Genomic DNA, 55,558 nt, shown 5'->3' with positions numbered 1-55,558 from the left:
CTGCCAGAAGCGCCCCAGCTGGAACACCACGCCGCGCTCGTATTCGCGCAGGATGCGAAACGCCGACAGTACCAGCATGGCCAGCACGATCAGCACAGCGCCGAAACCGAATTGCATGAACATGGTCATTCTCCTTGCGTCGCAGGGGCGGCGGCGCTCACTTCCAGCATCACGCCATGGCGCGCGGTCACCCGTACGTTCTGGCCAGTTTGCAGCGGCGTTGCGCACCGCGCTTGCCATGGCTCGCCCTGAGCCAGCACGACGCCACAGAATGGGTCGCTTGCCATCACCTGGGTGACGGTGACCAGGCTGCCGACCAGGCCGGCGTCGCCACTGACCAGTGCCCGTTGGCGGGCCTTGAGAGCCATGCCCAGTACGCCACCGATCAGTAATGCCGAGAGCAGCGCCAGGGTGCCGATCAAGGCCAGAGGGATGCCGAAACCGGGAGCGTCGGTGTCGATCAGGATCAACGCGCCGACCACAAAGGCAACGATGCCGCCGAAGCCGACCACGCCGAAACTGGGCAAGAAGGCTTCGGCGATCATGAAGGTAATGCCAAGCAGGATCAGCGCCACCCCGGCGAAACTCACCGGCAATAGCTGCAGCGCATACAGCGCCAGCAGCAGGCAGATACCTCCGACCACACCACCCACCGCAGAACCGGGGTTCATGAATTCGAACAACAGGCCGTAAACGCCGATCATGATCAGGATCAGTGCCACGCTGGGGTTGGTGATCACTGCCAGAATCCGTGTGCGCCAGTCCGGCAGATGCTCGATCACGCTGGCGCCTGCGGTCTGCAACTGGCGTGGCTGGCCGGCCACCTGGAGCGTTTTGCCGTCGAGCTTGCGCAGCAGGTCAGGCAGGTCATCGGCTACCTGATCGATCACGTTCAGCCGCAAGGCCTCGCTGGCGGACAGGCTGACCGCCTCGCGCACGGCCTTCTCCGCCCAGTCGGCGTTGCGGCCGCGCATTTGCGCCAGGCCACGGATGTAAGCGGCGGCGTCGTTGACCTGTTTGCGTGCGAGGGCTTCATCGTCGCCGCCTTTGGCCTTGTCCTCATCGGGCGTGCCAGGCGGGCCGCCGGCCCGCACCGGTGTGGCAGCACCCAGATTGGTCCCGGGCGCCATCGCCGCAATATGGCTGGCGTAGAGAATATAGGTGCCGGCGCTGGCGGCGCGGGCTCCGCTGGGGGCAACGTAGCTGGCGACCGGTACAGGGCTGGCGAGAATAGCCTTGATCATCTGGCGCATGGCGCTGTCCAGCCCGCCCGGGGTATCCATGCGGATAACCACCAGTTGCGCGCCTTGTGCCTGGGCCTGGCCGAGGCTGCGTACCAGGTAGTCGGCGCTGGCCGGGCCGATGGCGTCGTCGATGCCCAGCACCCACACCGCGCCGGGCGCGGCCTGGCCACTTGGCGTGATGCCAAGCAACAGCAGCAGCAACAGCCAGCGCCAGCAGTGGGCGATCACCTGTCGTCACCTCATTTGCGCGTATTTACACAAGTTTAGCCCCGACCACTCGTACCCGGCCTAAAATTGAAAATTGGGGGGCGAAACCGGAGGTGCATCATGCGTATGGCAAAGACCCTGCAGGCCAGCCTGGACAAGGCCAACTGCGACTACGACATCATTCCCCACCCACATTCGGCCACCAGCCTGGAGTCAGCCCGTATGGCCGGCGTGCCCGCAGAGCGGGTCGCCAAGGCGGTGATGGTCGATGATCGTCACGGCAACTACATCATGGCCGTGCTACCGGCCAACCGGCATCTGGACATGGACAAGGTGCGTATGTCCGGGGCCTGGCATCTGACCCGTGAAAGCGGTCTGCCGAGCCTGTTCAATGACTGCGAGCGCGGTGCCGTGCCGGCCCTTGGCGATGCTTACCAGATAAAAATGCTGCTCGACCCGAGTCTCACCCGCCAAGGCGATGTCTACCTGGAGGCGGGTGACCACGATCACCTGATTCACATGAGCATGGAGCAGTACATGAAACTGGTGCCGCACGCCGAAGTGCGCGAGCTGTGCTGATGTTTTCAAACCAATGCCAGGCGGGCGTCGTGGACGGCTTGCCTGGCGCTCAGGAGGAACCATGGAAGCGCCGATCCATCCCTTTGCCGAGCTGTTCAAGCAGCTGGGCTTGCCCGACGATCCCAAGAGTATCGATCAGTTCATCACCAGCCATTCCCCGCTGAAGAACGAGATCAAGCTGGTGGATGCGCCGTTCTGGAACGACTCTCAGCGTGCATTTCTCAAGGACAGCATCATTGAAGATTCCGATTGGGCTGTGCCCTTCGATCAACTCAACGAAGCATTGCGCCGCCCCCGAAAATAAAGCGCCGAGTGGCACCTGACGAGTGATCGGCCGTTGCTATGCTCAGGAAAACAATAAGGGGATAGCGCGATGAAAGATCCCTACGCACCAGGTTTCTGGTGTTCCGTGACGATCCTGGGCACTCTGACGGCCAGTTACTTCTATGGCATCAGGCAGACGCAACAGATGACCCAGGCGGTGCATTTCCTGTATGCCGCTGCCGCGGTCACTGTGGCGGTTGCACTGGTGGCGCTGACATGGATCGCCTGGCAGCAGCTGCGCCTGAACAAGCGCGAAGTGGTGCAGGGGCGAACGTTGCTGACCATCTGGAACACCAAGGTTGCACTACGCCGCGTCGAGACGGTTTTCGACCGCTATTTCTGGGGCAGCTACTGGCATTCGGGGCGTACTTTCGAAGAGGTCATGGGCGAGCTCAGGGGTACACCGCTGGAGCAGAGCCTGGATGCGCTTAAGCGCCAGTGCCGGGTGCTCGACCGCGAAATCCATGACCGCCAACACCACTGGCTGGCCAATGCTCGCGACCTGTCCAGCGTGGCCCAGGCGATGGCCCGTGAACGCTACCAGCTGGACCTCGGTGAGCCGACGCACAGCGGGCACGGCAATACGGCAGTGCTCAACCGTGACCTGGAAGTGCTGGTGTACACCTGGTCGGCGCGCTTGCGTAGCTTCGACCATCAGCTGGACGAGCTGGAGCGCGCCTACCATTGAGGCGCTTCATTCGCCGCGGATGTACTGCTCCATTTGCTTGATCAGGCTGGCCTGTTCGGCGATGGTTTCCTTGACCAGGTCACCGATCGACAGCAGGCCGAGCAATCTGCCGTTTTCGACCACCGGCAGGTGACGCAGGTGGCGGTCGGTCATCAGGTTCATGCAGAAATCGAGCTTTTGCTTGGGGGCCACGGTGACCACCGGTTCACTCATTATTTCGCGCACCGGCGTGGCCGCGGAAGAGCGGCCCTTGAGGACCAGTTTGCGCGCATAGTCCCGTTCGCTGACGATACCCACTACCTGGCCACCCTCGACGACAGGCAGCGCACCGACGTTTTTCTCCGCCAGCATTTTCAGGGCGTCGAGCACCGAGTCATCCGGGCCGATGGTGTAGACGGTCTGGTGCTGGGACTTGGTCTTGAGGATTTGTTCGACGGTCTTCATACGGGCCTCTGCGGGTGAAAAAAGCACTGTCTCGGAGTAACTAAAGCATCCGGTACGGCGCTCTGCACGGCAATGCAGGAAACGGCATGGAGGCGATTGAAAAACGTCATTGCTGTTCGCTTGTAGCGGCCTTTTCGCGGCTAAAGCCGCGAAGAGGCCGTACTGCCCATCAAAGCTTCGGCATCTGCCCGATCCGCGCCACCATCTCGCTCACTATCTGCAGGTCCAGCATGAACTGTTCCACGGTCTTGAACTCGTTGTCGTTGTGCCCGGTGTACTTCACGTCCGGCATCGCCAGGCCAAATTGCACACCGTTGGGAAGATCGTGCACCGAAGTCGCGCCGGCCGAGGTACCGAACTCATGCTTCATACCCAGGTTCTCGGTGGCCACGGCGAGCAGGGCCTGGACCCATTCGCCTTCAGGGTTACGGTACATCGGTTCGTCCAGGCTGTAATCGAACGCCACCGAGGTGTTGCTTTGCCGGGTCCATTTGCCCAGTTTGTCGGCCAGTTCGTCTTTGATCGTGGCGATCGGCTTCCCCTTGGGAATGCGCAGGTTTACCGCCAGCTTCAAGCCTTTGTCATCCACCCCGACAAAGGTCAGCGAAGTGGTCAGCGGGCCCATGAACGGGTCCTTGAAGGCCACGCCGAGCTTGTTGCCCAGGTAGTCCAGGCCCCAGTTGTCGGCGGCATAGCGGGCAGCGTCGGTAAAGTGGTTGTGCTTGAGCGACACCTGCTGGCCGAGGCCATTGATGAAGTCGAGCATACGCGCCACCGGGTTGATGCCGGATTCCGGCTCCGAAGAGTGTGCGGAAACACCGGTCACGGTGAGCAAGACTTGCTTGCCGTCGGCCTTGGCGTCGATGCTGAAGTCGCCTCCATACTGCTTCACATATCTGGCGCCGGCTTGCTGCAGGTGCTTGGCCAGCTGTGCCGGGTTGTCAGAAATCAGGGTCGCTACCGAAGTTGTCGGGATCTGGTTGGTCGCCAGGCCACCGGTCAGGTTGACGATCTCGGCACCCTTGCCGCTGGCCGGGCGCTTGTTGAAGCTGGCCATGACCGTGCCGTAGCCTTTCTCGGCAATCACTACCGGGTAGCCGCCGTCGAGGGCCAGGTTGTAATCGGGCGTAGGGTTGCGCTCGAAGTAGTAGGGAATGGCATCACCGCTGGTTTCTTCGGTGGTGTCGATCAGCAGCTTGAACTGCCGGGCGAGCGGCAGGTTTTCGTCCTTGGCCACTTTCAGCGCGTACATCGCCACCACGATGCCGTTCTTGTCGTCCTCGGTGCCGCGGCCGTACATGCGGTCACCCACCAGGGTGACCTTGAACGGATCAAGGCGCGTACCATCGGCCAGCTTCCAGTTGTCCGGGTTGACCGGCACTACGTCAGCGTGGGCATGGATGCCGATCACTTCCTTCCCGCTGCCCAGCGAGATCTCGTACACCCGGTTGTCGATGTTACGGAAGGCCAGGCCGAAGCTGTCGGCCAAGGCCTTGATCCTGTCGGCGATCTTGAGGAATTCAGGGTTTTCGTACTGCGGAGTACCCTCGACGTCGAAGGTGGGGATGGCTACCAGTTCACGCAGGGTTTCGGTAGCGGCCTTGCCATACTTGATGCGGGTATACAGGCCGAGCAGGCGGTTGATCTCGTCTTGTTGCCCGGCGGCCAATGGCTTGTTGGCCAGGTAGGCGTCGACGGTTGCCTCGAGGTTGTCGGTCTTGCCCAGGTCGCTGCCTTTGAGCTTGCCGAGGAATTGCTTGAAGTCGCTTGGGTCGCTGCCGTCGAAGGCTTTGACGATAGCTGCGGACTGCTGTTGGGTGAGGTTGGCCTGGGCAGGCTGGGTGAACAGGCCGATGCTGGCCAGCAACAGGGTGGTGGCGGTGAGTTTTCTCAGGTGCATGGTTGTGCGCATTCCTTCGCCAATCATTGTTATGGGTTACCCGTTCGGAGAACGGGAAGACGCCCACGCTAACATCAATGACCCGTGGCACGGGAGTACCAGAAAGGTGACATGGCGCACAAACGAAAAAGCCCCGGGCTCAGGCCCAGGGCTTTCTTGATATGGCGCACTCGGCGGGATTCGAACCCACGACCCCTGCCTTCGGAGGGCAGTACTCTATCCAGCTGAGCTACGAGTGCAACGCGCACGCATGATACCCATCTGTATCGTTGACGTCCATCGCCTTGATCTTTAGCTGTTTTTACCGTGTTGGCTGTGCAGATCCCCGGGGTCGGATACACGACAATACTGATCAAACTGTCGGCCAGGGTGGAACCGGCCGTAACTGGACCCGCGTCAATGCCGTCGACTACGCTGCCGATGGCGACAGCATCATCGTTTCAGCCCGCCATCAAGGTGTGTTGAAAATTGGCCGTGACAGGCAGTGAAACGAACTTTGGCTTCGCCCCGCGTCCAGCCGCAGCATCGTCTACCCTTTAGCGGCCATTCTGCGGGCGATTTCGGATGGGCTGTTCAACCATTCGTTCTTTTTTTCGAACAGCCTATTGTCCAACACCCCAGCAGCCGCTTAGCATTCGTTTGAGATTTCAAACGCTCGATGCCCTGCCTTGGGCGCTTTTCAACAATCAACAATTCGGGAAGCCGACATGCAGCTCAAAGACGCTCAGTTGTTCCGCCAGCAAGCCTATATCAATGGTGAGTGGCTGGATGCGGACAACGGCCAGACCATCAAGGTGACCAACCCGGCCACCGGCGAAGTCATCGGTACCGTGCCGAAGATGGGCACCGCGGAAACTCGCCGTGCCATCGAAGCCGCCGACAAGGCCCTGCCGGCCTGGCGCGCCCTGACTGCGAAAGAGCGCTCGGCCAAGCTGCGTCGCTGGTTCGAACTGATGATCGAGAACCAGGACGACCTGGCTCGCCTGATGACCACCGAACAGGGCAAGCCGCTGGCCGAAGCCAAGGGCGAAATCGCCTACGCCGCCTCGTTCATCGAGTGGTTCGCCGAAGAAGCCAAGCGCATCTACGGTGACACCATCCCGGGCCACCAGCCAGACAAGCGCCTGATTGTCATCAAGCAGCCAATCGGCGTTACCGCGGCCATCACTCCGTGGAACTTCCCGGCCGCCATGATCACCCGTAAAGCCGGCCCGGCCCTGGCCGCTGGCTGCACCATGGTGCTCAAGCCGGCTTCGCAAACCCCTTACTCCGCTCTGGCCCTGGTCGAGCTGGCCCACCGTGCCGGCATCCCGGCTGGCGTGCTGAGTGTGGTTACCGGCAGCGCCGGCGAAGTGGGCGGCGAGCTGACTGGCAACTCCCTGGTACGCAAGCTGTCCTTCACCGGCTCGACCGAAATCGGTCGCCAGCTGATGGAAGAATGCGCCAAGGACATCAAGAAAGTTTCCCTGGAGCTGGGTGGCAACGCCCCGTTCATCGTGTTTGACGACGCCGACCTGGACAAGGCGGTCGAGGGCGCGATCATCTCCAAGTACCGTAACAACGGCCAGACTTGCGTTTGCGCCAACCGTATCTACGTGCAGGACGGCGTCTACGACGCGTTCGCCGAGAAGCTGGCCGCTGCAGTTGCCAAGCTGAAGATCGGTAACGGCCTGGAAGACGGCACCACCACTGGCCCGCTGATCGACGGCAAGGCTGTCGCCAAGGTCCAGGAGCACATCGAGGACGCTGTCAGCAAAGGTGCCAAGGTGCTGTCCGGTGGCAAGCTGATCGAAGGCAACTTCTTCGAGCCGACCATCCTGGTTGACGTACCGAAGACCGCTGCTGTCGCCAAGGAAGAGACGTTCGGCCCACTGGCACCGCTGTTCCGCTTCAAAGATGAAGCCGAAGTCATCGCCATGTCCAACGACACCGAGTTCGGCCTCGCCTCGTACTTCTACGCCCGTGACATGAGCCGTGTGTTCCGTGTCGCCGAAGCCCTGGAATACGGCATGGTGGGTATTAACACCGGCCTGATCTCCAACGAAGTGGCGCCGTTCGGTGGTATCAAGGCTTCGGGCCTGGGCCGCGAAGGTTCCAAGTACGGTATCGAGGACTACCTCGAAATCAAATACCTGTGCATCAGCGTCTGATCGCACGGTAAAGGCTTTACCTCTGCCAGCGGGGCGCGAGAGCGACGTCTCGCTGGCCTTTTTTACATTGCAGTACCTGGTGGCCAGGGCGTTCACGACAGTCGATCAACGAATACTGTTCGCGAGCACTCCCAGCCACCCCCGAATAAAAGCGCCATTCCTGACGGCGCAATGAGGGCATTATGAGCAAAACCAACGAATCCTTGATGCAACGTCGTGTAGCTGCCGTCCCACGTGGCGTCGGCCAGATCCACCCGATCTTCGTCGACACCGCGAAGAACTCGACCGTGATCGACGTTGAAGGCCGCGAACTGATCGACTTCGCCGGCGGCATCGCAGTACTGAACACCGGCCACCTGCACCCGAAAGTGGTTGCAGCCGTGCAAGAGCAGCTGACCAAGGTCAGCCACACCTGCTTCCAGGTGCTGGCTTACGAACCCTACGTAGAGCTGTGCGAAAAGATCAACAAGCTGGTCCCAGGCGACTTCGACAAGAAGACCCTGCTGGTCACCACCGGCTCCGAAGCCGTTGAAAACGCCGTCAAGATCGCTCGTGCTGCCACTGGCCGCGCTGGCGTCATCGCCTTCACCGGCGGTTATCACGGCCGTACCATGATGACCCTGGGCCTGACCGGCAAGGTCGTGCCGTACTCCGCTGGCATGGGCCTGATGCCAGGCGGCATCTTCCGCGCCCTGTTCCCGAGCGAACTGCACGGTATCAGCGTTGACGACGCCATCGCCTCGGTCGAGCGCATCTTCAAGAACGATGCCGAGCCGCGCGACATCGCCGCGATCATCCTCGAGCCAGTACAAGGCGAAGGTGGCTTCCTGCCTGCGCCGAAAGAGCTGATGAAACGCCTGCGCGCCCTGTGCGACCAGCACGGTATCCTGCTGATCGCCGACGAAGTACAAACTGGCGCTGGCCGTACCGGCACCTTCTTCGCCATGGAACAGATGGGCGTTGCGCCTGATCTGACCACCTTCGCCAAATCCATTGCTGGCGGCTTCCCGCTGGCCGGTGTGTGCGGCAAGGCCGAGTACATGGACGCCATCGCTCCAGGCGGCTTGGGCGGCACCTACGCCGGCTCGCCGATCGCTTGCGCCGCGGCCCTGGCCGTGATCGAAGTGTTCGAAGAGGAAAAACTGCTGGACCGCAGCAAGGCTGTGGGTGAGCGCCTGACCGCTGGCCTGCGCGAAATCCAGAAGAAGCACCCGATCATCGGCGACGTCCGTGGTCTGGGCTCGATGATTGCCGTCGAAGTCTTCGAGAAAGGCACTCACACCCCGAATGCTGCTGCTGTTGGCCAGGTTGTCGCCAAGGCTCGCGAAAAGGGTCTGATCCTGCTGTCTTGCGGCACCTACGGCAACGTCCTGCGTATCCTGGTTCCACTGACCGCCGAAGACGCGCTGCTGGACAAAGGCCTGGCCATCATCGAAGAGTGCTTCGCTGAAATCGCCTGATGTGACGTGCTTCAGAAAAAACCCGCCCAGGCGGGTTTTTTTTATGCCCAGCAAAGCCATGTGGCGCTATGGTTATCGAAGGACTGGCTTTGGAAGCTGCGACGGACTGTGTGTCAGGGTATTCAGGAGTAGTTGGCGATGAGCGCTGCAGCCCCCGCCCCACCAAACGTACTGATTGTCGAAGGCGATCCTTGGGTACGGGACATGCTCAGCGAGATGCTGCTCAGCGTGCGCTGTGACGCCCGCCTGCAGGTTTGCGCTGACGGCTCGCAGGCGTTCAGTGCCTTGTCCAGCAAGCCTGACCTGATCATCGCCGCCCGCGAGCTGGCCGGTGTCGATGGCCTCGACCTGCTGCGCGAGGTACGCGCCAAAGGGCCAGGGGTGCCGTTCATTCTCATGAGTAACCGCAATGACAGCGCCAGTGTGCGCGAAGCGCTGCCCTTGCACCCCACTGCTTACCTGAGCAAACCGTTGAACCTGGATAACCTGCGTAAGCGCCTGGAAGAGTTACTGCTGGGCGTTGGCGAGGAGGTTGCCTGCCCGGTACCGGCGTTGCAGGCGGGGGCCAGCCTGCCAGCCTACCTTGAGCAGCGCCGCGCCAGCGCCGATGGCGGGCCGCTGCTGGCCGATGTGCAGGTAGCGATCAATCGAGCGCTCAACCCCCAGGGCCTGAACCTCAGGGTGCTCGAAGAGGAGGTGTCTAACGACCCGCAAGTCACGGCGGTGCTGATCGCTGCCGCCAATAGTGCGGCACTGCACCGTGAAGCCCCGGTGCAGACGTTGCTGCAGGCCCTGAACAAGCTTGGCAGTACCCAAAGCATGAACCTGATCCTGGGTATGACTCTCAAGCGCAGCGCACGCCTCAGTGACCCGCTGCTGGCGGAGCACGCGACCCGTTACTGGGACCTGTCACTGCACACTGCCGAATATGGCCGCACCTTGGCGCGCATGCTCGAGCTGGACGAGGGGCGTTGTTATTGCGCGGGCTTGCTGCATTGCCTGGGCGACCTGGCGGTGTTGCGCTGCCTGCAAGAGTGGCGGTTGGCCGGGGGAGATCTGGACGAGCGCAATGTGCAGCAATCGCTGGAGGAGTTTGGTGCGGCGTTCGGCTCGGCGCTGCGTACTCGCTGGCGTTTGCCGCTGGCACTGCGCGAGTTGATCGCTGCGATCTACCAGTTGGGTGGTGGAGTTTACTCGCTGGAGATCCTGGCCATGAACCTGGCTGGGCAGTTGTCGCGGCTGCCGGCCGGGCAGGGGCTGGAGAAGGTGGCCAGCGGCAAGACGGCGCGCCTGCTCAAGCTTGGCCTGCCGGAGCTGAGCCGGCTGCGCAAGGTGGAGAGCCCGGAAGTAAAGCCGCAGGAAGAACCGCCAGCGGCTGAGGCCGAGGTTTCCAGCTGAGATTCCGGGGCCGCATTGCGGCCCTTCGCGGGCTTGCCCGCTCCTACAGGTGTGGCGCCGGGCCCGCGAAATGTGCGGTTTCTGTGGGAGCGGGCGAGCCCGCGAATACCGGCCAAAGCCGGTGCCCTACTCCGTGCCGCCTGATCAGCCGCGGACTATCTGGTTCTTGCCCTGGCGCTTGGCCCTGTACATTGCCGCATCGGCCCGCGCATACAGGCTGTCCAGTGTCACATCCTCATCGGTCAGCCCGGTCAGCCCCTGGCTCACAGTCACCCCGTACGTCTGCTGCCCATGGCTGAAGCTCAAGTGCTGAATCTGTCGCTGCAAGCGCTCGGCGATCTGCTCAGCGACCTGGGCGTTGCAGCCCGGAAAAACCGCCGCAAATTCTTCGCCGCCAATGCGCCCGAACAGGTCGCCCCGGCGTAGTACGGCCTTGCCGCTGTCGGCGATGTGTTGCAGCACCTGGTCGCCTTCCTGGTGGCCATAGCTGTCATTGATGCGTTTGAAGTCGTCGATATCCAGCAGCAGGAAAGCCAGCGGTGTACCGTCCTCGCGAGCACTGTCGAAGGCTTGCTGAGCACATTCGAAGAAGTGCCTGCGGTTACTGCTCTGGGTCAGCACGTCGGTGGTGGCCAGGCGCTGCAGTTCGCCTTCAAGCTGCTTCTTCTCGGTGATGTCTTCGGCGATACCGACAATGATTACCCGGTCGCTATCGTGCTGCTGGTTGATGTAGCACTTGTCGCTCAGCCAGCGTATTTGCCCGTCGGCATTGAGGATGCGGTACTCGCGGTCTTCCACCGCACCCTTGAGCAGGACCTGGGCCAGGCTACGCTCGGCGAACTCGAGGTCGTCGGGGTAGATGCTGTCACGCCATTCGTTGTAGTCAGCCAGCACCAGGCTGACCGGGCGGCCGAAGATGCGCTCGTAGGCTGGGCTCACGTACAGCACCTGACGGGTTTCCCAGTCGAAGGCCCAGAGCACAGCGTTGACGCTGTCGAGCAACGAGCTGAACAGCTGATCGCGCTCGCTCAGGCGGGCAACCTCGCCTTGGGCGTGGAGTAACGCCAGCAAGGTCTGGGCGGCTTCGGGAGGAGGGGTACCGGGAAATATCGTTGGAATGTTCTTGGCCATGTGCACGGAGCAGGTCTCAACGTGAAGGCGTGCGGCCAGCGTCCGGCCCGCCACGCAGGCGATATTCCAGATTCGAGTGGAGCGGTGGGGGCTAAGTTCCGAACGGCACGCCCCGCTGAGAGGCGTGCCGATCAACGGCGGTCAGGCGCCGGTCGGGCGCAGCGAGTAAGTCTTGAGTTGTGCTGCGAAGTCACGCAGTGCCTGGATGCCGCTGGTTTCGGCCTCGTGTACCCAGTCTTTCATGGCCGCCAGCATGTCGTGGCCGTTGGCGCTGGTGCGCGCCCAGATCTGCTGCAGGGCCAGGCGCTTTTCGTAGATGGTTTTCAGTGCCTGGCTGTGCGCGAGCATGGACTCGATGCGCACGTGGTGGCGATCTTCCAGCAGGCTGGTTTCGCGCGAGAGCAGCCGTTTGGCACGGCGGAAGCGGTGGCGCACCGAGGCGTCGACGCGGGCCAGTTCCTGTTTCACCAGCGGACCGATCACCAGCTTGCGGTACTGGGCCATGATCTGGAAGCGGTTGTTGAGGATGGCCATGGCGGTGTCCATGTCCAGGCTGGCCTTGCCGGCCACCCGGTGGGCGATGGGCGCCACGCGCTGCACCTTGGCCAGACGCAGCAGGCAGAACAGGCGGATCCACGCCCAACCCATGTCGAACTCCCAGCGTTTGACCGAGAGCTTGGCCGAGTTGGGGTAGGTGTGGTGGTTGTTGTGCAGTTCTTCTCCGCCGATGACGATGCCCCATGGCACCAGGTTGGTCGCAGCGTCGCGGCATTCGAAGTTGCGATAGCCCAGGGCATGGCCCAGGCCGTTGACCACACCGGCGGCCCAGAACGGAATCCACATCATCTGCACCGCCCAGATGGTGATGCCTATAGTGCCGAACAGCAGCAGGTCGATCACCGCCATCAGTGCGATACCGCCCAGTTTGTAACGCGAGTACAAGTTGCGCTCGATCCAGTCATCCGGGCAGTTCTTGCCATAAATGCGCAGGGTTTCGGGGTTGCGCGCCTCTTCACGGTACAGCTCGGCACCTTTGCGCAGCACTGTGCCCAGGCCCTTGTAAACCGGGCTGTGAGGGTCGTCGGGGGTTTCGCACTTGGCGTGGTGCTTGCGGTGGACGGCGGTCCACTCGCGGGTGTTCTGCGCCGTGGTCAGCCACAGCCAGAAGCGGAAGAAGTGCTTGAGCGCGCCGTTGAGCTCCAGGGCCCGGTGCGCGGAGTAGCGATGCAGGTAGACCGTGACGCTGACAATGGTCACGTGGGTCATCAACAGAGTGATGCCGACCAGTTGCCAAGCCGACAGGTCGAGCAGGCCGTTATACCACATAGGTGCAAATACCCTCGAAATGCAGGGGGAAGGGCTGATTATCCCTTGGCGGGGAAATAAAACCAGTCAACCGTTGAGATAGGAGGTCACGACATGTTTCAGCCTTTATAATGCCCACTCCTTTTTGATGGCCTTTCCCACCCGACATGTCTGTTTCCGTTCGCGACGCCTTGCGCATGGCTGCGCTGTATGTGGTGCTCTCGATCCTCTGGCTTGCGCTGGCGGAGGTGATGCTGCACAGCATGACTGACGACCCCTTGGCACTGACCGTGGGGCGGCAGATCAACGTGGTGGTCTGGGTGCTGCTCAGTGCCGTGCTGATCTACGTGTCGCGCGTGCGGCTGCTCAATTTCATCGGCCATGGCGCGCGTTCGCGTTGTGAAGACCGTGAACGGCTGCGCATGGCTGCCGCAGTGTTCGACAGTACCCTCGAAGGTGTGCTGGTGACCGACCGCCAGGGCCTGATCGTGCACGTCAATCGTGCCTTCATGCGCATCACCGGCTACCAGCAGGATGAGGTCATCGGCCAGCGCCCGAGCAAGTTCAAGTCCGGCCACCATGGCCTGGCCTTCTACCAGCAGGTTTTCGCCACCCTGGCCGAGAAGGGCGAGTGGAGCGGTGAAATCTGGAACCGGCGCAAAAGCGGTGAAATCTACCCGCAGTGGCAGACTATTTGCGCCATTCGCGATGACGAAGGTGAGCTCAGTCATTACGTGGCGGTGTTCAGTGACATCAGCGCCATCAAGCATTCGGAACAGGAACTTGCCTACCTGGCCCACCACGACCCGCTGACCGGCCTGCCCAACCGCCTGCTGTTTACCGACCGGGTAGAGCAGGCATTGGCGGCGGCGCAGGCCAACAAGCGCGGTTGCGCCTTGTTGCTGCTGGACCTGGATCATTTCCAGAGCATAAACGACGGCCTGGGCCATACCATTGGCGACCAGTTGTTGAAGCTGGTGGGCGAGCGTCTGGGCGAGGTGTTGGGTAACGGCATGACCCTGGCGCGCCTGGGCGGCGACGAGTTCGGCGTGCTGGCCGAGAACTGCCAACAGGTCGGCCAGGCGGGCAAGCTGGCGCAGTGCATCATCGAGCGCATGCGTGAGCCGTTTCAGTTCGAGGGCAATCGCCTGTTCATCAGCGCCAGCGTCGGAATCAGCCTGTACCCCAGCGATGCCTTGGGTGCCGAGCAGTTACTGCGCAATGCCGACTCGGCGTTGTACAAGGCCAAAAGCAACGGGCGGGCCTGCTATGCCCTGTACACCGAAGAGCTGACCGCCCATGCACAGCATCGGGTCGAGACCGCCGCTGAATTGCGTCGGGCCCTGGAGCAGGATGAACTGCGGGTGTACTTCCAGCCGGTACACGACCTGGCATCAGGCCGACAGGTCGGGGTCGAGACGCTGGTGCGCTGGCAGCACCCCAGGCGTGGCCTGGTACCGCCGGGTGAGTTCATCCCGATTGCCGAACGCACCGGCCTGATTGCCGAGATCGATACCTGGGTGCTGCGCCAGGCCTGCTGGCAAATGGTGCAGTGGCAGGCTGAAGGCCGGCAGCTGGCATTTGTGGGGGTGAACATCTCCAGCCGCCTGTTTGGCCAGCACGAACTGTATCAACAGGTAGCCGAAGTGCTGCACGACACCGGCCTGGCCCCGGCCTTGCTGGAGCTGGAAGTGACCGAGAGCGCGGTAATGGAAGACGCTGAAGTGGCACTGGAGCAACTGCACCGCTTGCGCGAGCTGGGGGTGACCCTGGCCATCGACGACTTTGGTACCGGGTATTCGTCACTGCTGCGGCTCAAGCGTTTGCCGGTGCAGAAGTTGAAAATCGACCAAGGGTTTGTAGCTGGGTTGCCACTGGATGAGGATGACATCGCAATTGTGCGGGTGATCATTGCCTTGGCCCGTAGCATGGGTATGCAGGTGCATGCCGAGGGCATCGAGCAGGCGGAACAGGCCACCTTCCTGTTGCAGGAGGCGTGCCAGTTGGGTCAAGGGTACTGGTTCGGGCGGCCAGTGCCGGCTGAGGATCTTCGCTGGGATTGAGAGCGGGCTGCAAAGCAGCCCCAGACCTCAACGCTTGTTCAAACCCTTCGCCAGGCGGTCCCCGCCCAACTGGATCAACGCCACTAACGCTACCAGCATGGCGATCACGGTCAGCATGATCTGGCTGTCGAAACGCTGGTAGCCATACCGATAGGCGATATCCCCCAGCCCGCCGGCACCAATCGCCCCGGCCATCGCCGACGAGTTGATCAAGGTCACCAAGGTAATGGTGAAGCCCCCGACGATCCCCGGCAGCGCCTCGGGCAACAGTACATGCCAGACGATGTGCCTGCGCCGGCAGCCCATGGCCTGTGCGGCTTCCACCAGACCATGATCGACTTCACGCAGGCTCACCTCGGCAATCCGCGCAAAGAACGGTGTGGCGGCAATGGTCAGCGGCACCACGGCCGCCCACACGCCATAAGTGGTCCCCACGACCAAGCGGGTGAAAGGAATCAGCGCAACCATCAGGATCAGAAACGGAATCGAGCGGAACAGGTTGACGAAGGCGCCCAGCACCCGGTTCAGCAGCGGCGCCTCGAAGATCCCGCCCTTGTCGCTGGTGACCAGCAGCACCGCCATGGGTACACCCGCCAGCAGGGCGATCAGTGACGAAACCCCAACCATCAGCAGCGTATCGAGCAAGCCTTCCAGCAGGCGATCAAACCACATGGCCCAGTACCTCCACGTCTTCGGCCCAACGGCGGGCACGTTCCTGCAATTGATGGGTGTCGTGCGGCGAATGTTGCACCGAGAGGATGAGTTGCCCCAAAGCCTGTTCGCCGATGGTTTCCACGCTGCCCTGCAGCAGACGCACACGCCCGCCGAGGTCGGTGAACAGGGCAGACAGCTCTGGTTCACCGAGCACAGTCAGTTGCAGCACTACGGCGCTGTTGCGGCTCGCCGCGCTGGCCTGGAGGCTGGCCTGCAGTGCGGCGGGTAGCTTGGCCTGCAAAGGGGCGAGCAAGGTGCGGGTGACCTCGTGACGGGGTGAACCAAACACCCGCCAGACCTCGCCCTGCTCGACCACTGCGCCGCGTTCCAGCACCACTACCCGGTGGCAGATGTCGCGAATCACCGCCATTTCGTGGGTGATCAGCACGATGGTCAGGCCCAGGCGCTGGTTGATATCGCGCAGCAGCTCCAGGATCGAGGCGGTGGTTTCCGGGTCCAGCGCCGAGGTGGCCTCGTCGCACAGCAGGATCTCGGGGGTGTGCACCAGTGCCCGGGCAATGCCCACGCGCTGTTTCTGTCCGCCGGACAGTTGCGCCGGGTACACGTGATGTTTTTCCTGCAGGCCGACCAGCTCCAGCAACTCGCGCACCTTGCGCCGGCGCTCGGGCTTGGCCACGCCGGCCACCTTCAAAGGCAGTTCGACGTTCTGCCACACAGTCTTGGCCGACATCAGGTTGAAATGCTGGAAGATCATGCCGATGCGCCGGCGCAGGGCCACAAGGTGGTCCTTATCGAAAGGCGCGATATCCACCTGGTCGATCAGCACGCGGCCCTGGCTGGGTTGCTCCAGGCGGTTGATGGTGCGCAGCAGCGATGATTTGCCGGCGCCGCTGCGGCCGATGATGCCGAAAATCTCGCCATGGCGGATGTTCAGGTCGATGCCTTGCAAGGCCGGTTGCGCCTGGCCCGGGTAGGTCTTGCCCAGGCCTATGAAACGCACATGGGCTTCATTGACCTCGGGGCGCAGGGCCTGCTCCGTGGCCGTTGGCGGCAGTGCTTGTGGTGTAGGCGCGCCGAGCGCGCTGGCCTGGCTCATGTCAGCCTTCCCAGCCGGCTTGGTAGAGCTTGCCGTGAGCGTTGTCCAGCGCAGCGCGTACCGCTGGTGAATGCTGGTAGATGTCGACGAACCTGGCCAGACGTGGATCGTCCTTGCTTTGCGGGCGAATGACGAACTGGATCACGTACTCCTTGTTTTCCAGCCCGTCGAACAGCAACGCCGAGGTGGCATCGAAGGTATTGGCCAGGCGGATGTAGGCCGGGTAACCCTGCACCAGGTCGGCGTCGTCGTAGGCACGTACCAGTTGCACCGCCTCGACCTGAAGGATCTTCAGCTTTTTAGGGTTGGCGACGATGTCATCCTCGGTGGCCTTGTAGCCCACGCCTGGCTTCAGGGTGATCAACCCGGCCTTGGCCAGCAGCAGCAGGCCACGGCCGCTGTTGATCGGGTCGTTGGCGATGGCCACGCTGGCGCCTTCGGGCAGCTCGGCAAAGCTTTTGTACTTTTTCGAGTACAGGCCAACGTTGTTGATGATGCCCGGGGCGTAAGGCACGAGGTCGAAGCCTGCAGCAGCCTTGGCGTTTTCCAGGAACGGGATGTGCTGGAAGTAGTTCACGTCGATGTCGCCGCTGTTGAGGCTGACATTGGGCGCAATCCAGTCGCTGAACTCGATCAGCTTCACTTCCAGGCCTCGCTTGTGGGCTTCCTCCACTGCGGCTTCCAGCGGAATGGCAAAGGCCGAGGTGGTACCGATCTTCAACGGTTCGGCAGCAAGGGCTCCGGCGCACAGGCCGAGGGTGGTGGCCATGGCCGCGACGGGCCGGAACAGTTTCTCAAGCATGGTGCAGGGCTCCAGTCGGGGTAGGGGTAAAGCGGTAAGCCGAGCCAGGGTGGTCGGCGGGTAAGTGCGGGTGGTCGGTATGGAACAGTTTTTCGCGCAGGGTGCCTTCGGTGTAGGCCGTCTTGTAGCGGCCACGCTGCTGAAGTTGCGGGATGACCAGCTCTACGAAGTCCTCGAAGCTTTCCGGGGTGACGGTGCGGGTCAGGTTGAAACCGTCCAGGCCGGTTTCATCGATCCACGCGATCAACTGCTTGGCCACCTGTTCAGGCGCGCCGACCAAGGTTACGTAGCGGCCGCCCAGGGCGTGCTGCTGCAACAGGCGCCGGCGGGTCCAGGCGCTGTCTTGCAACTGGCGCGTGGCTGACTGGATGGCGTTGCCCTGGCTGAAGGCAATGGGTTGGTCCAGTTCATAGGCGGCGAAGTCGATGCCCGTGGACGCGGCGAAGTGCGCGACCCCCGCTTCGGCGCTGGCGTGACGCAGGTATTCGGCGTGTTTGGCCTGGGCCTGCTGCTCGGTGGCCGCAACAATCACCGTGATGCCCATGAACACTTTGACTGCCTGCGGGTCGCGGCCGGCGGCCTGGGCGGCCGCGCGAACCTTGTCGACCTGGGCGCGGGTGGCCGCCTTGTCTTGGCCACTGATAAACACGCATTCGGCATGGTTGCCGGCGAAGGCCAAGCCACGCTGCGAGCTGCCGGCCTGGAACAGCACCGGAGTGCGCTGCGGGGAGGGCTCGCACAGGTGGTAGCCTTCGACCTTGTAGAACTCGCCCTGGTGCTGAACCTTGCGCACCTTGTCGGGCGTGGCATAGACGCGATGCTGGCGGTCGGCGACCACTGCATCATCGGCCCAGCTGCCTTCCAGCAGCTTGTACAACACCTGCAGGTATTCATCGGCCTGGTCGTAGCGGCGATCATGCGCCGGTTGCTGCGCCAGGCCCATGGCCCGGGCGGCGCTGTCGAGGTAGCCGGTGACGATGTTCCAGCCCACTCGGCCATTGCTCAGGTGGTCGAGTGTGGAAAGTCGCCGGGCGAACAGGTACGGCGCCTCGTAGGTGAGGTTGGCGGTAAGGCCAAAACCCAGGTGACGGGTGACCGCAGCCATGGCGGACACCAGCAGCAGCGGGTCGTTGACTGGCAGCTGGATCGACTCCTTGAGGGTGACGTCCAGTGACTGGCCGTAGATGTCGTAGGTACCGACGATGTCGGCAATGAAAAGCCCGTCGAACAGACCGCGCTCCAGCAGGCGTGCCAGGTTGGTCCAGTAGTCCAGGGTCTTGTACTGGGTCGAAGTGTCCCGTGGGTGGGTCCACAGGCCGTGGTTGATGTGTCCGACGCAGTTCATGTTGAAGGCATTGAGCAGAATCTGCTTGGCCATCAGATGGTCCCCCGGCGTGGCGGGTTGGCATCGTTGAGGTAGTAGTTGCCGATGGCGTGGTACTTCCAGCGCACCGGGTCGTGCAGGGTGTGCACGCGAGCGTTGCGCCAGTGGCGGTCGAGGTTGTGTTCGGCCAATGTTGCCTGGCTGCCGCCCAGTTCGAACAGGGTGGTACCGGCGGTGAGGGAAATTTCGGTGCTGATGGCGCGTGCTTCGGCCACGGCAATGGAGGCGGCGGCCACGTTGTCGGCAATGCTGTCGTCGCGGGCGCGGTCGAGGTATTCGCCTGCACGCTCCAGCAGGGCTTCGGCCGCATGCAAGCGGACCGCCAGATGGCCGAAGCTTTTCAGCGTCAGCGGGTCATCCGTGGCGTTGTCCAGGCCGGAGTCGACCCACGGACGGCTGCGGGTGCGCACGAAGTGCTGGGCGTCTTCATAGGCGGCGCGGGCAATGCCGGTGTCGATGGCGGCATGGAGGATCTGCGCCAGCGGGCCGACCGGGGTGGGGCGCTCGAAGGCGCTCTGGAACGGCACCACGTCGGCTGCGCTGACGTACACGTTATCGAACACCACCGAACCGCTGCCGGTGGTGCGCTGGCCGAAGCCGCTCCAGTCGTCGATCACCTGCAGCCCCTGGCTGTCGGCCTGGACGAAAGCCAACTGCTGGATGCCTTGCTCATCCACGACCGAGGTTGGAATGCGCTGGGCATAGATGGCGCCTGTGGAATAGAACTTGCGCCCGTTGATGCGGAAACCGTCGCCGTCACGGCTCAGGCGGGTGGTGCGCTCGTGGGCGGTCTTGGTGCCCAGCTCGGCCAGGGCATTGCCGAAACGGCGGCCGGCCAGTACCTCGGCGTACAGGCGCTGTTTCTGTTCGGGGCTGCCGTTTATCCGCAGCACTTCCAGACCGTAGAAATGATTCTGCGGAATCTGCCCGAGCGAACCGTCGGCCTGCGCGATACGGGCGATGACCTTGGCCAGGGTGACGTTGGACACGCCGGCACCGCCGAAGGCTTTGGGCACGCTGATGGCCCACAGGCCGGAACGGGTGAACAGCTCGAGTTCGGCGAGCGGCAGGCGGCGCTCGCGGTCGCGCAAGGCGCTGTCGCGGCGCAGTTGCTGGGCGATGTCTTCGGCGACGGCCAGGGCTTGGGCGTCGCTGGTGATGATAGCGATTGTCATGGAGTTCTCCGGGGGCCGCTTCGCGGCCCTTCGCCGGCTTGCCCGCTCCCACAGGTAAAGTGATGCCAGTTCAGGCGGTGGCAATCCTGTGGCAGCGGGCAAGCCCGCGAAGGGCTGCGCAGCAACCCCAAAGGCAGCAAATCAGATCCAGGAATGCCGTGCAGGCAGGGTGCCGTTAAGGTGGTAAGCGCCCACCGCGTGGTACTTCCAGCGCACCGGGTCGTGCAGGGTGTGCACCCGGGCATTGCGCCAGTGGCGGTCGAGGTTGAACTCGGCAAGGGTGGCGCGGCTGCCGGCCAGCTCGAACAGCTTTTCGCTGGCCTGCAGGGCAATCTCGGTGGTCAGCACCTTGGCTTCCGCCACCGCAATCGAGGCACGTGCCGCGCTGGCTGCGTCGATAGGCGCAGCATTGACCTCGTCGAGTACCCGAGCAGCTTTGCGCAGCAGCGCTTCGGCGGCGTGCTGCTCGAGTTTCAGGCGGCCGATGTCGGCAATTACATAAGGGTCGTCACTGGCACGGTCGACGTTGGCGTCAATCCACGGCCGGGACTTTTCGCGCACGAACGTGATCGCATCATCGATAGCTGCTTCGGCGATGCCGGCGTCGATCGCCGCCTGGATCAGCTGCGAAGCGGCGCCCTGAGTGTTGGGGATATCGCGCTGGCGCCAGTTGTCGATCACCAGTTCCGCGTCTACCGGCACCTGGTCCAGCAGCACGGTACCGCTGGCGGTGGTGCGCTGGCCGAACCCGGACCAGTCATCGACAATGCGCAACCCCGGGCTCCCCCGGCGCACGAATGCCAGGCGCTGGCGGCCTTCGTCGTCGAGGGCTTTTACCGTCACCCAATGGGCGAACAAGGCACCGGTGGAGTAGAACTTCTCGCCACTTATGCGGTAGCTGTTTCCGGCGCGCGTGATTCGGGCCTTGAGGGTGAGGGTGTCCTTGGTGTCACGCTCAGGCCCGGCATTGCCGATGCGCCAGCCGTCGAGCACGCTGCGGAAGATCAGCGCTTGCTGCGCCTCGCTGGCCGTCAGGCGCAGCAGCTGCAGCATGCCGAACTGGTTCTGCGGGATCTGCCCCAGGGCGGGGTCGGCGGCGCTGATCAGGCGGAACACTTCGGCGACGGTTTCGAACGACACGTCGGCGCCACCGTAGGCCTTGGGTACGCTGATGCTGCCCAGACCGCTGCGGGTAAACAGTTCGATTTCGGCCCAGGGCAGTTTGCGTTGCTGGTCGCGGCGGGCAGCGTGTTCGCGGGCGACCTTGGCCAGTTCGCGGGCGGCTTGCAGGGCTTCGGCGTCGTTGCGCAGTACCTTGGCCGGCAGCAGCGGGGGCGAGCTGTCGAGATCGCTATGGAATTGGGTGTTGGCTTGGCTGGGCATCAGTACCGCTCCTTGGCTGCACTCAATGCCCTGGCGCTACGCACTGGGGTGATCGTGATCCTGACCATTCCTGACCTCACAAAAATAATGATGTCGCTGCAGTTGATTGCGACAGATGTGTGCTGGTCCGGTGGTCCGGTTTATATACCCTAATGATTTATAAAAATTTTATGAACTAACTTTTTGGAATATTTATAGAAGGAGGGATTTGTTACGGGCGTGCCGGCCTCTTCGCGGGTAAACCCGCTCCTACAGATGCCTCAGGATCTGTGCATTCACTGTAGGAGCGGGTTTACCCGCGAAAGGGCCGGGACAGGTCTACTCGGAGGCAGCAGTCCCGAGGAACTTGCGCAGGAACTGCCGCGTACGCTCTTCCTTTGGCGCCGCAAACAGGGCCTTGGCCTCGCCCTGCTCCACGATCACGCCCTTGTCGAAGAAGATCACCCGGTTCGCCACATCCCGGGCAAAGCTCATCTCGTGTGTGACGATGATCATGGTGCGCTTTTCCTCGGCCAGGCCGCGGATGGTCGCCAATACTTCACCGACCAGCTCCGGGTCCAGCGCCGAGGTCGGCTCGTCGAACAGGATTACCTCCGGTTCCATGGCCAGGGCACGGGCGATGGCCACCCGTTGCTGCTGGCCGCCGGACAGGCGCCGTGGGTAGGCGTCTTCCTTGCCCGCCAGGCCGACTTTGGCCAGCAGGCGCCGGCCAAGCTCGATGGCCTGCTCGCGAGGCGTCTTCTTGACGATCACCGGTCCCTCGATCACGTTCTCCAGGGCGGTGCGGTGGGGGAACAGGTTGAAGTTCTGGAACACGAACCCGGCCTGCTGGCGCAAACGGCGAATCGCACTCTGCTGCCCGCCCAAAGGGCGGTTGGCATCGATGCTGATGGCGCCGATCTGGATCTGCCCGGCATCGGGAGTTTCCAGCAGGTTCAGGCAGCGCAGGAAGGTGGTTTTACCCGAGCCACTGGGGCCGATGATGGCCACCACTTCACCGGGCCGCACGGTCAGGTCGATACCGTTGAGCACGGTCTGGCCCTTGAACCGCTTGGTCAGGCCTTTCACTTCAATCATGCTCAATGCTCCTGGTCATGCTGGTTGACCCGCGCTTCCATGCGGTTCTGGAAGTGCGCAAGGATGCTGCACAGCACCCAATAGATGACCGCGACCGCCACGTACATGGTGAACACTTCGAACGTGCGCGCGGTAATCAGCTGGGCTTGGCGGAACAGCTCGGGCACCTGGATGGTTGCCGCCAGGGCGGTGTCCTTTACCAGCGAGATGAAGCTGTTGCCCAGCGGTGGCAACGCGGTGCGCAGGGCCTGTGGCAGGATCGCCCGGCGCATGGCTTGCACGCGAGTCATGCCGATGCTGGCGGCTGCTTCCCACTGGCCGCGGTCGATCGAGGAAATCGCTGCGCGCAGGATCTCGCAGATGTAGGCCGCCATGTTCAGCGACAGGCCGATCAGTGAAGCGGGGATCGGGTCCAGCTCGATGCCGATTTGCGGCATGCCGAAATAGATCACGAACAGCTGCACCAGCAGCGGCGTGCCGCGGAAGAACGACACGTAGACCCGCGCCAGCCAGTTCAGCGGCAGAATCTTCGACAGCCGCATCAGTGCCAGGGCAAAGCCCAGCACCAGGCCGAAGAACATGCCGCCGACACTGAGCAGCACTGTATAACCCGCGCCCTTCAGCAGGAAGGGTGCGGAGTCGATAACGAGTTGCAGGCTTTCAGCAATCATTTGGTGACATCGGCACCGAAGTACTTCTCGGACAGCTTGGCCAGCGTGCCATCAGCTTTGAGCTTGTCGATGGCCTTGTTGATGGCTGCCAACAGTTCCGGCTCACCCTTGCGCATGGCCACGCCGCTTTCCAGGCGCGAGAAGGCATCGCCGGCAAGTTCGGTGTCCTTGGCTTTTTGCGCGTATTCCAGCGCGGCCAGGCGGTCGATCAGAATGGCGTCGATACGGCCGTTGCGCAGGTCAGCGAACTTGCTTGGGTCGTCTTCATAGGTGCGCACATCGGCTTGCGGTACGTCCTTTTTCACCCACTGCTCGTAGTTGGTGCCAAGGCCTACGCCGACCTTTTTGCCGGCCAGGTCCTGCGCGCCCTTGATGTTCAGCTGCTCGGCTTTCTTCTTCAGGATCAGCGCCTGGATGCCGGAGATAGTGTAGGGCTCGGAGAAGTCGTACTTTTTCTTGCGCTCTTCGGAAATGGTCACCTGATTGACCACCACATCCAGGCGCTTGGATTCCAGCGCGGCAAGGATGCCGTCCCACTTGGTCGGCTGGATCTTGGCCTTGACCCCCAGCTCCTTGGCCAGCAGCTCGGACAGCTCCACTTCGAAGCCGGTCAGTTTGCCGTTTTCGTCCTGGAAGCTGAATGGCGGGTAGGTGCCCTCTAGGCCGACGTTGATGACGCCTTTTTCCTGGATGGTCTTCAATTGCTCGCCGGCGAACGCCTGGCTGAGCAGGCCGGCACCCAGCAGGAGGGCCAGGCTGGCGTTGAGTAGCGGTTTGGCGAATTTCGACATTTCAGAGCCCCGCGCGTGTTGTCTAGGTAGTGAGGTGGCGACTATAGGATTGGCTGCTTTGAGGGTAGGTGACGATCCCCACCCCGTCATCGCGGCTTATGCCTGACTTAGCGCAGGATGGAATAAAGCGTTGTTTTTTCCAAGCCTTGGATTTGCCGTAAAGTGGACTGCATGTAGGCAGGTTCGGTCCTTTCGCGGGCCTGGCGACAAAATCAGATGGCCTATACGGCAGGAGAAAACCGTGAGCGAACAACCTTCATCCGCGCATTGGCAGTTGCAGAGCATTGTCACTGGCCTGCGCGGGGCCCGTGAGCAATGGCGCACCCGCAATGGCCGCAGCATTGGCGAGCAGGGCGGGCGCGAACTGCCGTCGCGCGAAGCGATGCGGCAAATTCTGGAGCAACTGTGCGGCGCGCTGTTCCCCATGCGCCTGGGGCCAGTCGACCTGCGCGAAGAAAGTGAAGACTTCTACGTCGGTCATACCCTGGATGCCGCGCTGACCGCCCTGCTGGCCCAGGCTCGTCTTGAACTTCGCTATGCGGCACGACAGAGCAAGGCTGAGCTGGCTGGGGTCGACGCCCGTGCGCTGGGCCTGATCCAGGGCTTTGCCGCTGCGCTACCGGAACTGCGTGTACTGCTCGACACCGATGTGCTGGCCGCCTACCACGGTGACCCGGCGGCGCGCAGCGTCGATGAAGTGCTGCTGTGCTACCCGGGCATCCTGGCGATCATCCACCACCGGCTGGCGCACCACCTGTACCAGGCTGGCCTGCCGCTGCTGGCGCGGATCAGCTCTGAGCTGGCGCATTCGGCCACCGGCATCGACATTCACCCGGGCGCGCAGATCGGCCCGAGCTTCTTCATTGACCACGGCACCGGTGTGGTCATTGGTGAAACCGCGATCATCGGCGAGCGCGTGCGCATCTACCAGGCGGTGACCCTGGGCGCCAAGCGTTTCCCCAGCGATGAGTCGGGGACTCTGCACAAAGGCCTGCCACGGCACCCGATCGTCGAGGATGATGTGGTGATCTATGCCGGGGCCACGGTGCTGGGGCGCATCACCATCGGCAAGGGTTCGACCATTGGCGGTAATGTGTGGCTGACCCGCAGTGTGCCGGCAGAAAGCAACATTACTCAGGCCAACCTGCAGCTGGATTGCCAGGACAAGAACTGATCCCGCATTGCAATTGCCTGTGCTGGCCTCTTCGCGGGCAAACCGCTCCTACAAAGAACATACCAATGTAGGGGAGGGCTAACCCGCGAAAAGGCCGGAGCAGGACGACACCAATCAGCGCCCCAATTCGCATTGAAATCCGATCCATGTTTAACTTGAACGCTTGTTCAATGAAAAAACGCTGGTCCGCTGCCGGTGTTCAACAGGAGGATTCCTTTGCTGAACCCGTTCATTCCGAACCTCACGTCATTCGACGAGGTGCACGCCCGATGAGTGCACCGAACCCTTCCCTTGCCAATGGCAAGATCCGCATGAACCCCCCGGTGTTCTACTTTGCGGCGAGTTTCATCCTTATCTTTGGCCTGGTAGTCATCTCCAACCCGCAAGCCGCAGGTGACTGGTTGCTGGCGGCGCAGAACTGGGCGGCCAACACGGTCGGCTGGTACTACATGCTGGCGATGACGCTGTATCTGGTCTTCGTGGTGGTCACCGCCTTGTCTGGCTACGGCAAGATCAAACTCGGTGCCGACCACGACGAACCCGAGTTCAGCTACCTGTCGTGGGCCGGCATGCTGTTCGCCGCCGGCATCAGCATCACGCTGTTCTTCTTCTGTGTCTCCGAACCGCTCACCCACATGCTGCAACCGCCCCAAGGCGAAGCAGGCACGGTCGAGGCCGGGCGCCAGGCGATGCAGATCCTGTTCCTGCACTGGGGCCTGCATGGCTGGGGGGTGTTTGCCTTCGTCGGCATGGCATTGGCCTATTTCGCCTACCGGCACAACCTGCCACTGGCTTTGCGTTCGGCGCTGTACCCGTTGATTGGCAAGCGCATCAACGGCCCGATCGGCTATGCGGTGGACGGCTTCGGCATCATCGCCACGGTGTTCGGCCTGGGTGCCGACATGGGCTTTGGGGTGCTGCATCTGAACGCGGGCCTGGACTACCTGTTCGGCATCAGCCACAGCCAGTGGGTGCAGGTGATCCTCATCACCCTGATGATGGGCGCGGCTGTGGCCGTCGCCGTGGCCGGGGTGGAGAAGGGCGTGCGGGTGATGAGCGATATCAACCTGTTCCTGGCCTGTGCGCTGCTGCTGTTCGTGCTGTTTGCCGGGCCTACCCAGCACCTGTTCAACACGCTGATCCAGAACCTGGGCGACTACCTGGGTGCATTGCCGCGCAAGAGCTTCGACGTGTATGCCTATGGTGAAAACCGTGGCTGGCTGGGCGGCTGGACCGTGTTCTATTGGGCCTGGTGGATTGCCTGGGCGCCGTTCGTGGGCCTGTTCATCGCCCGCATTTCCCGGGGCCGCACCATTCGCGAGTTCGTCTTTGGCGTGTTGCTGATCCCGCTGGGCTTTACCCTGGCGTGGATGTCTATCTTCGGCAACAGCGCCCTGGACCAGGTGATCAACCACGGCATGACCGCGCTGGGCCAATCGGCGCTGGATAACCCGTCGATGAGCCTGTACCTGCTGCTGGAAACTTACCCCTGGAGCAAGGCGGTAATCGCCACCACGGTGTTCATCAGCTTCGTGTTCTTCGTCACCTCGGCCGACTCGGGTACCGTGGTGCTGTCGACCTTGTCGGCCAAGGGTGGGGGAGCTGATGAGGATGGGCCGAACTGGCTGCGTATCTTCTGGGGGGCGATGACTGCGCTGATCACCAGTGCGCTGTTGTTCGCTGGCAGCATCGATTCGCTGAAGTCGGCAGTGGTACTGACTTCGCTGCCGTTCTCGCTGATTCTGCTGTGCATGATGTGGGGGCTGCACAAGGCGTTCTACCTGGAGTCGCAACGGCAGATCGCGCAGATGCACTCGCTGGCCCCGTTTGCCCAGTCACGCCGCGGCCGTGGCGGCTGGCGCCATCGCCTGAGCCAGGCGGTGCACTTCCCGTCGCGTGATGAGGTGTACCGCTTCATGGATGATGTGGTGCGCCCGGCGATTGCCGATGTGCGTGAAGTGTTCGAGCAGAAGGGCCTGGCACTGATTACCCAGGACGACCCTAGCCATGACAACGTCAGCCTGAAGATTGGCCATGGCGAGGAGCAGCCGTTCATTTACCAGGTGCAGATGCGTGGCTATTTCACACCATCGTTCGCCTTGGGGGGGCTGGGTACGCAGGAGTTGAAGAACCGCCGCTATTACCGGGCGGAGGTGCACCTGAGCGAAGGCAGCCAGAACTATGACCTGGTGGGCTACAGCAAAGAGCAGATCATCAACGACATCCTCGACCAGTACGAGCGGCACATGCAGTACCTGCATTTGGTCCGCTAGACCGACGGGGCCGCTCTGCGGCCCATTCACAGCACAAGGCTGCACATGCAGGTTAATGCTGCAGGACTGCCGTGCGTCGCGGTCATCCCATCCCGCATTTCACATCGCAATGCCGCTGGCCTACAGGGGATCGCCTCCGTAGGTCAGCCACTCCCGCGCTAATCAAGAACGAAACTCAGCAGGCTATAAGCAAACGTTTGCTTATAGCTAAAGGCTATTATTAGTTGCGATTCTATAGTGAGCGGTAGTAAAAATTTCTAACATATTCCTTAAAAATCTTACAAATTCATAAAACGGTCATTTTGGTTTTATAGGATTGTCATTATCCTGTAGTGCAGGTGGCGTCTTAGACCAAAGTCGCGAAACGTTTAGAAACGATTGACTTGATGGTCACGCTTTGGGACTAAATCGCCCATCCCGGTGAGCGGGGCATCAGACCCCTCCGCCAGAGATACACAAAAATTAGAACGTAGAGGAGCAAAACATGTACAAGTCCAGCCTGGCTGTGGCCGTGGCACTGGGGGTTCTCGCCCAGCAAGCAGGCGCTGCCGGTTTCGTTGAAGACAGCAAACTGTCGCTCAGCTCGCGCACCATGTACTACGACAACAACAACCGTGAAGATCACGCAAAACCTGATGCGGAGCGCCCGGACCAACGTGAGTCGGGCCAGGGCTTCAAGCTCGACTACATCTCGGGCTTTACCCAAGGCACCGTAGGCTTTGGTGTTGATGCCCAAGCGCTGTGGGGTATCCACCTGGATGGTGGCCGTGGCTACCACAAAAGCGGCTTCATGCCAGACGACAGCAATGGCTCTTCTGTAAACCAGTGGGCTCGTTTCGGCGCTAACGCAAAAGCGCGCTTCTCCAAAACCGAAGTGCACTACGGTAGTGCGCTGGCGCCTAACCTGCCGATCCTGGTCGCCAACGACGGTCGTGTGCTGCCTCAAACCTTCGAGGGTGGCACCATCCAGTCGAAGGAAATCGACAACCTGACCATCAATGCTGGCCAGCTGACTCACGCCATGGGCCGTGCTTCGAGCAACCGCACAGGGCTTTCCGTTGCCGGCGCATCTGCTGACAGCAACAAGTTCCGCTATGGTGGCCTGGACTATAAGCTCACTCCAGACCTGACGTTGCAGTACTACTATTCGAACCTGGAAGATTTCTACAAGCAGCATTTCCTGGGCGCGACCCATGTATTTAAAATCGCTGACGATCAGTCGTTCAAAACCGACCTGCGCTACTTCGACAGCAGCAGCGACGGCAAGAACGGTAGTGGTGGTTACAACTTCGATAACAACAAGGGTTACGCCAAAAACACCGGCGAGGTCGACAACAAGACCTGGTCCGCAATGTTCACGTACACCTTGGGTGGTCATTCGCTGATGTTGGGCCATCAGCAAGTCAGTGATGACGGTGGTTTCGTCTGGCTGAATCAGGGCGGCGTGGTTGACGGCAACGGCCGTAACGAAGGCGCCAGCGGCTCCAGCTTCTACCTGTTCACCGACAGCATGATCAACCAGTTCGCCAAGGCCGGTGAAAACACCACCTTCGGTCAGTACGCCTACGACTTCGCTCGCCTGGGTGTGCCGGGCCTGAAAGCGTCGGTTTCCTACCTGAAAGGTGAAGATGGCAAGAACCGCGATGGCAACGGCCACTTCAGCGAGTGGGAGCGTGACGCCCGGGTCGACTACGTTATCCAGGACGGCACCTTCAAGGGCCTGGGCGCCAGCCTGCGTCACGGCGTCTACCGTGGTACCGGCACCAGCTCGCTGGCTGACCAGGACCAGACCCGCCTGATCTTCAACTACACTTACAACTTCCTGTAAGCCGTAGCTGAACAAGAAGCCTCGCCTGATGCGAGGCTTTTTTATGCCTGCAGATCAGTATGTATTTTGGTTATAAATAAATTGTTATTTATTCATTTTGTTCTTGGTCGATTGCAGGCACATTGAACCCCTACGGTACAGAACCCAGCCCAGGAGCCGCAGCCCATGAGCCTCAAACTCGGCGATATCGCCCCCGATTTCGAACAGGACTCCAGCGAAGGCAAGATCCGCTTCCACGAGTGGCTGGGCAACAGTTGGGGGGTGCTGTTCTCCCACCCGGCAGACTTCACACCGGTGTGCACCACCGAGTTGGGCCTGACCGCCAAGCTCAAGGACGAATTTGCCAAGCGCGGGGTCAAGGCCATCGCCCTGTCGGTGGACCCGGTCGACTCGCATCACAAGTGGATCGATGACATCAACGAAACACAGAATACCGTGGTCAACTTCCCGATCATCGCCGACGCCGACCGCAAAGTGTCCGACCTGTACGACCTGATCCACCCGAACGCCAGCGACACCCTGACCGTGCGCTCGCTGTTCATCATCGACCCGAACAAGAAGGTGCGCCTGACCATCACCTATCCGGCCAGTACCGGGCGCAACTTCAATGAAATTTTACGGGTGATCGACTCGCTGCAGCTGACTGACAACCACAAGGTCGCCACGCCAGGTAACTGGCAGGACGGCGACGAGGTGGTGATCGTGCCTTCGCTTAAGGATGAAGAGGAGATCAAGCAGCGCTTCCCCAAAGGTTACCGGGCGGTCAAACCCTATCTGCGCCTGACCCCTCAGCCCAATCGTTAATGGAATCCTCGTTGCATTGCTCTTAGCCAAGCAGGGATTTTCGGGCCGTTTCGACGGCCCTTTTTTATGCCTGTAAAAAACCTGTGGGAGCGGGCGCGCCCGCGAAGAGGCACTCGCGGATAAAGACAATAATGGAATAAACAAATGAATAAATATGATTTCTAGATATATGAAGCGGCTGTTAATGTTACCTCCAACAGAACACAAGGAAGCGCAGCAATGCTGGTCGTCTCAATCGGTGGTAGCCCAAGTCTCCGTTCACGCTCCGGCGTGCTGCTCGAGCGTTCGCGCCAGTGGCTGCAGGAGCGCGGCGTTGAAGTGGTGACCTTTCAGGTGCGTGACTTCCCCGCCGAAGACCTGTTGCATGCCCGTTTCGATAGCCCCCAAGTGCAACACTTCCAGCAGTTGGTGGCCCAGGCGGATGGCCTGATCGTTTCTACCCCTGTCTACAAAGCATCGTTTGCCGGTGCGCTGAAGACATTGCTCGACCTGCTGCCCGAACGCGCACTGACCCACAAGATCGTGTTGCCAATCGCCACTGGCGGCAGCATCGCCCACATGCTGGCGGTGGATTACGCATTGAAGCCGGTGCTGTCGGCACTCAAGGCACAAGAGACCCTGCAAGGGATTTTTGCCGACGACAGCCAGGTGGCTTACGCAGAAGGCACAAAGCCCGCGCATTTGGTACAGGCGCTGGAAGAGCGCCTGCAGGACTCGCTGGAAACCTTCCACGCGGCCTTGGCCCGTCGGCCGAACCCCGTGGCGCCCGGCGTACTGAACGAACGTCTGATCAGCGCTCGCTGGAGCATCTAACGGCATTACCCGCTTCACCACCTTACTCGCCCGTTAACGAGGCAAGCAGGTGCAACCCGAACCCCATTCGCACAGGAGAGCGCCATGCGCACAGTCTTCTTGCGTCGTGGTCTGGTCGCCCTGTTTGCGGCGGCTGTGTCCTTCGGCGCCATTAACCAAGCCCAGGCCGAGAGCCTGCGTATCGGTTACCAGAAATACGGCACCTTGGTGCTGCTCAAGGCCAAGGGCACGCTGGAGAAACGCCTGGCCGAGCAGGGAGTACAGGTGCAATGGACCGAATTCCCCGGCGGCCCGCAGCTGCTTGAAGGGCTGAACGTCGGCTCCATCGATTTCGGCGTAACCGGCGAGACCCCGCCTGTGTTCGCTCAGGCCGCTGGCGCCGACCTGCTCTATGTCGCCTACGAACCGCCAGCGCCGCACAGCGAAGCGATCCTGGTGCCCAAGGGCTCGCCCATCCAGGCGGTGAAGGACCTCGAGGGTAAAAAGGTCGTCCTCAACAAAGGCTCCAACGTGCACTACCTGCTGGTCCGCGCCCTGGAAGACGCCGGCCTCAAGTACAGCGACATCCAGCCTGTCTACCTGCCGCCGGCCGACGCCCGCGCCGCCTTCGAGCGCGGCAGCGTGGATGCCTGGGTGATCTGGGACCCGTACCAGGCCGCCGCCGAGCAGCAGCTGCAAGCGCGCACCCTGCGTGACGGCAAGGGCCTGGTCGACAACCACCAGTTCTACCTCGCCACCCGCAACTATGCGACACAGCACCCTGCGGTGATCAACACCGTGATCGAGGAAGTGCGCGCCGTGGGTGAATGGTCCCAGGCCAACCCGCAGGAAGTGACCGACCAAGTCGCCCCGCTGCTCGGCCTGCCTGCCGACGTCACCCTCACCTCGGTCAAGCGCCAAGGCTACGGCGCTGCGCCGCTGACCCCGGACGTGGTGGCCGCGCAGCAGAAGATCGCCGACACGTTCCAGACGCTGAAGCTTATTCCCAAGCCGCTGAGCATCAAGGACGTGATCTGGACACCCCCGGCCAAGGTCGCTAGCGCGCCTTGATTGACTGCCCGTGCCGGGGCGCCGCTCCGGCTAGAGCCACCCTTGAGGAGACGACTCCAATGAGCCTTAACATTTTCTGGTTCCTCCCAACCCACGGTGACGGCAAGTACCTGGGCACTTCCGAAGGCGCACGAGCGGTCGATCACGGTTACCTGCAGCAGATCGCGCAGGCCGCCGACCGCCTTGGTTTTGGTGGGGTGCTGATCCCGACCGGGCGCTCCTGCGAGGACTCCTGGCTGGTGGCCGCGTCGCTGATCCCCGTGACCCGGCACCTGAAGTTCCTGGTAGCGCTGCGTCCGGGCATCATTTCGCCCACCGTGGCAGCACGCCAGGCGGCCACCCTCGATCGCTTGTCCAATGGCCGTGCGCTGTTCAATCTGGTGACCGGTGGTGACCCGGACGAGCTGGCGGGTGACGGCCTGCACCTGAACCACCAGGCGCGCTACGAAGCTTCGGTCGAGTTCACCCGTATCTGGCGCAAGGTGCTGGAAGGCGAAAACGTCGATTACGACGGTCAGCACATCCAGGTAAAGGGCGCCAAGCTGCTCTACCCGCCAATTCAGCAACCACGCCCACCGCTGTATTTCGGCGGCTCGTCCGAGGCCGCTCAGGACTTGGCGGCCGAACAGGTCGAGCTGTACCTGACCTGGGGCGAGCCACCGGCAGCCGTTGCCGAGAAGATTGCTCAGGTGCGCGAAAAAGCAGCTGCTCAGGGGCGCGAAGTCCGCTTCGGTATTCGCCTGCATGTGATCGTGCGCGAAACCAACGAAGCGGCTTGGGCAGCCGCCGACCGCCTGATCTCACACCTGGACGATGACACCATCTCTCGTGCCCAGGCTTCGCTGGCGCGCTTCGACTCGGTGGGCCAGCAACGCATGGCTGCCCTGCACGGCGGCAAGCGCGACAACCTGGAAGTCAGCCCCAACCTGTGGGCGGGCGTTGGCCTGGTACGTGGCGGGGCTGGCACCGCGCTGGTGGGCGATGGCCCGACGGTGGCGGCGCGGGTGAAGGAATATGCCGACTTGGGGATCGATACATTCATCTTCTCGGGTTATCCACACCTGGAAGAGTCGTATCGGGTGGCTGAACTGCTGTTCCCCCACCTCGATGTGCAACGCCCGGAGCAACCGAAATCCGGTGGCTACGTAAGCCCGTTTGGCGAGATGGTGGCCAACGACATCCTGCCCAAATCCGTGTCGCAGAGCTGAGGGCCGGGCCATGAGTCGTGCAACTTCCTCCAACCTGACCCAGCGCCTGGCGCCGTGGGCGCTGCCGGTGCTGCTGTTGGCAATATGGCAGCTGGCCGTGAGCGCTGGCTGGCTGTCGACGCGTATCCTGCCGGCACCTAGCGCAGTGGTAAGCGCTGGCGTCGAGCTGGTGCGCAGCGGCGAAATCTGGACCCATCTGGCCATCAGCGGCTGGCGTGCAGGCCTGGGCTTTGTGATCGGCGGCAGCATCGGCCTGGTACTGGGTTTCATCACTGGCCTGTCGAACTGGGGCGAACGCCTGCTCGACAGCTCGGTACAGATGATCCGCAACGTGCCGCACCTCGCGCTGATCCCGCTGGTGATCCTGTGGTTCGGTATCGACGAGTCGGCAAAGATCTTCCTGGTCGCGCTGGGCACGCTGTTTCCGATCTATCTGAACACCTACCACGGCATTCGCAACGTTGACCCAGCGTTGGTGGAAATGGCGCGCAGCTATGGCTTGTCCGGCTTCGGCCTGTTCCGCCAGGTGATCCTGCCTGGGGCGCTGCCTTCGATCCTGGTGGGTGTGCGTTTTGCCCTGGGCTTCATGTGGCTGACGCTGATTGTTGCCGAAACCATTTCGGCCAACGCAGGCATCGGCTACCTGGCCATGAATGCTCGCGAATTTCTTCAGACCGACGTGGTCGTGCTGGCCATCGTCCTGTACGCCGTGCTCGGCAAGTTTGCCGACCTTGCCGCCCGAGGCCTGGAGCGTACCTGGCTGCGCTGGCACCCGGCCTATCAAGTTGCCAGGAAGGAGGGCGCATGACCGTGTTCAAGGAACAGCCGCCACGCCTGCTGCGTGGCATCCCGCTGGCCTCCAAGGGCCTGCGCAAGGCCTTTGGCCAGCGCGACGTGTTAAAGGGCCTCGACCTGCACATCCCGGCCGGCCAGTTCGTGGCTATCGTCGGCCGCAGCGGCTGCGGCAAGAGCACCTTGCTGCGGCTGCTGGCCGGGCTGGACCAGCCCACCGCTGGTCAGTTGCTGGCTGGTGCCGCGCCGCTGGAAGAGGCCCGTGAAGAAACCCGCCTGATGTTCCAGGACGCGCGGCTGCTGCCGTGGAGGAGGGTGATCGACAACGTTGGCCTTGGGCTGTCTGGCGACTGGCGCTCGCGTGCGCTGGAGGCCTTGGAGGCGGTTGGCCTGGCCGACCGCGCCAACGAATGGCCGGCAGCGCTCTCGGGTGGCCAGAAGCAGCGCGTGGCCTTGGCCCGAGCCTTGATTCACCAGCCCCGCCTGCTGTTGCTGGACGAGCCGCTGGGTGCGCTGGATGCATTGACCCGTATCGAGATGCAGCAACTGATCGAGCGCCTGTGGCGTCAGCACGGCTTCACGGTGCTGCTGGTCACCCACGATGTCAGCGAGGCGGTTGCCGTGGCTGACCGGGTGATCCTGATCGAGGACGGCGAGGTCGGGCTCGACCTCACTGTTGACCTGGCACGGCCTCGGGCGCGTGGTTCACACCGCCTGGCCGCGCTGGAAAGCGAAGTGCTCAACCGTGTGCTGTCCGCCCCGGGCACTGCGCCCGAGCCGGACCCTGTAGCCCCTCTGCCCACGCAACTGCGTTGGGCGCACTGAATCCCGGAAGCCAAAAGGAAGCAAACCATGACTATCAAAGCCATCAACGTTCGCAACCAGTTCAAAGGTACTGTGAAAGAAATTCTCGAAGGCCCGGTACTGTCGGAAATCGACGTGCAGACTGCCTCGGGTATCGTGACTTCGGTCATCACCACCCGCTCGGTAAAAGAGCTGGAGTTACAGGTTGGCAGCGAAGTGATTGCCTTCGTAAAGTCGACTGAAGTGTCTATTGCCAAGCTGTGATGCGGCTGCTCGATAATGGGGCTGCTTTGCAGCCTTCGCGGGCACGCCCGCTCCCACAGGTACTCCGCAAGCTCCAGGGGGTGCGCGGGCTCTGTGGGAGCGGGCGTGCCCGCGAAGGGCCGCCAAGCGGCCCCAAATTTCTCAGCTGGAACGCTTGGCCAGATACGGCGGCAGATACAACCCCAGATACGCCTCGAACACCCGCTTGCCTTCCTCGGCCATGCGCGGGGTGATCGCCTCGTGCAACTGCACTGACCGCGCATACACCCGGTCGCTCAATTCCATGCCCAGGGCAAACACATCCACATCCAGTGGCATCACCGGCAGGTGAAAATGCTGGTCGAACAACTTGTACATCAAGTCGCCCAGTTCCATGTCGTGCTGCCGGTCGGCCTGCACCACCTCGCTCAGGCCATGCTGCGCCAGGATCAACTGCCGCGCTGCCGCATCCTCGTTATAGATATCAAGCATGCGTTCTTCGATCAGCCGTGACAGCTCGTGCCAGGTGCTGAACGCGCTGCTGTCGATCGGTGCGCTCAGGGCTTCGCGAAACGCCCGGTGTACATCCGCAGTCAGCGCCTCCAGCAAGGCCGGCACGCTGGCGAAGAAGTGATACACCGACGACGGTGGAATCTGCGCCCGCTCGGCCACGCTGTAGATAGAAAGTGCCGCCACCCCTTGCTCGGCCAACAGCTCACGCGCAGCCGCCAGGATCGCCTCGATCCTGGCCTGGCTGCTGGCGCGCGGTTTGCGCGGGGTGGTGGTGCGGTTCATCAACTGCTGATTGCCAGGATGCTGGCCTGGTAGGCGCCGACGAACAGGTCGAAGTCACCGACTTCTTCCTGCTCCAGCTCGGACTGCCTGGCGAGCGACTCGCGGGCCAGCGTCTCGAATGCCCGCTGTTTTTCGTTGCTCAGTGGTTGCTCGCGGAAAGTCTCGGCGTGCACACGGCTCTGGCGCAGCGAGAACTGGACGAAGCTCTCGTCATGCTCGGTCATGCGTGCCAGCACCTGGGCAGACGGGGTCAGTGAGGTGTCGTCGACCTTGGCCTGCTGGGCATCCAGGGCCTTGGCGTGCTCATCAGAGCCTTGCGCCTGGTCGAGCAGGTTGGCCAACTGGCGGATACGCTCGATCAGCTCGCTGGCCCAGTCCTTCAGGCTGATTGGCTGACCATTGCGGTGCAACTCCAGGCCCGGACGACGACCTTCCTTGACCACGGTCAGGAAGTTGCTGGTGCACTGGCCGCACTCACCGTTGTCCAGTTGCGGGCTGTCTTCCAGCGCGCAGAACAGCAGGAATGCGTCGAGGAAGCGTGCCTCGGTCAGGTCGATGCCGACCGGCAGGAACGGGTTGATGTCCAGGCAACGCACTTCCACATACTGCACACCGCGTGAAGTCAGGGCCTGGATCGGCCGTTCGCCGGAGTAGGTGACCCGCTTGGGGCGAATGTTCGAGTAGTACTCGTTTTCGATCTGCAGAATGTTGGTGTTCAGCTGAGCCCACTCGCCATCCACATGCGTGCCGACTTCAACGTACGGCGGGTAGGGCGTGCCAACGGCCTTGCGCAGGCTGTCGGTGTAGCTGGCCAGGTTGTTGTAGCAGGGCGTGAGGCCGGCCTGGGCATTGCTCTGGTAGCCCAGGTCGCTCATGCGCAGGCTGGTGGCGTAGGGCAGGAACAGGGTTTCGGCATCCAGCTCCTCGAGCTGGTGCGGGCGGCCACGCAGGAAGCCTTTGTCCAGTGCCGGCGAGGCGCCGAACAGGTACATCAGCAGCCAGCTGTAGCGGCGGAAGTTACGAATCAGCGCGATGTAGGCCGACGACTGGTAGTCGCGGTCATTTTCCGAACTGCCTTCGTCTTCGCGCAGCAATGGCCAAAGCGCTTCGGGCAGCGAGAAGTTGTAATGAATACCGGCGATGCACTGCATGGTGCGGCCATAACGCAGGGCCAGGCCTTTGCGGTAGACGTGTTTGAGCTTGCCGATGTTCGAGCTACCGTATTCGGCGATCGGGATGTCCTCCTCGGCCGGCAGTGTGCATGGCATCGACGGGCTCCACAGGTATTCGTCGCCCAGCTTGCTGTAGACGAAACGGTGGGTCTCCTCGAGGCTTTCGAGCACCTTGGCCGGGTCGGCCAGCGCCGGGGTGATGAACTCCAGCAGCGACTCGGAGTAATCGGTGGTGATCTGCTCGTTGGTCAGCGCCGATCCCAGTGCTTCCGGATGCGGGGTCTGGGCCAGGCGACCTTCGTCGGTCACGCGCAGGCATTCGCGCTCAATACCGTGCAGGCACTGCTTGAGCAGGGGGAGATTGGCGCCGAGCAGGCTCAGGCGGCGGTTGAGGAGGTCGCTCAAGATGTATTCCTTCACGCGTCAGTCGCCCCAATATGGGGGTAGAGATAACGGTCTACAAGGGTAGGAAGAAAGGAACTGGCGTTGTCGCCTGGTTTACGCGGTTCCAGCAGTGCCAGCGCACTGCTGAAAATACCGCAGATATTGCTTGGTGAGCTAGAGAACCGCGAAGGTTCCTTGCGCTTTGGCCACCAGCTTGTCGCCCTGGACTACGTCGGCGTCGACCACCAGCGTGCGCCGCCCGGCGTGCAGCACGCGGGCGGTACACAGCACTTCGCCGTCGCTGACGGCACGCATGTAGTTGATCTTGCACTCGATGGTGACGCTTTGCTGGTCAAAGCCATGGCTGGCCGAGCAGGCCAGGCCCATGGCGATATCCACCAGGCTGAAGATCGCCCCGCCGTGCAGCTTCTGGCCACGGTTGCGCAAATGTGGCTCGAGCGCCAGGGCTACCTCGGCAACACCGGTGTCCAGGTGTTGCAGGCGGCAGCCCAGAAGCTGGCTGAAGGCGCTTTCGACGTATTCACGTGGTACGTCCATTACTTCTTCTTCAACTGCTTTGCGTTGGCGAACAGGGCTGCCATGGCGTTGTTGGCCGGGGCGGCAGTGGCGGTTTCGCGCTGACGCGGTGCCTGCTGCTGGCGATTGCCGCCATTGCCACGGTTGCCACCGCGATTGCCTTCGACCTTCTCGCCCGGGGTGTCGCTCATGCGCATGGACAGGCCGACGCGTTTGCGCGGGATGTCCACTTCCATGACCTTCACCTTGACCACATCGCCGGCCTTGACCGCTTCACGTGGGTCTTTGACGAACTTCTCCGACAGCGCCGAGATATGCACCAGGCCGTCCTGGTGCACACCGATGTCGACGAAGGCACCGAAGTTGGTAACGTTGGTCACCACGCCTTCGAGGATCATGCCCGGTTCCAGGTCCTTGAGGTCTTCGACGCCGTCCTGGAAGGTGGCGGTCTTGAACTCCGGACGTGGGTCGCGGCCGGGCTTGTCCAGCTCTTGCAGGATGTCGGTGACGGTTGGCAGGCCGAAGGTTTCGTCGGTGAACTTTTTCGGGTCCAGGCGCTTGAGGAAGCTGCTGTCACCAATCAGCGAACGGATGTCGCGGTCGGTATCGGCAGCAATGCGCTGCACCAGCGGGTAGGCCTCAGGGTGCACCGCAGAGGCGTCCAGCGGGTTGTCGCCGTTCATCACACGCAGGAAGCCGGCGGCCTGCTCGAAGGTTTTCTCACCCAGGCGGCTGACCTTTTTCAGCGCTGCACGGGTGGCAAACGGACCATTGGCATCGCGGTGGGCGACGATGTTCTGTGCCAGCGTGGCATTTAGGCCGGAGATGCGCGTCAGCAGCGCCACCGAAGCGGTGTTCACGTCCACGCCCACGGCGTTCACACAGTCCTCGACCACCGCGTCCAGGCCACGTGCCAGCTTCAGCTGGGAGACGTCGTGCTGATACTGGCCGACACCGATGGATTTCGGATCGATTTTCACCAGTTCGGCCAGCGGATCCTGCAGGCGGCGGGCGATCGACACGGCGCCGCGGATCGACACGTCCAGGTCCGGGAACTCGCGGGCGGCCAGTTCCGATGCCGAGTACACCGAAGCACCGGCTTCGGAGACCATGATCTTGGTGATTTTCAAGGCTGGATATTTCTTGACCAGCTCGGCCACCAGCTTGTCGCTTTCGCGGCTGGCGGTGCCGTTGCCGATGGCGATCAGTTCCACCGAGTGTTTGGCGCACAGTGCGGCCATGATGGAAATGGTGCGGTCCCAGTCGTTCTTCGGCGCGTGCGGATAGACCGTGGTGTGGTCCAGCAGCTTGCCGGTTGCATCGACCACGGCGATCTTGCAGCCGGTGCGCAGGCCCGGGTCGAAGCCCAGGGTAGCGCGCGGGCCGGCCGGGGCGGCCAGCAGCAGGTCGTGCAGGTTGTGGGCGAACACGTTGATCGCCTCGCCTTCGGCATTGTCGCGCAGTTCGCCGAACAGGTCGGTTTCCAGGTGGGTGTACAGCTTGACCTTCCAGGTCCAGCGCACCACTTCACCCAGCCACTTGTCGGCCGGTCGGCTGCGGTTTTCGATACCGACATGGTTGCCGATCATCAGCTCGCACGGGTGCAGCGTGCCGGGCAGTTCCTCGCCGACCTTCAGCGAGACGCTCAACACGCCTTCGTTGCGCCCGCGGAAGATCGCCAGGGCGCGGTGCGACGGCGCAGTACGCAGCAGCTCGTCATGAGCGAAATAGTCGCGGAACTTGGCGCCTTCTTCTTCCTTGCCGGCCACGACGCGGGCGCTGAGCACGGCTTCCTGCTTGAGGTAGCTGCGCAGTTTGTCGAGCAGGGCGGCGTCTTCGGCAAAACGCTCCATCAGGATGTACTTGGCGCCCTCCAGCGCGGCCTTGACGTCGGCCACGCCCTTTTCGGCGTTGACGAAGCGTGCGGCTTCGCTTTCCGGGGCCAGGGCCGGGTCGTTGAACAGGCCATCGGCCAGTTCCCCAAGGCCGGCTTCCAGGGCGATCTGGCCCTTGGTGCGGCGTTTCTGCTTGTAGGGCAGGTACAGGTCTTCCAGGCGGGTCTTGGTGTCGGCCAGCTTGATCTCGCGGGCCAGTTCCGGGGTCAGCTTGCCCTGTTCCTCGATGCTGGAAAGGATGCTGGCGCGGCGCTCGTCGAGTTCGCGCAGATAACGCAAGCGCTCTTCCAGGTGGCGCAACTGAGTGTCGTCAAGGCTACCGGTCACTTCCTTGCGGTAGCGGGCGATGAAGGGCACGGTCGAGCCTTCGTCCAACAGGCTCACGGCCGCCTCGACCTGCTGTGGGCGTACGCCCAGTTCCTCGGCGATACGGCTGTTGATGCTGTCCATGTAAACCACCTGACATTTGTGAATACGGGGGTCGCCTGTGGGCTTTTTGCCCGGCGGCGCTGGATGAAAGCCGCGCATTATACCCATCGCAAACGGCTTGCGGTGATGGCGCCCGGCCAGCCGGAACTGGCGCCGGGGGAAAAATCTGCTAACAATGCTCACGCAACGTGCAGCAATGGCTACGCCATAATGCGCGGCGATATCAGAGGAGTTATTCATGACCGGCACGCCAAACACCACTGAAGGTGACAAGATTCTCATCGTCGACGACGATCCGGGGCTGAGCAGCCTGCTGGAACGTTTCTTCACCAGCAAGGGCTACCGTGCCCGCGCAGTGCCCAACACCGAGCAGATGGACCGTCTGCTGCAGCGCGAGGTGTTCAACCTGGTGGTGCTCGACCTGATGTTGCCGGGTGAGGACGGCCTGTCCGCGTGCAAGCGACTGCGCCAGCAGAACAACCAGATCCCGATCATCATGCTGACCGCCAAGGGCGACGAGCTCAGCCGCATCAAGGGCCTGGAGCTGGGCGCCGACGACTACCTGGGCAAACCGTTCAACCCGGACGAGTTGATGGCCCGGGTCAAGGCGGTGCTGCGCCGCCAGGCGCCGAGCGTGCCGGGAGCGCCGGGCAGCGAAGATGAATCGGTCACGTTCGGCGACTATGAACTGTCGCTGGCTACCCGCGAGCTCAAGCGTGGCGACGAAGTGCACATGCTTACCACTGGTGAGTTCGCTGTGCTCAAGGCCTTGGTGATGCACGCCCGCGAGCCGTTGACCCGCGACAAACTGATGAACCTGGCGCGCGGCCGCGAATGGGATGCGCTGGAACGTTCCATCGACGTGCAGATCTCGCGCCTGCGTCGCATGATCGAGCCGGACCCGTCCAAGCCGCGTTACATCCAGACTGTCTGGGGCGTGGGCTACGTGTTCGTACCGGACGGAAACGCCGGAAAATGATGCCTGGACGTCGATGAAAACACCGCTCTGGTTTCCGCAAAGTTTCTTCGCCCGCACCCTGTGGCTGGTGTTGATCGTCGTTCTGTTCTCCAAGGCGCTGACCCTGGTCTACCTGCTGATGAACGAGGACGTGCTGGTCGACCGTCAGTACAGCCATGGTGTAGCGCTGACCTTGCGCGCCTATTGGGCCGCCGACGAAGAAAACCGCGACAAGATCGCCGAGGCGGCAGGCCTTATCCGGGTGACCGGCTCGGGTGTGCCCGAAGGTGAGCAGCATTGGCCTTACAGTGAAATCTACCAACGGCAGATGCAGGCCGAGTTGGGTGAAGACACCGAGGTGCGGTTGCGCATTCATGCGCCTCCGGCGTTGTGGGTCAATGCGCCAAGCCTTGGCCCAGGTTGGCTGAAGGTGCCGCTGTACCCGCACCCCTTGCGCGGGCAGAAGATCTGGAACGTGCTGGGCTGGTTCCTGGCCATTGGTTTGTTGTCCACCGCCTCGGCGTGGATTTTTGTGCGCCAGTTGAACCAGCCGCTCAAACGCCTGGTGTTCGCCGCCCGCCAGCTTGGCCAGGGGCGCAGTGTGCGCCTGCCGATCAGCGATACCCCCAGCGAGATGACCGAGGTGTACAAGGCGTTCAACCAGATGGCCGAGGATGTCGAGCAGGCCGGGCGTGAGCGCGAGCTGATGCTGGCCGGGGTTTCCCACGACTTGCGCACACCACTGACACGGCTGCGCCTGTCGCTGTCGTTGCTGAACAGCGACAACGAGCTGAGCGATGACATGGTTCGCGATATCGAGGACATGGACGCGATTCTCGACCAGTTCCTGGCCTTCATCCGCGATGGCCGTGACGAGCCAGTGGAAGAGGTCGACCTTGCTGACCTGGTGCGCGAGGTGGTGGCTCCTTACAACCAGCCGGAAGAGCGCGTGCGCCTGTGCCTGGAGCCGATTCCACCGTTCCCGCTGCGCCGGGTTTCGCTCAAGCGCATGCTGGGCAACCTGATCGGCAACGCCCTGCACCATGCTGGCAAGGGGGTCGAGGTGGCTGCCTATGTGTCGGGGGATGAGAGTGCGCCGTATGTGGTGCTCAGCGTGCTGGACCGCGGTGCCGGTATTGACGAGTCGGAGCTGGAAACCATCTTCAACCCGTTCATTCGCGGTGACCGGGCGCGGGGTGGCAAGGGCACCGGGCTGGGGCTGGCGATCGTCAAGCGGATTGCTGCGCAACATGGCGGGAATGTGGAGTTGCGTAACCGGTCTGGCGGCGGGATCGAGGCGCGGGTCAGGTTGCCGCTGGGGCTGCTGCTGCCGCGTAATGCTGTGTGAGGCTCACTGGCCTCTTCGTGACTGAAGCCGCTACAGGGGTTGTGCAGTACCTGTGGGGCTTCAGCCGCGAAGAGGCCGGTACAGGCTGAATCAGCCTTTGCCCTTGGTCCGGGTCTGATTGGGCCCGCCATTCTTCTCCAGATGCTCGATGATCATCCCGGCCACGTTCTTGCCCGTGGTGACTTCAATGCCCTCCAGCCCCGGTGACGAGTTTACCTCCATCACCAACGGCCCGTGGTTGGAGCGCAGGATGTCCACGCCCGCCACGCTCAACCCCATCACCTTGGCCGCCCGAATTGCGGTAATGCGTTCTTCAGGGGTGATTTTTATCAGGCTGGCGACGCCACCTCGGTGCAGGTTGGAGCGGAACTCGCCCGGCTTGGCCTGACGCTTCATTGAGGCAATTACTTTATCGCCTACCACGAAGCATCGAATATCTGCACCACCGGCTTCCTTGATGTACTCCTGAACCATGATGTCCTGCTTGAGGCCCATGAATGCTTCGATCACCGACTCGGCCGCCTGGGGGGTTTCGCACAGCACCACGCCGATGCCCTGGGTGCCTTCCAGCACCTTGATCACCAGCGGGGCACCGTTGACCATCTGGATCAGGTCGGGGATGTCGTCCGGCGAGTGGGCGAAACCGGTGATCGGCAGGCCGATGCCGCGCCGCGACAACAGCTGCAACGAGCGCAGCTTGTCGCGCGAGCGGGCAATGGCGACCGACTCGTTGAGCGGGTATACGCCCATCATTTCGAACTGGCGCAGCACCGCGCAGCCATAGAACGTAACCGAAGCACCTATGCGCGGGATCACCGCATCGAAGCCTTCCAGCGGCTTGCCACGGTAGTGGATCTGCGGCTTGTGGCTGGCAATGTTCATGTAGGCCCGCAGGGTATCGATCACCACCATTTCGTGGCCACGCTGGGTACCGGCTTCGACCAGGCGGCGGGTGGAATACAGACGCGGATTGCGCGACAGCACAGCGATCTTCATGCAGCACCTGTGACAGGGGAAAGGGTGGCCGGGAAGGCCGGTTTGTCTTGTACGTATTTCAGGCCGGGGTTGACCACCAGTTGGCCGTGTATCAGAGCCTTGGAACCAAGCAACAGGCGGTAGCGCATGCTCTTGCGGCAGGCCAGGGTGAACTCCACCTCCCATACACCATCACCCAGCGCCAGTGACGTGCGGATGACATAGCGGGTCTGGGCGTGGCCGTTGGAGCTCTTGATGGTCTTCATGGTCACCAGCGGTGCCTCGCAGCGGCGGTGACGCAACTGCACCACCGAGCCCAGGTGCGCAGTGAAGCGAACCCAGGGCTGGCCGTCGCGCTCGAAGGGTTCCACCTCGGTGGCATGCAGGCTCGATGTGCTGGCACCGGTGTCGATCTTGGCGCGCAGCCCGGCCACGCCGAGGTCAGGCAGGGCGACCCACTCGCGCAGGCCGATCACAGTCAAATGGTCAAATGTCTTCACGAAGCGCACCCTGCGAATGAGGTGGTGAACTTTAAGCACGGCGGGGACTTTTTGCATCCGTATGTGAAGGTAGTACAGTTCGATGAAAGACAGAATCCGAGGTAACGGGATGGCACAAAAAGCCGAAGACGACGACAAGGTTCGCCTGGACAAATGGCTATGGGCGGCGCGCTTCTACAAGACCCGAGCGCTGGCCAAGGCGGCGATCGAGAGTGGCAAGGTGCATTGCCGGGGTGAGCGTTGCAAGCCGGGCAAGGAGCCGCGGGTGGGCGACGAGTTCGTACTGCGTACCGGGTTCGATGAGCGCACCGTGGTGGTGAAGGCGCTGTCGATGGTGCGTCGTGGTGCCCCGGAGGCGCAGGCGTTGTACGAGGAAACCGAAGAAAGTGTGCGTCGCCGTGAACAGGCCGCTGAGATGCGTAAGGCCGGGGCCATGGGCGTGACCACCGATGGCCGGCCGACCAAGAAGCAGCGGCGGCAGATCCACCAGTTGCATGGAAGTTACGATTGAATGGGGCTGCCGTGCAGCCCCAGGCATCTAACGGAACACCGCCATTCGCCCGACCAGCGGTAGCGTGGACAACAGCTTGAACAACGGCGCTGTCCAGCGCATCAACGCCTCGCTGCCTTTGGCCGCCAGCGGCGTGTAGTAGCTCCAGCCCAACGCCAGCACCGCCATCAGCAAGCCGCCGATGTAGTCGTCCTGCCCCCAGTGGGCACCGGCTACCAGGCGCGGAAGCATGAACAGCAGCGCCAACCCCCAGACAACCAGGTACTGCAAAAGGCCGCGGCTGAACACGCTCATGAACAGCGCCCAGACCAACAGCACCGAGGCGTGATCACCCGGGAAACTCTTGCTGGAACGGTCCTTCAGTTCCCAGGCAGCCTCCAGATTCGGGTAATAGTCACTCAGGTGCACGACGTCGTCGAAGATCATCGATGGGCTCTTGTGCTGCCACCCGGCTGCATCCACCCACTTGGAAAACAGCGCGCGAATCACCACTAAGAGGAGTAGCGTGACCAGAAAGCCGAAAAATGCCTGGCGAACCTGAGCGGCCTTGAACACCCAGTCACCGCGAATGAGCACAGCCAGCAGGATCAGACCGACGACGATATCGAACGGGCGCAGGCTGCCAAGTGCCCAGATATTACGCCAGGCAGTATTGTCTGCCAGTGGTGCGTTCAGGCTGCGGAACAGCCACTCGTCGAAAGTCAGGCACAGGATCTGGCCAATGGGCCATAACCAGAAACACAGTAGAGCGATGGGAAGCAGCGTACAGGCTGCCAGTGGCCCCCAGGACCACCTTGCTTGGAACAGTGGTCGATTGTCCATAAAATACCTCTATTGCAAACAGAAATCGGAGCGCCGTGTGAGCGCTCTGTCATGGGCTCTCGCAGGTTCGCGACAACCCTTGTAACCATTTTGTCATCATTTTCAGATAGCCAAAACCTATGAGCGAATTGCCTGATACCGATTTCACCCAACGTTTCATCTTCGACGAGCGCGATGTGCGCGGCGAGTGGGTGTCTCTCGATGACAGCTACGCCGCAGTGTTGGCGCGTCATGAGTACCCCCAGCCGGTCAAGGTGCTGCTCGGCGAGTTGATGGCCGCCACCGCCTTGCTGGTGGGTGCGATGAAGTTCGATGGCCTGCTGATTCTGCAGGCGCGTTCGGCTGGGCCGATTCCGCTGCTGATGGTGGAATGTTCCAGCGACCGCGAGATCCGCGGCATGGCCCGCTACGAAGCGGACCAGATTCCGGCGGGTGCCACCCTGTCGCAGCTGATGCCCGACGGCCACCTGACCCTGACCATCGACCCGGTCAAGGGCCAGCGCTACCAGGGGACCGTCGACCTCGATGGCGCCAACCTGTCGGAATGTTTCACCAACTACTTCGTCCAGTCGCAGCAGCTCAATACCCGTTTCTGGCTCAATGCCGAAGGCGGCAAGGCCCGTGGGCTATTGCTGCAGCAACTGCCGCGTGATCGCCAGCCGGATGATGAAGAGCGCGAAGACAGCTGGCAGCACGTAGTGGCCCTGGCCAAGACGCTCAAGCCGGAAGAGTGGACAGAGGGCAACGAAACCCTGCTGCACCGCCTGTACCACGAAGATGCCGTGCGCCTGTTCGATATTCAGCCACTGCGCTTCAATTGCAGCTGTTCGCGGGAACGCTCCGGCAATGCGTTGGTCAGTCTGGGCGAACACGACGCCAAGGCGCTGGTGGAAGAGTGTGGCGGGACGGTGGAGATCGATTGCCAGTTCTGCAACGAGCGCTACTTCTTCGATGCCAGCGATGTGGCGCAACTGTTTGCGGGTGGCGGTACTGACGTGGCCTCAGAAACTCGTCACTGAAACGTTAAAGCTCAGGATAATCTCCTGTCGAATTGCGCAAAAGCGCAGTTCTGACAGGAGGGGCCTACTTTTTTTGGGCGTTTCTGGCATAATCCGGCCACTTTTTTCGCTGTAGTAGTTTTTTCAAGACAACTACAAAACGTTTGGAGCACTCGGCCTCGGGCCGGATGGGGTATCTCATGACGCAAGCCAACAACACCGTGTACACCGACCTGAGCGTCGATGAGCTGGTAAAAGAAGCGCTGCAACGCGGTGAAGGCGTACTAGCCGATACTGGCGCACTGGTCGTGGAGACTGGTCACCGTACCGGCCGTTCGCCGGCTGACCGTTTCATCGTCGAAGAACCTTCCACCCAGGATGCCATTTCCTGGGGCCCGATCAACCGCAAGTTCCCGGCTGACAAGTTCGATGCCCTGTGGGCTCGCGTCGAGGCGTTCAACAACGCCCAGGATCACTTCGTTTCCTATGTTCACGTAGGGGCTGCAGCCGAGCACTACCTGCCGGTGAAGATGACCACCCAGACTGCCTGGCAGAACCTGTTCGGTCGTTGCCTGTTCATCAACCCGGAGCAGTTCAACCCGGCTGGTCGCGACCAGTGGCAGGTCCTCAACGTCGCCAACTTCGTGTGCGAACCTGAGCGTGACGGCACCAACTCCGACGGTTGCGTGATCATCAACTTCGCCCAGAAGAAAGTGCTGATCGCTGGCATGCGCTACGCCGGTGAAATGAAGAAAGCCATGTTCTCGGTGCAAAACTTCCTGCTGCCGGCTGTCGACGTACTGCCTATGCACTGCGCGGCCAACATCGGCGAAGAAGGCGATGTGACCCTGTTCTTCGGCCTGTCGGGCACTGGCAAGACCACCCTTTCGGCAGACGAAAGCCGTTACCTGATCGGTGACGACGAGCACGGTTGGGGCGAAGGCGTTGTCTTCAACATGGAAGGCGGCTGCTACGCCAAGTGCATCGACCTGTCCGAGAAGAACGAGCCGGTCATCTGGAAAGCCATCAAGCACGGCGCAGTACTGGAAAACGTCGTTCTCGACGCCAACAAGCACGCCGACTACACCGATGTCAGCCTGACCCAGAACAGCCGTGCGGCCTACCCGCTGGAGCACGTTGCCAAGCGTTCGGAAGCGAACCTGGGCGGCGAGCCTAATGCAGTGATCTTCCTCACCTGCGACCTGACCGGTGTTCTGCCTCCGGTTTCGATCCTGAACAACGAGCAGGCGGCCTACCACTTCCTGTCCGGCTACACTGCGCTGGTCGGTTCCACTGAAATGGGTTCGGGCGGCGGCATCAAGTCGACCTTCTCCACCTGCTTCGGCGCACCGTTCTTCCCGCGTCCGGCTGGCGAGTACGCCGAACTGCTGATCAAGCGTATCAACGGCTTCAACTCCAAGGTCTACCTGGTCAACACCGGCTGGACGGGTGGTGGTTACGGCGTTGGCAAGCGCTTCAGCATCCCCACTACCCGTGCCGTGATCGCTGCAATCCAGAGCGGCGCACTGGTCGGTGCCGAAACCGAGCACCTGGACATCATCAACCTGGACGTGCCGAAGGCTGTTCCGGGCGTTGAAGCCGAACTGCTCAACCCGCGCACCAACTGGGCTGACAAAGCGGCCTACGACGAGGCTGCCAAAGGTCTGGCCAAGCTGTTCATCGAAAACTTCAAGAAGTTCGAAGTTTCCGACGCCATCAAGGCCGCTGGCCCGCAGCTGTAAGCCGAGCTCAGCCGCAACGAGAAAGCCGCCCCCAGGGGCGGCTTTTTTGTGGGGGCGGGCTTGCCCGCGAAAGGGGCGGACCTGCTGGCCAATTTCCACCCGTGGTTCACCGTCGCAGCCGCCATCGTATTCGCGGGTAAACCCGCTCCTACACACTGACTGATCGGTGGTGGGCGCAGGCCGTTGCAGGAGCGGGCTTGCCCGCGAAGGGGCCCGCATAGGCAGCGAAAGTCTGGTTTTTCTGTTTCACTGTCAGCATCCATTGCGAAGACAAGAGCCAGCCAGATGACCGAAGCCCCTCAGCGCACTGCCTTCTCCCACTTTCACCCGATCCTTACCCGCCCCCAGGACAACGACCTGAACGGCCACATCGCCGGTGCAACGGTGCACGGCTTCTTCGAAACCGCGATACAGGCGTTTCTCGTCGAGCAGGCGGAACTGGACCTGCGACACGGTGAACTGGCCGCCTTCGTGGTCAGTTCGGCTGCGGATTTCTATGCTCTGCCGGGCTTCCCGGATTTGCTGGAGGTGGGGTTGGGAGTGACGCGTCTGGCGGGCAGCACGGTAGAGTACCGGCTGGCGCTGTACCGTCCGGGCGAGCCGGACGCGTGCGCGGCAGGTACGGTGGTGCAGGTGTTCATCGAGCGCGCCAGTGGCCGGCCTGTAGCGTTGCCAGAGGCGCTGCAGGTGATCCTGTCCGGCCTTGTGCTGGAGCGACAGGCATAAAAAACCCCGCTGGCAGGGGCGGGGTTTTGTTGCCGGGGCAGGGCCCCAGGCGTTAGTCGCGCCAGTGGCGCTTGTGCTTGCGGTGGCCGTAGTGGCGGCCACGGTCCCAGTGACGACGGTCGTCGTCGTAACCGCGACGATAGCGGCGGCCATCGCGGTAATCGTCTTTGTCGGCCTCTTTGCCCAGGTAGTTACCCAGCGCACCACCGGCACCACCGCCGGCTGCCGCACCAATGTAGCTACCCGTGGTGCCGCCCACGGAGCGACCGACCACGTTACCACCTGCGGCGCCCAGCGCGCCGCCGATAGCGGCTTCACCACGCTGGCGTTTGTCTGCGCCCAGAGCGCCACCTGCCGCACCGCCCAGACCGGCACCAATGGCGCCGCCGGTGCTGCCACCGATGGAGTTGCCCACGACAGAGCCCAGTACCCCACCCAGTGCGCCGCCAATGCCGGCCTCGGTGGTGCCGCCTGCCATGGCAACGCCGCTGAGCAAGCTGAAAGACAACAACAGAATCGAGGAGTACTTCTTCATCAAGAGAGCCTCATAGGGATGACGAGGCGAATTTGAAGCTAAGAGGCGTGGCTGGCAACGGAAATCCGACGAGTAACACGAGTTGTACACAATTCTCTAACTTGCTGTATTTACTATGAAACTTTATCGTTTTCAGGCTGTCCCAGACTGTTATGACAAAGCCCTGAGCCGCCACGGAACAGTGCTTTTTTCATTTTTACAGGATGCGCCCGTCGTCCCGCGCTCGCTCCAGTTTGATGGCAATGAACTTCGATGTTGGCGTATGGCTACCAACGCCAATGCTCTCCAGCGGCACCAGCGGGTTCACCTCCGGGTAATACGCTGCCGCCTGCCCGGCAGGGATGTCGAAGGCCAGCAGGGTAAAGCCTTGCACCCGGCGCTCATGCTCATCCCCCCACAACGAAACGATGTCGACCTTCTGCCCCGGCTGGAAGCCCAGGCGGATGATGTCGGCTTCGTTGGCGAACAGCACCTCGCGCTGGCCGCGCACGCCGCGGTAGCGGTCGTCCAGGCCATAGATAGTGGTGTTGTACTGATCGTGCGAGCGCATCGACTGCATGATCAGGTCTGGCAACTGGCCGCTGGCGCGTACGCGTTCGTCAAGCAGCGTGTCGGGCAGCAGGTTGGCCTTGAAGTTGGCGCGGCCGGTGCTGGTCGCCCATTCGCGGTTGGCCGCGCTGTTGCCCAGATGGAAGCCCCCCGGATGACGCAGGCGCTGGTTGAAGCCGCTGAAGCCGGCAATGGTATCGCCGATCAGGTCGCGGATACGGTCGTAGTCGGCCACCAGCCAGTGCCAGTCCACCGGTTGTTTGCCCAGCGTGGCGGCGGCGATGCCGGCGATCACCGCAGGCTCCGAGCGCATTTGCGTCGACAGCGGCTTGAGCTGGCCGTTGGAGGCGTGGACCATGCTGAACGAGTCTTCCACCGTGACTGCCTGTGGCCCGTCGGCCTGCAGGTCGATGTCGGTGCGGCCCAGGCACGGCAGGATCAGTGCCTGCTTGCCATGGACCAGGTGGCTACGGTTGAGCTTGGTGCTGATGTGCACGGTCAGCTCGCAGTTGCGCAGCGCCTGGGCGGTACGCTCGGTGTCGGGTGTGGCTTGGGCGAAGTTGCCGCCCAGGCCGATGAAAACCTTGGCCCGGCCATCGAGCATCGCGTGAATGGCTTCGACGGTGTTATGGCCATTGCGCCGTGGCACGGGGAAGCCAAAGCGCTTTTCGATGGCATCCAGCAGTGCCTCTGGCGGGCGCTCGTTGATGCCCATGGTGCGGTCACCCTGCACGTTGCTGTGGCCACGCACCGGGCACAGGCCGGCGCCGGGCGCGCCGATGTTGCCGCGCAGCATCTGCAGGTTGACGATTTCCTGAATGGTCGGCACCGAATGACGGTGTTGGGTGATGCCCATCGCCCAGCACATGATCACCCGCTTGCCCCGGCAGTACATGCGCGCGGCCAGTTCGATGTCGGCCAAGGTCAGTCCGGACTGTGCCTGGATGTGCGACCACGGCGTGGCGTCCACCACGGCCAGGTATTCATCGACGCCATGGCCATGTTCGGCGATGAAGGCGTGATCGAACACGGCCGGTTCACCGTTGGCCTGGGCTTCGCGTTCCCATTGCAGGACGAACTTGGCCATGCCGCGCAACATCGCCATGTCGCCACCCAGGGCCGGGCGGAAGAAGGCGGTGTTGGTCGGACGGTCACTGTTGGTCAGCATTTCCAGTGGGTTCTGGGGGTGCTGGAAGCGCTCCAGACCACGCTCCTTGAGCGGGTTGATGCACACCACCTGGGCGCCACGTTTTACCGCATCGCGCAGTGGGTCGAGCATGCGCGGGTGGTTGGTGCCGGGGTTCTGGCCCCAGACAAAAATGGAATCGGCGTGCTCGAAGTCGTCGAAGGTGACAGTACCCTTGCCGACCCCGACGCTTTGCCCCAATGCCACCCCGCTGGCCTCATGGCACATGTTCGAGCAGTCAGGGAAGTTGTTGGTGCCGTAGGCGCGCACGAACAGTTGGTACAGGAACGCCGCTTCGTTGCTGGCTCGTCCCGAGGTATAGAACTCGGCCTGGTCAGGGTTGGCCAGCTTGTTCAGCTCGCGGGCGATCAGGGCGAAGGCGGCATCCCAGCTGATCGGCAGGTAGCGGTCGCTTGATGCGTCGTAGACCATCGGTTCGGTCAGACGCCCTTGGTACTCCAGCCAATAGTCGCTTTGCTGCAGCAGCGAGGAGACACTGTAACGGGCGAAAAAGGCAGCATCGACACGGCGCTTGGTTGCTTCCCAGTTCACCGCCTTGGCGCCGTTCTCGCAGAACTTGACCATGCCGCTTTCCGGCGAATCGCCCCAGGCGCAGCCGGGGCAGTCGAAACCGCCGTTCTGGTTGGTCTTGAGCAGGGCGCGAATGTTCTTCAGCGCGTTATCGCTGCCGACCCAGGCCTTGGCCACGCTACGCAGCGCGCCCCAACCGCCGGCGGGGCCGTGGTAGGGCTTGTAGCGAGGGGGGGAGGCTGGGGTGTTGTCCGGAAGAGGTTGGTACGAGGTCACGACTGTTACGACTCCGCCGCTGGGCTGTAGACCCGCGGTGCGCTGTGCTTGGGCAAGTGGATAAGGTTGAGGTTGTGTTTGCGCGCCCATTGCAGGGCAAGGCCGGTGGGCGCTGACAGGCTGACCAGGGTCTGGATGCCGGCACGCAGTACCTTCTGGATCAGCTCCAGGCTGCAGCGGCTGGTGACAATCGCCAGGCCGCCCTGGCTGTCGATGCGCTGTCGCAGCAGGGCACCGATCAGTTTGTCGAGGGCGTTGTGCCGGCCGATGTCTTCGCGGCCGAGCAGCAGTTCGCCTTGGCGGTCCATGAACAGTGCTGCATGCACGGCGCCGCAATGCTGGCCCAGTGGCTGGAAGGCGTCGATGCGCTCGCGCAGGCCGACCAGCCACTGGGCCGGGGGCAGGGGCGCACCCGGCAACACGGCCAGGTCCGGCAGCGCCTGCTCCAGGGCTTCGACACCACACAGGCCGCAACCACTGGTGCCGGCCAGTTGGCGGCGCTGGTTTTTCAGGTTCCAGAACGCTCGGCTGGAAATTTCCAGGTCGGCGTACATTGCCGAACCGCCGCCGGAGAGCTTGAGGTCGTAGATTTCTGCGGTGCCTTCGACAATGCCGCTGCCGACGCTGAAACCGACGGCGAAGTCTTCCAGATCGGTAGGGCTGACCAGCATTACCGCCTGGTTGAGGCCGTTATAGACAATGGCCAGGGCCACTTCCTCGGCCAGCGGGGTGCTGTCGCGTTTGGCGTCGCTGAGCTGGACGTAATCGTAGGTGTTGCTGGCGGCGGGCATGGACAAGGGTGATGAGGCCGCGCAGACCGGAGGCTTGCTGTTCATCGGGGCGCTGAATACCGGCGGCTTTCTGATAGCACAAGCCTAGGCGTGCGGGCCGGCGGCGTCTAATCGCTAGGGTCTATGCCTTGATAGACCGCGTCGATTGGTCGCACCGGGCGGGAGTGGTAAAGCTGGCCTAGACTCCTGTGTCCGAGGTTTCGTCAACAAGGAGAGCGCAATGAGCCTGTTCAGTTTCGTGAAGGAAGCCGGCGAGAAGTTGATCGACCTGCTGACCCCTGGCAACGCCAATGCCGAAGAGCAGCTTAAGAAGCACGTGGAAGCTGTTGGCCTGGGCAACCCCAACATCACCGCCACTGTAGAAGGAGACAAGATCATCCTCAAGGGTGAAGTGGCCAGCCAGGAAGAGAAGGAGAAGATCATTCTGGCGGCGGGCAATATCAGTGGCGTGGCCAGTGTCGAGGACCAGATCACCGTGACCGGGCCGATAGTCCAGGCGGCAAGGTTCGTCACTGTGAAATCGGGCGACACACTTTCAGCCATTGCCATGGTCGTGTATGGCAATGCCGGCCAGTACAACAAGATTTTCGAGGCCAACAAGCCGATGCTCAAGCACCCGGACAAGATCTATCCGGGGCAGGTGCTGCGTATTCCTGACTGATTGCTGAAGTCTGTACCGGCCTCTTCGCGGGCATGCTCGCGAATGGGGCCTCACAGGCCTTCCAGTAACGCCCGGTAATCCACGACCGCTGCAAATTCTTCGGTATCTCGTGGTTGTGCCTGGCTATCGGGCTGGCGCACCGCCAACAGATGCCCCACACCAAACCGCCGTGCACTGCGCAGAATCGCCAGCGTGTCGTCGATGAACAGGCTGCGCTCCGGCTCGAAGCCGATATCCGCCTGCAAGGCATCCCAGAACTGCGGGCTTTCCTTCGGGTAACCATAGTCGTGCGAGCTGATCAGCCGCTCGAAGTACGGTGCCAGCTCCACCCGTTCCAGCTTCAGCGACAGCGAGTCTCGGTGGGCATTGGTGATCATCACGACACGCTTGCCGGCCTGGCGAATCGCCGCCAGGAAGGTATCGGCATCCGGGCGCAGGGCAATCAGGTCGGCAATTTCCCGTTTCAGCTCGCGAATGGGCAGGCGAAGCTCGCGGCTCCAGAAGTCCAGGCAGTACCAGTTCAATGTGCCGGCATTGCGTTCGAACAGCGGTTGCAGCTCCATTTCCGCCATGGCCCGGCTTACACCGTGCAGTTCGGCATAGCGCTGAGGCAGGTGCTCCAGCCAGAAGCGGTTATCGTAATGCAGGTCGAGCAGAGTGCCATCCATGTCCAGCAGGACGGTATCGATGGCAGACCAGGGAAGAACAGGCATGGGAAACTCTCGATCAGTCGGCAAGCCACGGTATAGTAACCCGTTCACGCCAAGGAGCCGCCCCATGCGCCAGAAACCCACCGTACTCAGCCGCGAGATTGTCGCCAGCAGCCGCCTGTTCCGCGTCGAAGCCGTACAGTTGCGCTTCAGCAATGGCGCCGAGCGCACCTATGAACGCCTGGTGGGCCGGGGTAACGGCTACGGCGCGGTGATGATCGTGGCCATGCTCGATGCCGAGCACGCCGTGCTGGTGGAGGAATACTGCGGCGGCACCGATGAATACGAGCTTTCGTTGCCCAAGGGCCTGATCGAACCGGGCGAAGACGTGCTGGCGGCAGCCGACCGGGAGCTCAAGGAAGAAGCCGGTTTTGGCGCACGCCAGCTGGAGCACCTGACGGAACTGTCGCTTTCGCCGGGCTACATGAGCCAGAAGATTCAGGTGGTGCTGGCCAGCGACCTGTACGAAGAGCGCCTGGAAGGCGATGAGCCCGAGCCGATGCGGGTCGACAAGGTCAACCTGCGTGAGTTGTCGGCCTTGGCCATGCATCCGCAGTTCACCGAGGGTCGCGCCCTGGCGGCGCTGTACCTGGCGCGTGACCTGCTGATTCAGCGGGGGCTGCTGGAGCTATGAACGACCTGCAACTGATGCACGAAGTGGTCAAGCTGGCGCTGACGGCGGGCGAGGCAATCCTGCCATTCTGGCGCGCCGATATCGCGGTAACCAGCAAGGCCGACGATTCGCCGGTTACCGCCGCCGACCTGGCCGCGCACCGGGTAATTGCCGATGGCCTGGTGGCGCTGGCACCGCACATTCCGGTGCTGTCCGAAGAGGACTGCAATATTTCACTGGCCGAGCGCCAAAGCTGGAGCCGCTGGTGGCTGGTCGACCCGCTGGATGGCACCAAGGAGTTCATTGCTGGCAGTGAAGAATTCACGGTCAACATCGCCTTGGTCGAGAACGGCGACGTGGTGTTTGGTGTGGTGTCGATGCCGACCAATGGACGCTGCTACTTCGGTGGGCGCGGCATGGGGGCCTGGCGTGCAGATGCCGGCGAGGCAGCCCAACCGATCCAGGTTCGCAACGCCCCCCCGGAGGGCGAGCGTTTTACCGTGGTTGCCAGCCGTCGGCATTCCAGCGCGGAACAGGAAGCCCTGTTGTCCGGGCTTGGGGCTGCGGTGGGAGAGCTGGAGCTGGCCAATATCGGCAGCTCGTTGAAGTTCTGCCTGTTGGCCGAGGGCAGCGCCGATTGTTATCCGCGCCTGGCGCCGACTTCGCAGTGGGATACTGCAGCGGCGCAAGGCGTGGTGGAAGGGGCCTGCGGCGAGGTGATCGGGCTGGATGGCTTGCCATTCCGGTATCCGCCGCGCGAGTCGTTGCTTAACCCGTACTTCCTGGCATTGCCCGCCAATGCAGCATGGCGCCAGTCCTTCCTGAACCTGATTTGACGGACTCTCACCCTACCCTGTGGGAGCGGGCGAGCCCGCGAAGCAGGTACCGCGGTGCGGGGCACCGGCTTCGCCGGTGTTCGCGGGCCTGCCCGCTCCCACAGGTTTTACGCCAGCCTTTGGGTTTTGTGCAGCGCAGTTG

Annotated in this window: 53 protein-coding genes and 1 tRNA gene (1 of these 54 running past the window's edge); 27 read left to right on the top strand and 27 right to left on the bottom strand. The window is 62.3% G+C overall.

Annotation, left to right across the window (positions count from 1 at the left end; genetic code table 11):
* Window positions 1–123 carry the start of a slipin family protein gene (locus ACF8EF_RS05115; protein WP_176685279.1) on the bottom strand. 630 nt of this gene lie to the left of the window's left edge, so only the first 123 of its 753 coding nucleotides appear in the window; the start codon lies at window positions 121–123; its stop codon lies beyond the left edge, outside the window.
* A gap of 2 nt (window positions 124–125) precedes the next feature.
* The gene (locus tag ACF8EF_RS05110) at window positions 126–1,472 is read right to left on the bottom strand and encodes a nodulation protein NfeD (protein ID WP_392529004.1); all 1,347 of its coding nucleotides are present in this window, start codon (window positions 1,470–1,472) and stop codon (window positions 126–128) included.
* Between the two features lie 99 nt (window positions 1,473–1,571).
* On the opposite strand from ACF8EF_RS05110, the gene ACF8EF_RS05105 reads away from it, so the two are divergent.
* From ACF8EF_RS05105 to ACF8EF_RS05095, 3 genes are all read left to right on the top strand, one after another.
* Window positions 1,572–2,030, top strand: coding sequence for an aminoacyl-tRNA deacylase (locus tag ACF8EF_RS05105; protein WP_049588045.1), 459 nt, complete (start codon window positions 1,572–1,574; stop codon window positions 2,028–2,030).
* 61 nt (window positions 2,031–2,091) lie between these two features.
* Window positions 2,092–2,334 carry a DUF2789 domain-containing protein gene (locus tag ACF8EF_RS05100; RefSeq protein ID WP_103470272.1) on the top strand — a complete coding sequence of 81 codons (243 nt, stop codon included), beginning with the start codon at window positions 2,092–2,094 and terminating at the stop codon, window positions 2,332–2,334.
* Window positions 2,335–2,403: 69 nt separating this feature from the next.
* Window positions 2,404–3,042 carry an NADH:ubiquinone oxidoreductase subunit N gene (locus ACF8EF_RS05095; protein WP_176685277.1) on the top strand — a complete coding sequence of 213 codons (639 nt, stop codon included), beginning with the start codon at window positions 2,404–2,406 and terminating at the stop codon, window positions 3,040–3,042.
* A 6-nt stretch (window positions 3,043–3,048) separates the two neighbouring features.
* Here ACF8EF_RS05095 and ACF8EF_RS05090 read toward each other — a convergent pair whose 3' ends face one another.
* The 3 genes from ACF8EF_RS05090 to ACF8EF_RS05080 form a co-directional block, all read right to left on the bottom strand.
* Entirely contained in the window at window positions 3,049–3,486 is a 438-nt protein-coding gene (locus ACF8EF_RS05090; protein ID WP_176685276.1) for a CBS domain-containing protein, read from the bottom strand.
* Window positions 3,487–3,655: 169 nt separating this feature from the next.
* Window positions 3,656–5,386 carry a dipeptidase gene (locus ACF8EF_RS05085; protein WP_392460621.1) on the bottom strand — a complete coding sequence of 577 codons (1,731 nt, stop codon included), beginning with the start codon at window positions 5,384–5,386 and terminating at the stop codon, window positions 3,656–3,658.
* A 162-nt stretch (window positions 5,387–5,548) separates the two neighbouring features.
* Window positions 5,549–5,625, bottom strand: a tRNA-Arg gene (locus ACF8EF_RS05080).
* Window positions 5,626–5,655: 30 nt separating this feature from the next.
* Between ACF8EF_RS05080 and ACF8EF_RS05075 the strand changes: the two genes are divergently transcribed.
* The 4 genes from ACF8EF_RS05075 (at window position 5,656) to ACF8EF_RS05060 (ending at window position 10,394) form a co-directional block, all read left to right on the top strand.
* Window positions 5,656–5,874, top strand: coding sequence for an aryl-sulfate sulfotransferase (locus tag ACF8EF_RS05075; protein ID WP_370844594.1), 219 nt, complete (start codon window positions 5,656–5,658; stop codon window positions 5,872–5,874).
* A gap of 219 nt (window positions 5,875–6,093) precedes the next feature.
* Window positions 6,094–7,536, top strand: a complete 1,443-nt coding sequence (gene gabD, locus ACF8EF_RS05070) for an NADP-dependent succinate-semialdehyde dehydrogenase (RefSeq protein ID WP_176685274.1) — start codon at window positions 6,094–6,096, stop codon at window positions 7,534–7,536.
* A 182-nt stretch (window positions 7,537–7,718) separates the two neighbouring features.
* Entirely contained in the window at window positions 7,719–8,996 is a 1,278-nt protein-coding gene (gene gabT, locus ACF8EF_RS05065; protein ID WP_110744842.1) for a 4-aminobutyrate--2-oxoglutarate transaminase, read from the top strand.
* A gap of 138 nt (window positions 8,997–9,134) precedes the next feature.
* Window positions 9,135–10,394, top strand: a complete 1,260-nt coding sequence (locus ACF8EF_RS05060; protein ID WP_392460620.1) for an HDOD domain-containing protein — start codon at window positions 9,135–9,137, stop codon at window positions 10,392–10,394.
* 144 nt (window positions 10,395–10,538) lie between these two features.
* On the opposite strand, the gene ACF8EF_RS05055 is transcribed toward ACF8EF_RS05060, so the two are convergent.
* Complete coding sequence (locus ACF8EF_RS05055) at window positions 10,539–11,525, bottom strand: sensor domain-containing diguanylate cyclase (RefSeq protein WP_176685272.1); 987 nt, start codon at window positions 11,523–11,525, stop codon at window positions 10,539–10,541.
* A gap of 141 nt (window positions 11,526–11,666) precedes the next feature.
* Window positions 11,667–12,851, bottom strand: a complete 1,185-nt coding sequence (gene desA / locus ACF8EF_RS05050) for a delta-9 fatty acid desaturase DesA (RefSeq protein ID WP_010951599.1) — start codon at window positions 12,849–12,851, stop codon at window positions 11,667–11,669.
* Between the two features lie 146 nt (window positions 12,852–12,997).
* On the opposite strand from desA, the gene dibA reads away from it, so the two are divergent.
* Entirely contained in the window at window positions 12,998–14,893 is a 1,896-nt protein-coding gene (dibA, locus tag ACF8EF_RS05045) for a phosphodiesterase DibA (protein ID WP_392460619.1), read from the top strand.
* 27 nt (window positions 14,894–14,920) lie between these two features.
* On the opposite strand, the gene ACF8EF_RS05040 is transcribed toward dibA, so the two are convergent.
* The 9 genes from ACF8EF_RS05040 to tcyJ form a co-directional block, all read right to left on the bottom strand.
* Window positions 14,921–15,565 (bottom strand): methionine ABC transporter permease, encoded by a 645-nt coding sequence (locus tag ACF8EF_RS05040; RefSeq protein WP_252461681.1) that lies wholly within the window; start codon window positions 15,563–15,565, stop codon window positions 14,921–14,923.
* Window positions 15,555–16,664: a methionine ABC transporter ATP-binding protein gene (locus ACF8EF_RS05035; RefSeq protein ID WP_392460618.1), complete on the bottom strand. Its 1,110-nt coding sequence runs from the start codon at window positions 16,662–16,664 to the stop codon at window positions 15,555–15,557. Before ACF8EF_RS05035 ends, ACF8EF_RS05040 begins: the two co-directional genes overlap by 11 nt.
* Before the next feature lies 1 nt (window position 16,665).
* Entirely contained in the window at window positions 16,666–17,466 is an 801-nt protein-coding gene (locus tag ACF8EF_RS05030; RefSeq protein ID WP_392460617.1) for a MetQ/NlpA family ABC transporter substrate-binding protein, read from the bottom strand.
* A complete protein-coding gene (locus tag ACF8EF_RS05025) occupies window positions 17,459–18,844 on the bottom strand; it encodes an LLM class flavin-dependent oxidoreductase (protein ID WP_176685267.1) in 1,386 nt (461 codons plus the stop codon). The genes ACF8EF_RS05030 and ACF8EF_RS05025 overlap by 8 nt, the downstream gene beginning before the upstream one ends.
* Window positions 18,844–20,025, bottom strand: a complete 1,182-nt coding sequence (locus ACF8EF_RS05020) for an SfnB family sulfur acquisition oxidoreductase (protein WP_176685266.1) — start codon at window positions 20,023–20,025, stop codon at window positions 18,844–18,846. The genes ACF8EF_RS05025 and ACF8EF_RS05020 overlap by 1 nt, the downstream gene beginning before the upstream one ends.
* A 141-nt stretch (window positions 20,026–20,166) precedes the next feature.
* The gene (locus ACF8EF_RS05015; protein WP_176685265.1) at window positions 20,167–21,408 is read right to left on the bottom strand and encodes an SfnB family sulfur acquisition oxidoreductase; all 1,242 of its coding nucleotides are present in this window, start codon (window positions 21,406–21,408) and stop codon (window positions 20,167–20,169) included.
* A 318-nt stretch (window positions 21,409–21,726) separates the two neighbouring features.
* The gene (gene tcyN, locus ACF8EF_RS05010; protein ID WP_172287944.1) at window positions 21,727–22,485 is read right to left on the bottom strand and encodes an L-cystine ABC transporter ATP-binding protein TcyN; all 759 of its coding nucleotides are present in this window, start codon (window positions 22,483–22,485) and stop codon (window positions 21,727–21,729) included.
* Window positions 22,486–22,487: 2 nt separating this feature from the next.
* Window positions 22,488–23,156, bottom strand: a complete 669-nt coding sequence (gene tcyL, locus ACF8EF_RS05005; RefSeq protein WP_176685264.1) for a cystine ABC transporter permease — start codon at window positions 23,154–23,156, stop codon at window positions 22,488–22,490.
* Entirely contained in the window at window positions 23,153–23,947 is a 795-nt protein-coding gene (gene tcyJ / locus ACF8EF_RS05000; RefSeq protein ID WP_176685263.1) for a cystine ABC transporter substrate-binding protein, read from the bottom strand. Before tcyJ ends, tcyL begins: the two co-directional genes overlap by 4 nt.
* Window positions 23,948–24,188: 241 nt before the next feature.
* On the opposite strand from tcyJ, the gene epsC reads away from it, so the two are divergent.
* The 10 genes from epsC (at window position 24,189) to ACF8EF_RS04950 (ending at window position 34,957) form a co-directional block, all read left to right on the top strand.
* The gene (gene epsC / locus ACF8EF_RS04995) at window positions 24,189–25,121 is read left to right on the top strand and encodes a serine O-acetyltransferase EpsC (protein ID WP_176685262.1); all 933 of its coding nucleotides are present in this window, start codon (window positions 24,189–24,191) and stop codon (window positions 25,119–25,121) included.
* 311 nt (window positions 25,122–25,432) lie between these two features.
* Entirely contained in the window at window positions 25,433–27,394 is a 1,962-nt protein-coding gene (gene betT / locus ACF8EF_RS04990; protein ID WP_176685299.1) for a choline transporter BetT, read from the top strand.
* Between the two features lie 484 nt (window positions 27,395–27,878).
* A complete protein-coding gene (locus tag ACF8EF_RS04985) occupies window positions 27,879–29,222 on the top strand; it encodes an OprD family porin (RefSeq protein ID WP_209968769.1) in 1,344 nt (447 codons plus the stop codon).
* 165 nt (window positions 29,223–29,387) lie between these two features.
* Window positions 29,388–30,026 carry a peroxiredoxin gene (locus ACF8EF_RS04980; RefSeq protein ID WP_003255836.1) on the top strand — a complete coding sequence of 213 codons (639 nt, stop codon included), beginning with the start codon at window positions 29,388–29,390 and terminating at the stop codon, window positions 30,024–30,026.
* Window positions 30,027–30,245: 219 nt separating this feature from the next.
* Window positions 30,246–30,839, top strand: coding sequence for an NADPH-dependent FMN reductase (ssuE, locus tag ACF8EF_RS04975; protein ID WP_392460616.1), 594 nt, complete (start codon window positions 30,246–30,248; stop codon window positions 30,837–30,839).
* An 84-nt stretch (window positions 30,840–30,923) separates the two neighbouring features.
* Complete coding sequence (locus ACF8EF_RS04970; RefSeq protein ID WP_392460615.1) at window positions 30,924–31,889, top strand: sulfonate ABC transporter substrate-binding protein; 966 nt, start codon at window positions 30,924–30,926, stop codon at window positions 31,887–31,889.
* 59 nt (window positions 31,890–31,948) lie between these two features.
* Window positions 31,949–33,097, top strand: coding sequence for an FMNH2-dependent alkanesulfonate monooxygenase (gene ssuD / locus ACF8EF_RS04965; protein WP_176685258.1), 1,149 nt, complete (start codon window positions 31,949–31,951; stop codon window positions 33,095–33,097).
* 10 nt (window positions 33,098–33,107) lie between these two features.
* Entirely contained in the window at window positions 33,108–33,905 is a 798-nt protein-coding gene (ssuC, locus tag ACF8EF_RS04960; RefSeq protein ID WP_176685257.1) for an aliphatic sulfonate ABC transporter permease SsuC, read from the top strand.
* Window positions 33,902–34,714: an aliphatic sulfonates ABC transporter ATP-binding protein gene (ssuB, locus tag ACF8EF_RS04955; RefSeq protein WP_176685256.1), complete on the top strand. Its 813-nt coding sequence runs from the start codon at window positions 33,902–33,904 to the stop codon at window positions 34,712–34,714. The genes ssuC and ssuB overlap by 4 nt, the downstream gene beginning before the upstream one ends.
* Window positions 34,715–34,741: 27 nt before the next feature.
* Window positions 34,742–34,957: a molybdopterin-binding protein gene (locus tag ACF8EF_RS04950; RefSeq protein WP_008095172.1), complete on the top strand. Its 216-nt coding sequence runs from the start codon at window positions 34,742–34,744 to the stop codon at window positions 34,955–34,957.
* A 141-nt stretch (window positions 34,958–35,098) separates the two neighbouring features.
* Here ACF8EF_RS04950 and ACF8EF_RS04945 read toward each other — a convergent pair whose 3' ends face one another.
* From ACF8EF_RS04945 to ACF8EF_RS04930, 4 genes are all read right to left on the bottom strand, one after another.
* Window positions 35,099–35,731, bottom strand: a complete 633-nt coding sequence (locus ACF8EF_RS04945; protein WP_176685255.1) for a TetR/AcrR family transcriptional regulator — start codon at window positions 35,729–35,731, stop codon at window positions 35,099–35,101.
* Complete coding sequence (gene gshA / locus ACF8EF_RS04940; RefSeq protein WP_392460614.1) at window positions 35,731–37,323, bottom strand: glutamate--cysteine ligase; 1,593 nt, start codon at window positions 37,321–37,323, stop codon at window positions 35,731–35,733. The genes ACF8EF_RS04945 and gshA overlap by 1 nt, the downstream gene beginning before the upstream one ends.
* Before the next feature lie 138 nt (window positions 37,324–37,461).
* Window positions 37,462–37,845: a PaaI family thioesterase gene (locus tag ACF8EF_RS04935; protein WP_021782595.1), complete on the bottom strand. Its 384-nt coding sequence runs from the start codon at window positions 37,843–37,845 to the stop codon at window positions 37,462–37,464.
* A complete protein-coding gene (locus ACF8EF_RS04930) occupies window positions 37,845–40,169 on the bottom strand; it encodes a Tex family protein (RefSeq protein WP_209968750.1) in 2,325 nt (774 codons plus the stop codon). Before ACF8EF_RS04930 ends, ACF8EF_RS04935 begins: the two co-directional genes overlap by 1 nt.
* 217 nt (window positions 40,170–40,386) lie before the next feature.
* Here ACF8EF_RS04930 and ompR point away from each other — a divergent pair, with 217 nt between their 5' ends.
* Both ompR and ACF8EF_RS04920 read left to right on the top strand, forming a co-directional pair.
* Window positions 40,387–41,127 (top strand): two-component system response regulator OmpR, encoded by a 741-nt coding sequence (gene ompR / locus ACF8EF_RS04925; RefSeq protein ID WP_176685252.1) that lies wholly within the window; start codon window positions 40,387–40,389, stop codon window positions 41,125–41,127.
* A 13-nt stretch (window positions 41,128–41,140) separates the two neighbouring features.
* The gene (locus ACF8EF_RS04920) at window positions 41,141–42,454 is read left to right on the top strand and encodes an ATP-binding protein (RefSeq protein WP_176685251.1); all 1,314 of its coding nucleotides are present in this window, start codon (window positions 41,141–41,143) and stop codon (window positions 42,452–42,454) included.
* Window positions 42,455–42,544: 90 nt separating this feature from the next.
* On the opposite strand, the gene rimK is transcribed toward ACF8EF_RS04920, so the two are convergent.
* Entirely contained in the window at window positions 42,545–43,450 is a 906-nt protein-coding gene (gene rimK, locus ACF8EF_RS04915; protein ID WP_021782598.1) for a 30S ribosomal protein S6--L-glutamate ligase, read from the bottom strand.
* Window positions 43,447–43,929, bottom strand: coding sequence for an ATP-dependent zinc protease (locus tag ACF8EF_RS04910; RefSeq protein WP_028697326.1), 483 nt, complete (start codon window positions 43,927–43,929; stop codon window positions 43,447–43,449). The genes rimK and ACF8EF_RS04910 overlap by 4 nt, the downstream gene beginning before the upstream one ends.
* Window positions 43,930–44,038: 109 nt before the next feature.
* On the opposite strand from ACF8EF_RS04910, the gene ACF8EF_RS04905 reads away from it, so the two are divergent.
* A complete protein-coding gene (locus ACF8EF_RS04905) occupies window positions 44,039–44,440 on the top strand; it encodes an RNA-binding S4 domain-containing protein (protein ID WP_176685298.1) in 402 nt (133 codons plus the stop codon).
* A 27-nt stretch (window positions 44,441–44,467) separates the two neighbouring features.
* Here the strand turns inward: ACF8EF_RS04905 and ACF8EF_RS04900 are convergent, their stop codons facing one another.
* Window positions 44,468–45,262: a phosphatase PAP2 family protein gene (locus ACF8EF_RS04900; RefSeq protein ID WP_176685250.1), complete on the bottom strand. Its 795-nt coding sequence runs from the start codon at window positions 45,260–45,262 to the stop codon at window positions 44,468–44,470.
* A gap of 119 nt (window positions 45,263–45,381) precedes the next feature.
* Between ACF8EF_RS04900 and hslO the strand changes: the two genes are divergently transcribed.
* From hslO to ACF8EF_RS04885, 3 genes are all read left to right on the top strand, one after another.
* Complete coding sequence (hslO, locus tag ACF8EF_RS04895) at window positions 45,382–46,281, top strand: Hsp33 family molecular chaperone HslO (protein ID WP_103443305.1); 900 nt, start codon at window positions 45,382–45,384, stop codon at window positions 46,279–46,281.
* Between the two features lie 179 nt (window positions 46,282–46,460).
* Window positions 46,461–48,002, top strand: a complete 1,542-nt coding sequence (locus tag ACF8EF_RS04890; RefSeq protein WP_392460613.1) for a phosphoenolpyruvate carboxykinase — start codon at window positions 46,461–46,463, stop codon at window positions 48,000–48,002.
* A 285-nt stretch (window positions 48,003–48,287) separates the two neighbouring features.
* Window positions 48,288–48,728 (top strand): thioesterase family protein, encoded by a 441-nt coding sequence (locus ACF8EF_RS04885; protein ID WP_176683646.1) that lies wholly within the window; start codon window positions 48,288–48,290, stop codon window positions 48,726–48,728.
* Window positions 48,729–48,780: 52 nt separating this feature from the next.
* Here the strand turns inward: ACF8EF_RS04885 and ACF8EF_RS04880 are convergent, their stop codons facing one another.
* The 3 genes from ACF8EF_RS04880 to fdhD all read right to left on the bottom strand — a co-directional run bounded on the left by ACF8EF_RS04880 (window position 48,781) and on the right by fdhD (window position 52,641).
* Window positions 48,781–49,263: a glycine zipper domain-containing protein gene (locus tag ACF8EF_RS04880; RefSeq protein WP_104960602.1), complete on the bottom strand. Its 483-nt coding sequence runs from the start codon at window positions 49,261–49,263 to the stop codon at window positions 48,781–48,783.
* A gap of 196 nt (window positions 49,264–49,459) precedes the next feature.
* Entirely contained in the window at window positions 49,460–51,805 is a 2,346-nt protein-coding gene (locus ACF8EF_RS04875; protein ID WP_392460612.1) for an FdhF/YdeP family oxidoreductase, read from the bottom strand.
* 5 nt (window positions 51,806–51,810) lie between these two features.
* Window positions 51,811–52,641 carry a formate dehydrogenase accessory sulfurtransferase FdhD gene (gene fdhD, locus ACF8EF_RS04870; protein ID WP_176683644.1) on the bottom strand — a complete coding sequence of 277 codons (831 nt, stop codon included), beginning with the start codon at window positions 52,639–52,641 and terminating at the stop codon, window positions 51,811–51,813.
* Between the two features lie 175 nt (window positions 52,642–52,816).
* On the opposite strand from fdhD, the gene lysM reads away from it, so the two are divergent.
* Entirely contained in the window at window positions 52,817–53,257 is a 441-nt protein-coding gene (gene lysM / locus ACF8EF_RS04865) for a peptidoglycan-binding protein LysM (RefSeq protein ID WP_392460611.1), read from the top strand.
* A gap of 50 nt (window positions 53,258–53,307) precedes the next feature.
* Here lysM and yrfG read toward each other — a convergent pair whose 3' ends face one another.
* The gene (gene yrfG, locus ACF8EF_RS04860) at window positions 53,308–53,970 is read right to left on the bottom strand and encodes a GMP/IMP nucleotidase (protein ID WP_176683642.1); all 663 of its coding nucleotides are present in this window, start codon (window positions 53,968–53,970) and stop codon (window positions 53,308–53,310) included.
* 64 nt (window positions 53,971–54,034) lie between these two features.
* On the opposite strand from yrfG, the gene nudE reads away from it, so the two are divergent.
* Window positions 54,035–54,601 (top strand): ADP compounds hydrolase NudE, encoded by a 567-nt coding sequence (nudE, locus tag ACF8EF_RS04855; RefSeq protein WP_003255794.1) that lies wholly within the window; start codon window positions 54,035–54,037, stop codon window positions 54,599–54,601.
* The gene (gene cysQ, locus ACF8EF_RS04850; RefSeq protein WP_176683641.1) at window positions 54,598–55,416 is read left to right on the top strand and encodes a 3'(2'),5'-bisphosphate nucleotidase CysQ; all 819 of its coding nucleotides are present in this window, start codon (window positions 54,598–54,600) and stop codon (window positions 55,414–55,416) included. The genes nudE and cysQ overlap by 4 nt, the downstream gene beginning before the upstream one ends.
* Window positions 55,417–55,558: the final 142 nt, after the last annotated feature.

Source organism: Pseudomonas sp. zjy_15 (assembly GCF_043101865.1).
Classification (GTDB): domain Bacteria; phylum Pseudomonadota; class Gammaproteobacteria; order Pseudomonadales; family Pseudomonadaceae; genus Aquipseudomonas; species Aquipseudomonas putida_Y.
This window is presented reverse-complemented; position numbering and strand designations above follow the sequence as displayed.

Bases quoted from the DNA above. Each gene is read 5' to 3' on its own strand.
- ACF8EF_RS05060 (WP_392460620.1), top strand. From the start codon at position 9,135: ATGAGCGCTGCAGCCCCCGCCCCACCAAACGTACTGATTGTCGAAGGC.
- ssuD (WP_176685258.1), top strand. From the start codon at position 31,949: ATGAGCCTTAACATTTTCTGGTTCCTCCCAACCCACGGTGACGGCAAG.
- ACF8EF_RS04945 (WP_176685255.1), bottom strand. From the start codon at position 35,731: ATGAACCGCACCACCACCCCGCGCAAACCGCGCGCCAGCAGCCAGGCC.
- ACF8EF_RS04930 (WP_209968750.1), bottom strand. From the start codon at position 40,169: ATGGACAGCATCAACAGCCGTATCGCCGAGGAACTGGGCGTACGCCCA.
- hslO (WP_103443305.1), top strand. From the start codon at position 45,382: ATGAGCGAATTGCCTGATACCGATTTCACCCAACGTTTCATCTTCGAC.
- lysM (WP_392460611.1), top strand. From the start codon at position 52,817: ATGAGCCTGTTCAGTTTCGTGAAGGAAGCCGGCGAGAAGTTGATCGAC.
- betT (WP_176685299.1), top strand. From the start codon at position 25,433: ATGAACCCCCCGGTGTTCTACTTTGCGGCGAGTTTCATCCTTATCTTT.
- ACF8EF_RS04890 (WP_392460613.1), top strand. From the start codon at position 46,461: ATGACGCAAGCCAACAACACCGTGTACACCGACCTGAGCGTCGATGAG.
- ACF8EF_RS05030 (WP_392460617.1), bottom strand. From the start codon at position 17,466: ATGCTTGAGAAACTGTTCCGGCCCGTCGCGGCCATGGCCACCACCCTC.
- ssuB (WP_176685256.1), top strand. From the start codon at position 33,902: ATGACCGTGTTCAAGGAACAGCCGCCACGCCTGCTGCGTGGCATCCCG.
- dibA (WP_392460619.1), top strand. From the start codon at position 12,998: ATGTCTGTTTCCGTTCGCGACGCCTTGCGCATGGCTGCGCTGTATGTG.
- gabD (WP_176685274.1), top strand. From the start codon at position 6,094: ATGCAGCTCAAAGACGCTCAGTTGTTCCGCCAGCAAGCCTATATCAAT.
- ssuC (WP_176685257.1), top strand. From the start codon at position 33,108: ATGAGTCGTGCAACTTCCTCCAACCTGACCCAGCGCCTGGCGCCGTGG.
- ACF8EF_RS05090 (WP_176685276.1), bottom strand. From the start codon at position 3,486: ATGAAGACCGTCGAACAAATCCTCAAGACCAAGTCCCAGCACCAGACC.
- ompR (WP_176685252.1), top strand. From the start codon at position 40,387: ATGACCGGCACGCCAAACACCACTGAAGGTGACAAGATTCTCATCGTC.
- tcyN (WP_172287944.1), bottom strand. From the start codon at position 22,485: ATGATTGAAGTGAAAGGCCTGACCAAGCGGTTCAAGGGCCAGACCGTG.
- tcyJ (WP_176685263.1), bottom strand. From the start codon at position 23,947: ATGTCGAAATTCGCCAAACCGCTACTCAACGCCAGCCTGGCCCTCCTG.
- tcyL (WP_176685264.1), bottom strand. From the start codon at position 23,156: ATGATTGCTGAAAGCCTGCAACTCGTTATCGACTCCGCACCCTTCCTG.
- ACF8EF_RS04905 (WP_176685298.1), top strand. From the start codon at position 44,039: ATGGCACAAAAAGCCGAAGACGACGACAAGGTTCGCCTGGACAAATGG.
- ACF8EF_RS04985 (WP_209968769.1), top strand. From the start codon at position 27,879: ATGTACAAGTCCAGCCTGGCTGTGGCCGTGGCACTGGGGGTTCTCGCC.
- ssuE (WP_392460616.1), top strand. From the start codon at position 30,246: ATGCTGGTCGTCTCAATCGGTGGTAGCCCAAGTCTCCGTTCACGCTCC.
- rimK (WP_021782598.1), bottom strand. From the start codon at position 43,450: ATGAAGATCGCTGTGCTGTCGCGCAATCCGCGTCTGTATTCCACCCGC.
- ACF8EF_RS04920 (WP_176685251.1), top strand. From the start codon at position 41,141: ATGAAAACACCGCTCTGGTTTCCGCAAAGTTTCTTCGCCCGCACCCTG.
- ACF8EF_RS04935 (WP_021782595.1), bottom strand. From the start codon at position 37,845: ATGGACGTACCACGTGAATACGTCGAAAGCGCCTTCAGCCAGCTTCTG.
- ACF8EF_RS04885 (WP_176683646.1), top strand. From the start codon at position 48,288: ATGACCGAAGCCCCTCAGCGCACTGCCTTCTCCCACTTTCACCCGATC.
- ACF8EF_RS04950 (WP_008095172.1), top strand. From the start codon at position 34,742: ATGACTATCAAAGCCATCAACGTTCGCAACCAGTTCAAAGGTACTGTG.
- ACF8EF_RS05015 (WP_176685265.1), bottom strand. From the start codon at position 21,408: ATGCCCAGCCAAGCCAACACCCAATTCCATAGCGATCTCGACAGCTCG.
- ACF8EF_RS04980 (WP_003255836.1), top strand. From the start codon at position 29,388: ATGAGCCTCAAACTCGGCGATATCGCCCCCGATTTCGAACAGGACTCC.
- ACF8EF_RS04880 (WP_104960602.1), bottom strand. From the start codon at position 49,263: ATGAAGAAGTACTCCTCGATTCTGTTGTTGTCTTTCAGCTTGCTCAGC.
- ACF8EF_RS05025 (WP_176685267.1), bottom strand. From the start codon at position 18,844: ATGGCCAAGCAGATTCTGCTCAATGCCTTCAACATGAACTGCGTCGGA.
- ACF8EF_RS05100 (WP_103470272.1), top strand. From the start codon at position 2,092: ATGGAAGCGCCGATCCATCCCTTTGCCGAGCTGTTCAAGCAGCTGGGC.
- ACF8EF_RS05105 (WP_049588045.1), top strand. From the start codon at position 1,572: ATGCGTATGGCAAAGACCCTGCAGGCCAGCCTGGACAAGGCCAACTGC.
- cysQ (WP_176683641.1), top strand. From the start codon at position 54,598: ATGAACGACCTGCAACTGATGCACGAAGTGGTCAAGCTGGCGCTGACG.
- desA (WP_010951599.1), bottom strand. From the start codon at position 12,851: ATGTGGTATAACGGCCTGCTCGACCTGTCGGCTTGGCAACTGGTCGGC.
- yrfG (WP_176683642.1), bottom strand. From the start codon at position 53,970: ATGCCTGTTCTTCCCTGGTCTGCCATCGATACCGTCCTGCTGGACATG.
- ACF8EF_RS05085 (WP_392460621.1), bottom strand. From the start codon at position 5,386: ATGCACCTGAGAAAACTCACCGCCACCACCCTGTTGCTGGCCAGCATC.
- ACF8EF_RS05095 (WP_176685277.1), top strand. From the start codon at position 2,404: ATGAAAGATCCCTACGCACCAGGTTTCTGGTGTTCCGTGACGATCCTG.
- ACF8EF_RS05020 (WP_176685266.1), bottom strand. From the start codon at position 20,025: ATGACAATCGCTATCATCACCAGCGACGCCCAAGCCCTGGCCGTCGCC.
- fdhD (WP_176683644.1), bottom strand. From the start codon at position 52,641: ATGAACAGCAAGCCTCCGGTCTGCGCGGCCTCATCACCCTTGTCCATG.
- ACF8EF_RS04970 (WP_392460615.1), top strand. From the start codon at position 30,924: ATGCGCACAGTCTTCTTGCGTCGTGGTCTGGTCGCCCTGTTTGCGGCG.
- ACF8EF_RS05055 (WP_176685272.1), bottom strand. From the start codon at position 11,525: ATGGCCAAGAACATTCCAACGATATTTCCCGGTACCCCTCCTCCCGAA.
- nudE (WP_003255794.1), top strand. From the start codon at position 54,035: ATGCGCCAGAAACCCACCGTACTCAGCCGCGAGATTGTCGCCAGCAGC.
- gabT (WP_110744842.1), top strand. From the start codon at position 7,719: ATGAGCAAAACCAACGAATCCTTGATGCAACGTCGTGTAGCTGCCGTC.
- ACF8EF_RS05040 (WP_252461681.1), bottom strand. From the start codon at position 15,565: ATGTGGTTTGATCGCCTGCTGGAAGGCTTGCTCGATACGCTGCTGATG.
- ACF8EF_RS04900 (WP_176685250.1), bottom strand. From the start codon at position 45,262: ATGGACAATCGACCACTGTTCCAAGCAAGGTGGTCCTGGGGGCCACTG.
- ACF8EF_RS05035 (WP_392460618.1), bottom strand. From the start codon at position 16,664: ATGAGCCAGGCCAGCGCGCTCGGCGCGCCTACACCACAAGCACTGCCG.